63 protein-coding genes, 5 tRNA genes and 2 pseudogenes (2 of these 70 running past the window's edge) are annotated in these 54,665 nt (G+C 34.1%); 33 read left to right on the top strand and 37 right to left on the bottom strand.

What is annotated here, in order from left to right; genetic code table 11:
* The 8 genes and pseudogenes from uvrC to ileS form a co-directional block, all read right to left on the bottom strand.
* Positions 1-503, bottom strand: the start of a protein-coding gene (gene uvrC, locus ACLGLP_RS08705) for an excinuclease ABC subunit UvrC (protein ID WP_492112885.1). 1,306 nt of this gene lie to the left of the window's left edge; the window shows 503 of its 1,809 coding nt (coding positions 1-503); the start codon lies at positions 501-503; its stop codon lies beyond the left edge, outside the window.
* 6 nt (positions 504-509) lie between these two features.
* Complete coding sequence (locus ACLGLP_RS08700) at positions 510-1,589, bottom strand: 3-isopropylmalate dehydrogenase (RefSeq protein WP_492112884.1); 1,080 nt, start codon at positions 1,587-1,589, stop codon at positions 510-512.
* A gap of 100 nt (positions 1,590-1,689) precedes the next feature.
* Positions 1,690-2,244: an aminotransferase class IV gene (locus tag ACLGLP_RS08695; RefSeq protein ID WP_492112883.1), complete on the bottom strand. Its 555-nt coding sequence runs from the start codon at positions 2,242-2,244 to the stop codon at positions 1,690-1,692.
* A gap of 4 nt (positions 2,245-2,248) precedes the next feature.
* Positions 2,249-2,992 (bottom strand): annotated as a pseudogene (locus ACLGLP_RS08690) (chorismate-binding protein); the annotation flags it as partial.
* A gap of 84 nt (positions 2,993-3,076) precedes the next feature.
* Entirely contained in the window at positions 3,077-3,406 is a 330-nt protein-coding gene (locus ACLGLP_RS08685) for a hypothetical protein (RefSeq protein WP_492112882.1), read from the bottom strand.
* Positions 3,399-5,306 carry a tetratricopeptide repeat protein gene (locus ACLGLP_RS08680; protein ID WP_492112881.1) on the bottom strand — a complete coding sequence of 636 codons (1,908 nt, stop codon included), beginning with the start codon at positions 5,304-5,306 and terminating at the stop codon, positions 3,399-3,401. The genes ACLGLP_RS08685 and ACLGLP_RS08680 overlap by 8 nt, the downstream gene beginning before the upstream one ends.
* Positions 5,307-5,308: 2 nt before the next feature.
* Positions 5,309-5,764 carry a signal peptidase II gene (lspA, locus tag ACLGLP_RS08675; RefSeq protein ID WP_492112880.1) on the bottom strand — a complete coding sequence of 152 codons (456 nt, stop codon included), beginning with the start codon at positions 5,762-5,764 and terminating at the stop codon, positions 5,309-5,311.
* 4 nt (positions 5,765-5,768) lie between these two features.
* A complete protein-coding gene (ileS, locus tag ACLGLP_RS08670; RefSeq protein ID WP_492112879.1) occupies positions 5,769-8,582 on the bottom strand; it encodes an isoleucine--tRNA ligase in 2,814 nt (937 codons plus the stop codon).
* 166 nt (positions 8,583-8,748) lie between these two features.
* On the opposite strand from ileS, the gene ACLGLP_RS08665 reads away from it, so the two are divergent.
* The 3 genes from ACLGLP_RS08665 (at position 8,749) to infC (ending at position 11,406) form a co-directional block, all read left to right on the top strand.
* Positions 8,749-8,823, top strand: a tRNA-Val gene (locus ACLGLP_RS08665).
* A 31-nt stretch (positions 8,824-8,854) separates the two neighbouring features.
* Positions 8,855-10,792 carry a threonine--tRNA ligase gene (gene thrS, locus ACLGLP_RS08660; RefSeq protein WP_492112878.1) on the top strand — a complete coding sequence of 646 codons (1,938 nt, stop codon included), beginning with the start codon at positions 8,855-8,857 and terminating at the stop codon, positions 10,790-10,792.
* 86 nt (positions 10,793-10,878) lie between these two features.
* Positions 10,879-11,406: a translation initiation factor IF-3 gene (gene infC / locus ACLGLP_RS08655; RefSeq protein WP_492112877.1), complete on the top strand. Its 528-nt coding sequence runs from the start codon at positions 10,879-10,881 to the stop codon at positions 11,404-11,406.
* A 3-nt stretch (positions 11,407-11,409) separates the two neighbouring features.
* Here infC and hisH read toward each other — a convergent pair whose 3' ends face one another.
* Genes hisH through ACLGLP_RS08635 form a run of 4 tightly spaced genes read right to left on the bottom strand, consistent with a single transcriptional unit; the run spans position 11,410 to position 13,938 of the window.
* The gene (gene hisH, locus ACLGLP_RS08650) at positions 11,410-12,036 is read right to left on the bottom strand and encodes an imidazole glycerol phosphate synthase subunit HisH (RefSeq protein WP_492112876.1); all 627 of its coding nucleotides are present in this window, start codon (positions 12,034-12,036) and stop codon (positions 11,410-11,412) included.
* On the bottom strand, positions 12,020-12,460 hold the full coding sequence (locus ACLGLP_RS08645) for a hypothetical protein (RefSeq protein WP_492112875.1): 441 nt from the start codon (positions 12,458-12,460) through the stop codon (positions 12,020-12,022). The genes hisH and ACLGLP_RS08645 overlap by 17 nt, the downstream gene beginning before the upstream one ends.
* A complete protein-coding gene (gene scpB / locus ACLGLP_RS08640) occupies positions 12,460-12,987 on the bottom strand; it encodes an SMC-Scp complex subunit ScpB (protein ID WP_492112874.1) in 528 nt (175 codons plus the stop codon). Before scpB ends, ACLGLP_RS08645 begins: the two co-directional genes overlap by 1 nt.
* Complete coding sequence (locus ACLGLP_RS08635) at positions 12,988-13,938, bottom strand: radical SAM protein (protein WP_492112873.1); 951 nt, start codon at positions 13,936-13,938, stop codon at positions 12,988-12,990.
* A 78-nt stretch (positions 13,939-14,016) separates the two neighbouring features.
* Between ACLGLP_RS08635 and pgsA the strand changes: the two genes are divergently transcribed.
* The gene (gene pgsA, locus ACLGLP_RS08630) at positions 14,017-14,880 is read left to right on the top strand and encodes a CDP-diacylglycerol--glycerol-3-phosphate 3-phosphatidyltransferase (RefSeq protein ID WP_492112872.1); all 864 of its coding nucleotides are present in this window, start codon (positions 14,017-14,019) and stop codon (positions 14,878-14,880) included.
* Here the strand turns inward: pgsA and rpe are convergent.
* Together rpe and ACLGLP_RS08620 are read right to left on the bottom strand one after the other, a co-directional pair.
* Positions 14,852-15,523 (bottom strand): ribulose-phosphate 3-epimerase, encoded by a 672-nt coding sequence (gene rpe / locus ACLGLP_RS08625; RefSeq protein ID WP_492112871.1) that lies wholly within the window; start codon positions 15,521-15,523, stop codon positions 14,852-14,854. The genes pgsA and rpe overlap by 29 nt on opposite strands.
* Entirely contained in the window at positions 15,504-15,920 is a 417-nt protein-coding gene (locus ACLGLP_RS08620) for a hypothetical protein (RefSeq protein WP_492112870.1), read from the bottom strand. Before ACLGLP_RS08620 ends, rpe begins: the two co-directional genes overlap by 20 nt.
* Before the next feature lie 127 nt (positions 15,921-16,047).
* Between ACLGLP_RS08620 and lysA the strand changes: the two genes are divergently transcribed.
* Genes lysA through xth form a run of 4 tightly spaced genes read left to right on the top strand, consistent with a single transcriptional unit; the run spans position 16,048 to position 19,370 of the window.
* The gene (gene lysA / locus ACLGLP_RS08615; protein WP_492112869.1) at positions 16,048-17,304 is read left to right on the top strand and encodes a diaminopimelate decarboxylase; all 1,257 of its coding nucleotides are present in this window, start codon (positions 16,048-16,050) and stop codon (positions 17,302-17,304) included.
* Between the two features lie 3 nt (positions 17,305-17,307).
* Positions 17,308-18,354 carry a tRNA preQ1(34) S-adenosylmethionine ribosyltransferase-isomerase QueA gene (gene queA, locus ACLGLP_RS08610; protein ID WP_492112868.1) on the top strand — a complete coding sequence of 349 codons (1,047 nt, stop codon included), beginning with the start codon at positions 17,308-17,310 and terminating at the stop codon, positions 18,352-18,354.
* 47 nt (positions 18,355-18,401) lie between these two features.
* Entirely contained in the window at positions 18,402-18,557 is a 156-nt protein-coding gene (locus ACLGLP_RS08605; protein WP_492112867.1) for an RCKP-type rubredoxin-like domain-containing protein, read from the top strand.
* Positions 18,558-18,566: 9 nt separating this feature from the next.
* The gene (gene xth / locus ACLGLP_RS08600) at positions 18,567-19,370 is read left to right on the top strand and encodes an exodeoxyribonuclease III (protein WP_492112866.1); all 804 of its coding nucleotides are present in this window, start codon (positions 18,567-18,569) and stop codon (positions 19,368-19,370) included.
* 2 nt (positions 19,371-19,372) lie between these two features.
* Here the strand turns inward: xth and ACLGLP_RS08595 are convergent, their stop codons facing one another.
* From ACLGLP_RS08595 to ACLGLP_RS08580, 4 genes and pseudogenes are all read right to left on the bottom strand, one after another.
* Entirely contained in the window at positions 19,373-19,603 is a 231-nt protein-coding gene (locus ACLGLP_RS08595) for a hypothetical protein (protein ID WP_492112865.1), read from the bottom strand.
* A gap of 3 nt (positions 19,604-19,606) precedes the next feature.
* Positions 19,607-19,831, bottom strand: a pseudogene (gene nrdD / locus ACLGLP_RS08590) (anaerobic ribonucleoside-triphosphate reductase); the annotation flags it as partial.
* Positions 19,830-21,908, bottom strand: a complete 2,079-nt coding sequence (locus ACLGLP_RS08585) for a ribonucleoside triphosphate reductase (RefSeq protein WP_492112864.1) — start codon at positions 21,906-21,908, stop codon at positions 19,830-19,832. The pseudogene nrdD and the gene ACLGLP_RS08585, both read right to left, overlap by 2 nt.
* 114 nt (positions 21,909-22,022) lie before the next feature.
* A complete protein-coding gene (locus ACLGLP_RS08580; protein WP_492112863.1) occupies positions 22,023-23,240 on the bottom strand; it encodes an MFS transporter in 1,218 nt (405 codons plus the stop codon).
* A 208-nt stretch (positions 23,241-23,448) separates the two neighbouring features.
* Between ACLGLP_RS08580 and ACLGLP_RS08575 the strand changes: the two genes are divergently transcribed.
* From ACLGLP_RS08575 to ffh, 9 genes are all read left to right on the top strand, one after another.
* Positions 23,449-24,807, top strand: a complete 1,359-nt coding sequence (locus ACLGLP_RS08575; RefSeq protein ID WP_492112862.1) for a [Fe-Fe] hydrogenase large subunit C-terminal domain-containing protein — start codon at positions 23,449-23,451, stop codon at positions 24,805-24,807.
* A 38-nt stretch (positions 24,808-24,845) separates the two neighbouring features.
* Positions 24,846-25,193, top strand: a complete 348-nt coding sequence (locus ACLGLP_RS08570) for an iron hydrogenase small subunit (RefSeq protein WP_492112861.1) — start codon at positions 24,846-24,848, stop codon at positions 25,191-25,193.
* Between the two features lie 102 nt (positions 25,194-25,295).
* Positions 25,296-25,550 carry a TM1266 family iron-only hydrogenase system putative regulator gene (locus ACLGLP_RS08565; RefSeq protein ID WP_492112860.1) on the top strand — a complete coding sequence of 85 codons (255 nt, stop codon included), beginning with the start codon at positions 25,296-25,298 and terminating at the stop codon, positions 25,548-25,550.
* 3 nt (positions 25,551-25,553) lie between these two features.
* Complete coding sequence (locus tag ACLGLP_RS08560; protein ID WP_492112859.1) at positions 25,554-27,011, top strand: aspartate ammonia-lyase; 1,458 nt, start codon at positions 25,554-25,556, stop codon at positions 27,009-27,011.
* Between the two features lie 17 nt (positions 27,012-27,028).
* Positions 27,029-28,537 (top strand): [FeFe] hydrogenase H-cluster radical SAM maturase HydG, encoded by a 1,509-nt coding sequence (hydG, locus tag ACLGLP_RS08555; RefSeq protein ID WP_492112858.1) that lies wholly within the window; start codon positions 27,029-27,031, stop codon positions 28,535-28,537.
* A complete protein-coding gene (locus ACLGLP_RS08550; RefSeq protein WP_492112857.1) occupies positions 28,512-28,772 on the top strand; it encodes a hypothetical protein in 261 nt (86 codons plus the stop codon). Before hydG ends, ACLGLP_RS08550 begins: the two co-directional genes overlap by 26 nt.
* Positions 28,769-30,049 carry a [FeFe] hydrogenase H-cluster maturation GTPase HydF gene (gene hydF, locus ACLGLP_RS08545; protein WP_492112856.1) on the top strand — a complete coding sequence of 427 codons (1,281 nt, stop codon included), beginning with the start codon at positions 28,769-28,771 and terminating at the stop codon, positions 30,047-30,049. Before ACLGLP_RS08550 ends, hydF begins: the two co-directional genes overlap by 4 nt.
* Positions 30,010-31,050: a [FeFe] hydrogenase H-cluster radical SAM maturase HydE gene (gene hydE, locus ACLGLP_RS08540; RefSeq protein WP_492112855.1), complete on the top strand. Its 1,041-nt coding sequence runs from the start codon at positions 30,010-30,012 to the stop codon at positions 31,048-31,050. Before hydF ends, hydE begins: the two co-directional genes overlap by 40 nt.
* Positions 31,051-31,094: 44 nt before the next feature.
* A complete protein-coding gene (ffh, locus tag ACLGLP_RS08535) occupies positions 31,095-32,423 on the top strand; it encodes a signal recognition particle protein (RefSeq protein WP_492112854.1) in 1,329 nt (442 codons plus the stop codon).
* 8 nt (positions 32,424-32,431) lie between these two features.
* Here ffh and ACLGLP_RS08530 read toward each other — a convergent pair whose 3' ends face one another.
* A complete protein-coding gene (locus tag ACLGLP_RS08530) occupies positions 32,432-32,545 on the bottom strand; it encodes a CBS domain-containing protein (protein ID WP_492112853.1) in 114 nt (37 codons plus the stop codon).
* Positions 32,515-32,838: a CBS domain-containing protein gene (locus tag ACLGLP_RS08525; RefSeq protein WP_492112852.1), complete on the bottom strand. Its 324-nt coding sequence runs from the start codon at positions 32,836-32,838 to the stop codon at positions 32,515-32,517. The genes ACLGLP_RS08530 and ACLGLP_RS08525 overlap by 31 nt, the downstream gene beginning before the upstream one ends.
* A gap of 160 nt (positions 32,839-32,998) precedes the next feature.
* Between ACLGLP_RS08525 and rpsP the strand changes: the two genes are divergently transcribed.
* The 14 genes from rpsP to ACLGLP_RS08455 all read left to right on the top strand — a co-directional run bounded on the left by rpsP (position 32,999) and on the right by ACLGLP_RS08455 (position 44,124).
* Positions 32,999-33,256: a 30S ribosomal protein S16 gene (rpsP, locus tag ACLGLP_RS08520; protein WP_492112851.1), complete on the top strand. Its 258-nt coding sequence runs from the start codon at positions 32,999-33,001 to the stop codon at positions 33,254-33,256.
* Positions 33,257-33,283: 27 nt separating this feature from the next.
* Positions 33,284-33,523, top strand: coding sequence for a KH domain-containing protein (locus ACLGLP_RS08515; protein ID WP_492112850.1), 240 nt, complete (start codon positions 33,284-33,286; stop codon positions 33,521-33,523).
* The gene (rimM, locus tag ACLGLP_RS08510; RefSeq protein WP_492112849.1) at positions 33,523-34,038 is read left to right on the top strand and encodes a ribosome maturation factor RimM; all 516 of its coding nucleotides are present in this window, start codon (positions 33,523-33,525) and stop codon (positions 34,036-34,038) included. Before ACLGLP_RS08515 ends, rimM begins: the two co-directional genes overlap by 1 nt.
* 6 nt (positions 34,039-34,044) lie before the next feature.
* Positions 34,045-35,343: a tRNA (guanosine(37)-N1)-methyltransferase TrmD gene (gene trmD, locus ACLGLP_RS08505; RefSeq protein ID WP_492112848.1), complete on the top strand. Its 1,299-nt coding sequence runs from the start codon at positions 34,045-34,047 to the stop codon at positions 35,341-35,343.
* Positions 35,344-35,408: 65 nt separating this feature from the next.
* Entirely contained in the window at positions 35,409-36,791 is a 1,383-nt protein-coding gene (gene argH / locus ACLGLP_RS08500) for an argininosuccinate lyase (protein ID WP_492112847.1), read from the top strand.
* Positions 36,792-36,799: 8 nt separating this feature from the next.
* Positions 36,800-37,732 (top strand): universal stress protein, encoded by a 933-nt coding sequence (locus tag ACLGLP_RS08495; protein ID WP_492112846.1) that lies wholly within the window; start codon positions 36,800-36,802, stop codon positions 37,730-37,732.
* Positions 37,717-37,917: a DNA gyrase inhibitor YacG gene (locus ACLGLP_RS08490; protein WP_492112845.1), complete on the top strand. Its 201-nt coding sequence runs from the start codon at positions 37,717-37,719 to the stop codon at positions 37,915-37,917. Before ACLGLP_RS08495 ends, ACLGLP_RS08490 begins: the two co-directional genes overlap by 16 nt.
* A gap of 22 nt (positions 37,918-37,939) precedes the next feature.
* The gene (locus tag ACLGLP_RS08485) at positions 37,940-38,842 is read left to right on the top strand and encodes an NAD(P)/FAD-dependent oxidoreductase (RefSeq protein ID WP_492112844.1); all 903 of its coding nucleotides are present in this window, start codon (positions 37,940-37,942) and stop codon (positions 38,840-38,842) included.
* A complete protein-coding gene (gene alr / locus ACLGLP_RS08480) occupies positions 38,824-39,957 on the top strand; it encodes an alanine racemase (protein WP_492113744.1) in 1,134 nt (377 codons plus the stop codon). Before ACLGLP_RS08485 ends, alr begins: the two co-directional genes overlap by 19 nt.
* On the top strand, positions 39,950-40,222 hold the full coding sequence (gene tatB, locus ACLGLP_RS08475) for a Sec-independent protein translocase protein TatB (RefSeq protein ID WP_492112843.1): 273 nt from the start codon (positions 39,950-39,952) through the stop codon (positions 40,220-40,222). The genes alr and tatB overlap by 8 nt, the downstream gene beginning before the upstream one ends.
* Positions 40,200-40,913: a twin-arginine translocase subunit TatC gene (locus ACLGLP_RS08470; protein WP_492112842.1), complete on the top strand. Its 714-nt coding sequence runs from the start codon at positions 40,200-40,202 to the stop codon at positions 40,911-40,913. The genes tatB and ACLGLP_RS08470 overlap by 23 nt, the downstream gene beginning before the upstream one ends.
* Before the next feature lie 16 nt (positions 40,914-40,929).
* Positions 40,930-42,249 (top strand): cofactor-independent phosphoglycerate mutase, encoded by a 1,320-nt coding sequence (locus ACLGLP_RS08465; RefSeq protein ID WP_492112841.1) that lies wholly within the window; start codon positions 40,930-40,932, stop codon positions 42,247-42,249.
* A gap of 1 nt (position 42,250) precedes the next feature.
* Complete coding sequence (gene nadB / locus ACLGLP_RS08460) at positions 42,251-43,846, top strand: L-aspartate oxidase (RefSeq protein WP_492112840.1); 1,596 nt, start codon at positions 42,251-42,253, stop codon at positions 43,844-43,846.
* A 77-nt stretch (positions 43,847-43,923) separates the two neighbouring features.
* Positions 43,924-44,124: a hypothetical protein gene (locus ACLGLP_RS08455; protein WP_492112839.1), complete on the top strand. Its 201-nt coding sequence runs from the start codon at positions 43,924-43,926 to the stop codon at positions 44,122-44,124.
* 6 nt (positions 44,125-44,130) lie between these two features.
* Here the strand turns inward: ACLGLP_RS08455 and ACLGLP_RS08450 are convergent, their stop codons facing one another.
* The 16 genes from ACLGLP_RS08450 to ACLGLP_RS08375 all read right to left on the bottom strand — a co-directional run bounded on the left by ACLGLP_RS08450 (position 44,131) and on the right by ACLGLP_RS08375 (position 52,755).
* A complete protein-coding gene (locus ACLGLP_RS08450) occupies positions 44,131-44,769 on the bottom strand; it encodes an L-threonylcarbamoyladenylate synthase (protein WP_492112838.1) in 639 nt (212 codons plus the stop codon).
* Positions 44,770-45,531 (bottom strand): zinc ribbon domain-containing protein, encoded by a 762-nt coding sequence (locus ACLGLP_RS08445; protein WP_492112837.1) that lies wholly within the window; start codon positions 45,529-45,531, stop codon positions 44,770-44,772.
* A complete protein-coding gene (locus ACLGLP_RS08440) occupies positions 45,512-46,342 on the bottom strand; it encodes a Nif3-like dinuclear metal center hexameric protein (RefSeq protein ID WP_492112836.1) in 831 nt (276 codons plus the stop codon). Before ACLGLP_RS08440 ends, ACLGLP_RS08445 begins: the two co-directional genes overlap by 20 nt.
* A 10-nt stretch (positions 46,343-46,352) precedes the next feature.
* Positions 46,353-46,426 (bottom strand) — tRNA-Ile (locus tag ACLGLP_RS08435).
* 45 nt (positions 46,427-46,471) lie between these two features.
* Positions 46,472-46,900 (bottom strand): Fur family transcriptional regulator, encoded by a 429-nt coding sequence (locus ACLGLP_RS08430; RefSeq protein WP_492112835.1) that lies wholly within the window; start codon positions 46,898-46,900, stop codon positions 46,472-46,474.
* A gap of 47 nt (positions 46,901-46,947) precedes the next feature.
* A complete protein-coding gene (locus ACLGLP_RS08425; RefSeq protein WP_492112834.1) occupies positions 46,948-47,316 on the bottom strand; it encodes a YkgJ family cysteine cluster protein in 369 nt (122 codons plus the stop codon).
* A complete protein-coding gene (gene queC, locus ACLGLP_RS08420; protein WP_492112833.1) occupies positions 47,309-47,977 on the bottom strand; it encodes a 7-cyano-7-deazaguanine synthase QueC in 669 nt (222 codons plus the stop codon). The genes ACLGLP_RS08425 and queC overlap by 8 nt, the downstream gene beginning before the upstream one ends.
* Before the next feature lie 30 nt (positions 47,978-48,007).
* Positions 48,008-48,082 (bottom strand) — tRNA-Glu (locus tag ACLGLP_RS08415).
* 14 nt (positions 48,083-48,096) lie between these two features.
* A tRNA-Lys gene (locus tag ACLGLP_RS08410) sits at positions 48,097-48,170 on the bottom strand.
* 37 nt (positions 48,171-48,207) lie between these two features.
* Positions 48,208-48,921 (bottom strand): molybdopterin-guanine dinucleotide biosynthesis protein B, encoded by a 714-nt coding sequence (locus ACLGLP_RS08405; protein ID WP_492112832.1) that lies wholly within the window; start codon positions 48,919-48,921, stop codon positions 48,208-48,210.
* Between the two features lie 13 nt (positions 48,922-48,934).
* Entirely contained in the window at positions 48,935-49,621 is a 687-nt protein-coding gene (locus tag ACLGLP_RS08400; protein ID WP_492112831.1) for a metal-dependent hydrolase, read from the bottom strand.
* Between the two features lie 28 nt (positions 49,622-49,649).
* Positions 49,650-49,723: transfer RNA gene (locus ACLGLP_RS08395), tRNA-Gly, on the bottom strand.
* Positions 49,724-49,760: 37 nt separating this feature from the next.
* A complete protein-coding gene (gene porB / locus ACLGLP_RS08390) occupies positions 49,761-50,723 on the bottom strand; it encodes a pyruvate synthase subunit PorB (protein ID WP_492112830.1) in 963 nt (320 codons plus the stop codon).
* Between the two features lie 4 nt (positions 50,724-50,727).
* On the bottom strand, positions 50,728-51,897 hold the full coding sequence (locus ACLGLP_RS08385) for a transketolase C-terminal domain-containing protein (protein ID WP_492112829.1): 1,170 nt from the start codon (positions 51,895-51,897) through the stop codon (positions 50,728-50,730).
* A gap of 1 nt (position 51,898) precedes the next feature.
* Positions 51,899-52,192, bottom strand: coding sequence for a 4Fe-4S binding protein (locus ACLGLP_RS08380; protein ID WP_492112828.1), 294 nt, complete (start codon positions 52,190-52,192; stop codon positions 51,899-51,901).
* Between the two features lie 11 nt (positions 52,193-52,203).
* Complete coding sequence (locus tag ACLGLP_RS08375; RefSeq protein ID WP_492112827.1) at positions 52,204-52,755, bottom strand: pyruvate ferredoxin oxidoreductase subunit gamma; 552 nt, start codon at positions 52,753-52,755, stop codon at positions 52,204-52,206.
* A 123-nt stretch (positions 52,756-52,878) separates the two neighbouring features.
* On the opposite strand from ACLGLP_RS08375, the gene fabG reads away from it, so the two are divergent.
* Both fabG and def read left to right on the top strand, forming a co-directional pair.
* On the top strand, positions 52,879-53,628 hold the full coding sequence (gene fabG / locus ACLGLP_RS08370; protein WP_492112826.1) for a 3-oxoacyl-ACP reductase FabG: 750 nt from the start codon (positions 52,879-52,881) through the stop codon (positions 53,626-53,628).
* A 57-nt stretch (positions 53,629-53,685) separates the two neighbouring features.
* Positions 53,686-54,180: a peptide deformylase gene (gene def / locus ACLGLP_RS08365; protein ID WP_492112825.1), complete on the top strand. Its 495-nt coding sequence runs from the start codon at positions 53,686-53,688 to the stop codon at positions 54,178-54,180.
* 5 nt (positions 54,181-54,185) lie between these two features.
* Here def and ACLGLP_RS08360 read toward each other — a convergent pair whose 3' ends face one another.
* Positions 54,186-54,665: the 3' portion of a TIGR00282 family metallophosphoesterase gene (locus ACLGLP_RS08360; RefSeq protein ID WP_492112824.1), read on the bottom strand. Its footprint extends 309 nt past the window's final position; 480 of the gene's 789 nt are visible here — the last part of the coding sequence; its start codon lies off the right edge, out of view; its stop codon occupies positions 54,186-54,188.

Genomic DNA, 54,665 nt, shown 5'->3' with positions numbered 1-54,665 from the left:
ATTTGATAATACACACAGGGAGTTTTTCTTCTTCGCATTTCAGCAAGACTACATTTTCTCAGAGGAAAGGTTTTAGAAAGAAGCTTTAAAATTTCCCTTAATCCTCTTGCTGAGGTAAAGGGACCAAAATAGAGGGCTTGATCCCCCTTTTTTCTTCTTCTAACAATTTGTAAAGAGGGATACTTCTCTTTAATAGGAATTCTCAAAAGAGGATAGTTTTTGTCATCCTTTAAAAGGACATTATATTTTGGTCGATACTTCTTAATGAGATTTGCCTCTAAAAGAAGAGCCTCCTTTTCGTTTTTTGTTAGAAAGTATTCAACCCTTTCTGCAAGTTCAAGAAGATGTTGAATTTTAGGAGAAAGAAAAGAGTTTTTAGTGTAGTAAGAAAGCCTTGCTCTAAGATCTTTAGCTTTACCTACATAAAGAACTTCTCCCCTTTTGTTTTTAAATAAGTAAACTCCAGGGGATTTTGGGATTTCTTCTAAATTAATTTCTATCACTTATGTTTAAAGCTCAACCCCCTCCTCTGCGTATTTTGCAACAAGATCTCCCACTTCGGTTGTAGTGTATCCCATTTTTCCAGCTGCTAAGCTTTTAAGATGATCTCTGCAAACTTTTATTACGGCATTTTCTATAGCTTTAGCAGCTTCCTCTTCTCCAAGCCATTCAAGCATCATCATTCCAGCACAGATTGCTGCAAGGGGATTAATTACATTTTTTCCTGTATACTTGGGAGCTGATCCACCGATTGGTTCAAACATGGAGACCCCATTTGGATTAATGTTACCACCAGCTGCAATCCCCATTCCTCCCTGAATTATAGCCCCAAGGTCAGTTATAATATCTCCAAACATATTGTCAGTAACTATTACATCAAACCACTCAGGATTTTTTACAAACCACATACAAACTGCATCAACATGGGCATAGTCCTTTTCTATGTCTGGGTATTCTTCTCCCACTTCCTGAAAAACTCTGTACCACAAATCCCAGGCATAGGTCAAAACATTGGTTTTACCAACCAAGGTAACTTTCTTTTTCTTATTTCTTTTTCTGCAGTATTCAAAGGCAAAGCGAATGCATCTTTCTACTCCGTAACGGGTATTTATAGATTCTTGAATAGCAACTTCGTAAGGGGTTCCCTTTCTCAAAAATCCTCCCCCTCCTGCATAAAGTCCTTCTGTATTTTCTCTCACTACTACAAAATCTATATCTTCTGGTCCTTTATCTTTTATAGGAGTCCACACCCCTGGATAAAGTTTAACGGGTCTCAAATTTATATACTGATCAAGTTCGAAACGGATTCTCAAAAGTATTTCCTTTTCAAGGATACCTGGTTTTACATCAGGGTGTCCTATGGCACCAAGATAAATGGCATCGTGTTTTTTAAGCTCTTCAATTCCTCCTTCTGGAATAGTTTCTCCTGTTTTTAGGTATCTTTCCCCTCCCCAATCAAAATAATTAAAATGAAACTTTATGTTAAATCTTCTTCCCACTGCAGAAAGAACCTTTACCCCTTCTCTTATTACCTCTGGTCCTGTTCCATCTCCTGGAATAACTGCTATTTTGTAAGATTTTTCTGCCATAAATCAGCCCCCTTTTTAAATTTTCTTTTATAATATAACCCATTCTGATACTTTACCAAGCCCACGAACTGCATTGCCAATAAAAATTTTTTTTGCTTTTCTAAGGTCTTCTAATTTTATTGTACCTTCTTTTGCCTTTTTTTTCTGAAATCAGAAATTGTCTTAAAATTCCATTTAGGATTTTAAGCTCTAAAGAAGGAGTTATAAGTCCATATCCTAAATCAATAAATACATTGGATATACAACCTTCCAGAAGAAAACCTCTCTCATCGTAAAAAACTATTTCATCAAGACCAAGCCTTTGAGCCTCTTTTTGCCAGAAGTCAAAATAGTCTCTAAAAGAGGTTTTATGATAAAATAAAATTCCAAGATCAAAATCTCTTTTAACAAGACCAATTTTTAAATCCTTTTTCCAGGGTTGAAAGGGTGAAAAGCTTATTTCAGCCTCTCCAGAAGGAGAAAGAATTAATCTTCCTTTGTATTCTCCCTTTTTTAGAGAAATTCCTTTTATTTTTATAAAACTTCTGAATTTTTCGTAAGTTTTTAACCAATCAGGAAGTTTAAATTTGAAATAAAGAGCAGAGCTTTTAATTCTTTTATAATGAAGAGGAAGAAAGAGATTATCTTTTTCGGAATTAAAGTAAAAGGTTTCCATTAATTTAAAATAGGGTAGGGGGAGAGAGGAAAAACTTGGCTTTTAAGATACCTTCTTTGAATTCTTCCTCAGGAAGACTATCCCATACTATTCCTCCCCCTACGCCAGCTTCCCCGAGAAAGTAATGGTTTTCTTTTTTCAGAATTAAGGTTCGTATAGCCACATTAAAAAGAAAATCTCTATTAGGTTTTATAAATCCAATAGCACCTGTATAAATACCTCTTGGTTCTTTTTCCAGCTCTTTTATGATTTCCATAGCTCTTATCTTTGGAGCTCCAGTAATGGAACCGCAGGGGAAAAGTGCTTTAATAATTTCATAAAAGCTATCTGTTTTGAGTGTTCCTCTTATAGTTGAAATCATCTGATGCACCGTGGGATAGGTTTCCACTTTAAAAAGTTCTGATACATAAACACTCCCTTTTTGACAAATCTTTCCAAGGTCATTTCTCAAAAGATCAACTATCATTATGTTCTCAGCCTGATTTTTAACATCGTTTTTGAGAAGACACTTTAATCTTTTATCTTCCTTGATAGAACTCCCCCTTTTTGAAGTGCCTTTCATAGGAGAACTTTTTATTAAATTTTTATCTTTTTTTAGAAAAAGCTCAGGTGAAAGGGATAAAATGTAGTAATCTCCAACCTTGGCAAAACATCCGTATTTACATCTTTGAGAAAAGAGGAGAAAATAAAAAAGCTTTTCCAAATCCCCTTCAAATTCAAAATTTATTTTAAAGGTAAAATTTATCTGATAGACATCTCCTTATTTTATAAAGTTTTTAATTTTTTTATAGCTGAAATATATTCCTCTTTCTCTATGTTAATAAAAATGTTTTTAAATCCTTCTTTTAAACTTCTGATATTTTAAAGAATCAAATTGCGGGTCTAAAAAGTGTTTCTTAAATCCTTTATAGAATCCGAAATAGGCAAGAGGAAACGAAATTTTTTCTGCGAGAGATTTAAGCTTTTCTTCAAGAAGATAGCCAAGCTCATAGGCTAAAAATCCACAGGCATAAAATCCCTGTTTAATCTGCCTTTCAAGATATTTGAAAAAATCAGAAAGGTTATCCGGATTACACAGTTTAAGGACTTTTACAGGGGATTTGAAAATATACAGTTGATAAGGAATTTTGTCAGCATTAGCCCAGATAAAAAAATCATTCAAGCTCATAATCTTTAAAATAAGAAATAAAAAGAGAAATGATAAGTAAGACAAGTGAAATAAGGATAAAAGAGAATAAATTAAAAAAATTTTTTATACTTTCAGAAATGGGTAAATAAGGAAAAACTACATAGATAGAAGTAAGAAAAAATTCAGCTAAGGAAAAATTTTTTAAGAAATTAGCCAGCTTTATTCGGAAATTCCATTTTTTAACAAGATTCTTTTTTGCAAGGTTTAAGTTTTCTGCCAGATTTTTGCCAGATTTTATTTCAGAAATAAGAGTAGATAAAGCATCAGAGGGGTCTTTTCTTCTCAACTTAAATTCAATTTTTTGAACAAGTTCAGACATCGCTTTTAAATCCTTACCAAAGTTTGAATCTTCGTGTTTATAGGGATATCTTTTCCAGAAAGAGACAAGTTCCCTTTCTATGGCTTTAAGTTTTTCAAAATCTTCTTTGAGATCTTTGATAATTCTATATATGTAGCCTTGAAATTCCAAATCCAATTCCAATGCCCTCTGATAGGCACTCTCAATAAGTCCCAATCCCCCTTTATGAACATTTTCTCTTATTTTGGAAAGTTTTTCTTCGTAATCCTTTTTTTCAGACTCAGAAAAAAAGATTTTTATTTTATGATAGCGGTCTTCTGTTTCTTTTAACCTCTGAGAAGCTAATTCTCTTTTTTCTGCAATTTTATCGTATAAAATTTCTTCCAGCTCCTTTTGATCCTGTATAAAAATTGGTTCAAGATAGCTCCAGTACAAAAAATAGGGATGATTGAAATAAGCTAAAATTTCAGAAAGAGAAGAACCTTTTTGATACTTTGCTAAATTATAGTAGTAAAAAGCAGGAAGACATGTATAATCTTTTTCTAAGGCATCCTTGTAAAATTCTTCGGCAATGGCAGTTTCTCCGATATATTCATGAAAATAGCCTTTTAGAAAAAGTAAATAACTACTAACAAAGGGAGTGGAAACCTGAGAAAGGGCTTTTTCTATATAATAAAGAGCACCTTTAGGATCATCTCTAAGAATACTTATTAAAGCAAGACCAATACATGCTCTAAAGTCCTCTTCTACCTCCAAAAATTCTCTTTTTGCACTATCTAAGTTTCCCTTCACTAAGTATTCTAATCCCAGACCAAGATTTCCTCCTCTTACAGGTGCTTCCATTTCAAGTTTGAAATGACCCCAGGTTTCTATGTTTTCGGATTTATAAAAAACTATCTTTAAAAATTCAGGTAATAAATAGAAATTTCTCACATAAAGATATCTTAGCTTTTCAAAAGAAAAATTTTCTTTATAAATTCCTTCCCATAAGGTTTGTGAAAGTTCTTTAAATTGAAAATTTAACGAAACCTGAAAAGTTTTCCTTGGCTCTACCTCTAAAAGAGCAGGGCAATCTGAAGAGTTATGCCAAGGAATTTTGCAAAAAAAGCAGGGCTTTTTTTCTCCAACCCAAAAAAGATCTTTATAAAAGAGCTCAATTTTTGGATCAACTGTAGAAGGTAAAATAAGTTCCCACAAATCTTGCCAGGGGTCTATTCTATAAAAGAGCTTACCGTTTTTTAAAATTGAATCTACTTCTTCTTTTATTGTTTTTTCTAAATAAATTTTTCCAGCTCTTAGGATCACATCAGGAATTCTTTCTGTAGGGCTTTTTGTTAAGATAAAAGAAAAAGGAGGTAGTGAGGATCTAAGAAGAGAAGAAAATTCATTTTTAAAATCCTCTAAAGCTTTATTTAGGTAAAAAATATTTTCAGGAGTTAATTTGTATGTGTCTTTATCAATTCTTGTAAGGTTTCTTGAAAGCAGATCCTTTATATAAATTTCTGCAACAGAAACTTGGGTACGAAAGAGAAAATTTATTAATTTAGGGTGTTTTATGAGTTTTAGATAAAACATTTTCAAGTTTTAAAAGCTTTGTAAAGCAATAGAAAGAGGGAAAAGGTGATAGCCATGTCTGATACATTAAAAGCAGGCCAATGAAGATCTTTTAAATGAAGATCTATAAAGTCAAGGACACCTCCAAATAATACCCTATCAGTAAGATTTCCTAATCCCCCTCCGAATAACATTCCAAGAGATAATAAAAAAACTTTATTTTCTTTGTTTTTAGAATAAATCTTTTTTGCCCAAAAGTAACTAATTCCCAAAACAATTATGGTTATTAAGATTAAAATAATAAATCCCTTAGCTCCTGCTTTAGAAAAAATTCCGAAGGCTATACCTTTATTCCAAACCTTTACTATATTCAAAATGGGCAAAATTTCCATTTTATTAAATTCAGCTTTCAGGATCAAATATTTGGTAATTCTATCTAAAAGAAAAGTCAGGCTTGCACTTAACCAGAATAGACGCATAATTTTATTTATTCAAGGATTTTATTACATTATAGCATCTTTCGCAAAGTTCAGGTATTTCAAGTTTCCCTACCTCGGGTTTTCTCTGCCAACATCTTTCGCATTTTTGATTTTCCGTTGCCTTGACTTTTATTACAAGGTCTTTAATTTCTTCAGATTGATAAATTACTTCTTTATCAGTTGATTTATCAATATTTTCTACCAATTCAAATTTAGAAACCATAATAAAATATTCCCAGAAAGAGGAATCCTGTAAGTAAGGTTTAATCTCCTCTGGTGCTTTAACAAAGACCTCTGCGGAAAGGCTGGTGTTTATGATATCGTAGTCTTTTCTTGCTATTTCTAATGCTTTAAGTAATTCTTCTCTTAATTCTAAGTATTTTTCCCATTTTTTGATCTCCTCTTCTGTAAGGTCAAAGGAATAAGAAGGAAAATCTGTTAAAAATACGGAAATTTCTTCTTTTTTATAGGGGAGATTTTGCCATATCTCTTCAGCTGTAAAAGAAAGGATGGGAGCCATAAGTTTTGTCAGGCTATCAAGAGCATAGTAAAACACCGTTTGGGTTGCTCTTCTTTTAAAACTATCTGGAAGCTCACAATAAAGAAAGTCTCTGTTTATGTCTATGATTAAAGAAGATAACTCAACAACGCAAAATCTGTGGAGTTCGTGATATACAATGTGAAAGTCAAAATTTTCGTAAGCCTTTTTAACCTTTTCAATAAGTTTTCCTAATCTGTAAAGAATATATTTTTCAAAATCAGGAAGATTTTCAAAAGGTATAAGATCTTTTTCAGGGTCAAAGTCATATAAATTACCTATAAGAAATCTGCAGGTGTTTCTTATTTTTCTATAAGCTTCAACTAATCTTGCTAAAATTTCCTTAGAAATTTTAATATCATCACGATAATCTTCGGCAGAGACCCAAAGCCTTATAATTTCAGCTCCGTATTCTCTTATTAAATCCTGAGGATGAATTACATTTCCAAGGCTTTTTGACATTTTTCTTCCCAGTCCATCAACTACGAAGCCATGGGTTAAAATTGTTTTGTAAGGAGGGACATTCCTTGTTCCTACAGAGCAAAGAAGAGAGCTATGAAACCAACCTCTGTGTTGATCAGAACCTTCTAAGTATAAATCTGCAGGAAAACTAAGTTCTGGATTTTTCTCAAGCACTCCTGCAAAAGAAACGCCAGAGTCAAACCATACATCAAGAATATCTTTCTCTTTTTCAAAATCTGAATTTCCACACTTTGGACAAATTGTTCCTTCAGGTAAAAGTTCTTTTGCTTCTCTTACAAACCAGGGATCACAGCCTTCTTTTTCAAAAATTTCAATAACCTTTTCATAGTATTTAAAATCTTTTAGTATTTCCCCGCAATTTTTACATTTAAAAACTGTTATGGGAACTCCCCACACCCTTTGACGAGATATGCACCAGTCTGGTCTTTTCTCAAGCATGGAATAAAGACGGTTTTTTCCCCAGTGAGGAATAAATTTAACTTTGTCAAGACTTTTTAAAGCCTTTTCTCTTAAATTTTTAGAGTCCATAGAAATAAACCACTGATTTTCAGCTCTAAAAATTATGGGCTTTTTACACCTCCAGCAGTGAGGATAACTGTGTTCAATCTCGTCTTGATGTAGGAGTTTTCTCTGCTCTTTAAGAGTTTTTAAAATGACTTCATTAGCTTTATAGACATTTAAACCACCTACTAAAGGAATGTCAGGATAAAATTTTCCTTCCTGATCTACAGGGACATAGACATCAAGATTATATTTTAAACCTATTTGATAGTCCTCTTCTCCGTGTCCAGGTGCTATGTGAACTATTCCTGTTCCTGTATCTAAGGTTACAAAATCTGCCAGGATGATAAGGCTTTCTCTTTGGTAAAAAGGATGGTGGGCTTTTTTCCCTTCAAGTTTCTTGGGATCAACTTTGGCAATTTTTCTGGGAAGATCCCTGTTTAATTCAGCGCATAGAGCCGAAATCCTACCTTCGGCAACAATATAAAACTCTTCATCCCACTCAATTATTAAATAATCAAATTCTGGATTAAATGCTAAAGCAAGGTTAGCAGGTAGTGTCCAAGGGGTAGTTGTCCAGATAAGTATAGAAATTGGTTTTGGAAATGTTATGTTAAGAGTTTTTTCTAAAAATTTTTTAGTTTCCTCAGTTAAGGGAAATTTGACATAAATAGAGGGGGATTTATGTGGTTCGTATTCAACTTCAGCTTCTGCAAGAGCTGTAACACAGTTAGGACACCAAAAAACCGGCTTTTTTCTTCTATAAACTTGTCCACTTTCAAGAAATCTTAAAAATTCTCTTGCAATTATAGCTTCGTATTTGAAATCCATAGTAAGATATGGAGAATCCCATTTAGCAAAAACTCCCAGCCTTTTAAACTCTTCTCTCTGAATGTTTATGTATTTTTCTGCATATTTTCTGCAGGCATCTCTTATAACAAGAGGTGGGAGTTCTCCTCTTTTAACATTTAATTCCTGTTCCACTTTAAGTTCTATGGGCAAACCATGGCAATCCCATCCCGGCACAAAGGGAACCTTGTATCCTGCCATGGATTTGCTTTTTACAATAATATCTTTTAAAATCTTGTTTAGGGCTGTTCCTAAATGGATGTGTCCATTGGCATAGGGTGGACCATCGTGTAAAACATATAAAGGGGCATTCTCTCTTTTTTTAAGAATTTTTTCGTATATTTTTTCTTTTTCCCAAAATTCTAAAAAAATAGGTTCTCTTTGGGTGAGATTTGCTTTCATAGGAAAATCAGTTTTTGGAAGATTGAGAGTCTCTTTCCAGTCCATTAAAATTCCCCCTTTTGAGAAAGCTTAGATTAAATTTTTAATTTTATCACAACTTGCTAAAAGATGAACTTGTATAATCTCAGTTATAAATGGTTATTTTTAAAATTAATTGAAAGTTTAAACTTGACAACCTTTAAAAATTTGTTATGTTTTTAAAATATAGAATAGGCGCGTAGCTCAGTGGGAGAGCGCTTGCTTGACATGCAAGAGGTCGGCGGTTCGATCCCGCCCGCGCCTACCATAAATCAGTTTAAGGAGTTGTAGGTTAAATTTTGAAAATAAAGATCAAAGACCTTGGTGAATTTTATCTTAACCCAGGTTCTCCCTTAAAAATTCTTATTCCAGAAATAAAAAAACTTACTCAAGAATTACCTGTTGGATTTAAACATAACGACGAATACATAGACTGGCATTACATCCTTAACGAAAGTGTTCCAGATACTTTGGAACTTGAACCTATATTTTCTTCAAATAAAGAAGCACTTATTTTTCTTCGACACACAGCCTCTCATGTTCTTGCACAGGCTGTAAAAGAACTTTTTCCTGAAGCAAAACTCGGTATAGGTCCTCCAACAGAAGAGGGATTTTATTATGACATATATTACAAACGCCCCTTTAATGAAGAAGATCTGGAAAAGATAGAAAAAAAAGTAAAGGAAATAATAAATGAGGATTTATCCTTAGAAAGAAAGGAAATTTCAAAAGAGGAAGCTAAAGAACTTTTTAAAAAGCTTAATGAGGATTTCAAACTTGAGCTTATTGAGGAGATGTCTGATAGCAAAGTTTCTATATATTCTCAGGGAAACTTTGTAGACCTCTGCAAAGGTCCTCACCTTCTTTCTACAGGGGAAATTAAAGCAGTGAAGCTTCTTTCTGTGGCTGGTGCTTATTGGAGAGGAGATGAAAGAAATCCTATGCTCTGGAGAATTTATGGAACTGCCTTTTTTTCAAAGGAAGAATTAGAAGAATACCTAAATAGACTTGAAGAAATAAAGAAAAGAGATCATAGAAAGTTAGGGAAAGAACTTGAATTATTTACTATTGAAGAAGATATTGGACCAGGGCTTGTAATCTGGCTTCCCAAAGGTGCTATTGTAAGAAATATAATAGAAAATTTCTGGAAAAAGGTTCACTTAGAAAGAGGATACCAGCTTGTATATACTCCTCATATCGCCTTAAGAGATTTGTGGAAGGTTTCAGGGCATTTAGACTTTTACCAGGAATTCATGTTTCCTCCAATGGAACTTGAGAACAGAGCTTATCAATTAAAACCCATGAACTGTCCTTTTCACATTTATGTTTATAATCAAAAAAGAAGAAGTTACAGGGAATTTCCTATAAGATACTGTGAACTTGGGACAGTTTATCGTTTTGAGAGAAGTGGAGTTTTACACGGGCTTCTAAGAGTTAGAGGATTTACTCAAGATGATGCTCACATCTTTTGTAGAGAAGATCAGCTGGAAGATGAACTCATGCAGGTATTAGATCTTGTAATATATTTCCTTAGAGTTTTTGGATTTTCCGAATATAAGATTTTTCTCTCCACAAGACCTGAAAAGTTTGTAGGTTCTCCTGAAATATGGGATAAAGCTGAGTCTGCTCTTAAAAAGGCTCTTGAAAATAAAGGGCTTGAATACGAAGTAGACCCTGGGGAAGGAGTTTTTTATGGACCAAAAATTGACCTAAAAATCAAAGATGTTTTGGGAAGATTTTGGCAATGCTCAACTATTCAAGTTGATTTTAATATCCCAGAAAGATTTGACATTGTCTACATAGGAGAAGATAATAGATTTCACAGACCAATCATGATTCATAGAGCCTTGCTTGGATCTCTTGAAAGATTTTTGGGAGTTCTTATTGAAAATTATGCAGGTGCTTTTCCCTTCTGGATAGCTCCTGTACAGATTAAAGTTTTAACTATTACTGATAGAAACATAAGCTATGGAGAGAGTATCGTTGAAATTCTAAGAAAAGAAGGATTTAGAGTAGAAGAGGATTTTAGAAACGAAAAGCTAAACTATAAAATCAGAATGGCTCAACAGGAAAAAGTGCCTTATATGGTTATTTTAGGAGATAAGGAAGAAAAAGACAGAGTTATCAGTGTAAGGACAAGAAAGGGAGAAGTAATTAACAATCTGAAAATAGAAGAGTTTATAAATAAAATCAGAGCCGAAAATCAACCAGAATATCTATTAAATGAATCATCTTAATCTAAAGTTTCACTTTATCAAAATTTTAAACCAAGATTCACCTAATCTTGCACTAAATATTAAAACTTAAGGAGGAAAAAGGAGGTATGCAGAAAGATTTAAAGAAAAAATACAGAGTTAATGAACAGATCAGAGCAAAAGAGGTGAGACTGATTGGACCAGATGGGAAACAGATAGGCATTGTTCCTCTTTCTGAAGCATTGAGATATGCTGAAGATTATGGGCTTGACTTGGTTGAGATTGCACCTACTGCCAATCCACCTGTTTGTAAAATTATGGATTTTGGAGAATTTTTGTATCAAGAAGCAAAAAAGGCAAAAGAAGCAAAAAAGAAGCAAAAACAAGTGGAAATTAAAGAAATAAAACTTAGCCCAAAAACAGATAAACACGATCTTGAAGTTAAAATAAGGCACATTTTAAGATTTCTTGAAGATGAAAATAAAGTAAAAATAAGGGTTATTTTTAAAGGAAGAGAAATTGCTCATCCAGAAATGGCAGATAGAGTTTTGCAGGCTATATTTGAGGCAGTTAAAGATAAAGCTCAGATTGAAACCCCTCCCAAAATGGAAGGAAAACAAATGATAGCTGTCATTTCCCCTATTCACAAAAAGTAGTTTCTATGGTTTCCACTCACAAAATTGTTTTAAAATTTGTAATCCCGGCTTACCACTTTTTTCAGGGTGAAATTGAACAGCTACTAAATTTTTATACGCAAGGGCAGAAGTAAAATTTATTCCATAAAAAGTTATACCGCAAATAACTTCTTTTTCTTCAGGAATTCCAAAATAGCTGTGCACAAAATAGTATTCATAATCTGGGTCAAGTCCTTCAAAGACAGGATGAGATTTTATCCATTTTACTTTATTCCAGCCCATATGAGGAACTTTTAGTGTTTCTCCATTCCAGATAAGAGGCTGTGGGAATCTTACAACTCTTCCTTTAAGAAGACCAAGGGTTTCTGTTCCACCGTCTTCTTCACTGAACTCAAAAATAATCTGTGTTCCTAAGCAAATCCCCAGAATGGGGGTTCCCTTTAAAAAAGCGGATTTTAAAAACTCGTCCAATCCAAATTTTTTTAAGCTTTCTACCGCACTTTTAGCAGCACCAACCCCTGGAAAAATAATTCTTTCTGCTTTTTTTAGTTCTTCAATGTCTGAAGAAATAAAGCATTTGTAACCAAGATAATTTAAAGCTCTTGCTACACTTGTTAAATTACCTGCTAAGTAATCAATTATCCCTATCATAAAATTTCTTGAGAAGTCTTTCCAGTTTTCTTATTTCATTTTTTTGAAAATCTGGTTTTTCAGTTTTGAAAATTTTAATCCAGTTTTTAATTTTTTCTAAAGCTAACCCAAAATCTTTTTCTAATCTCTCTTTTTCTGTAAAAGTTTTTAATCTTTTTAAGTTTATTATAGCACGTTTTACACCTCTATAAATTGGTTTTTCAATGTTTTCAGGCGTAAGATCTCTTTCAATAATTTTAAGATACCTTTTAACTACTGCTTTTTTTAAAAATTTTATTTCCTCTTCTGAGAGAGTTAACCCCAGCCCCTTAGGAGGAGGTTCGGTTAAATAAAAAAAGCTATTCCAAAAAGCTACCTCTGGTATTTCTCCTCCTTCATGTTCTATGAGCTCCGCCTCTTGTATAATTTCTTTTCTGATTGGCATTATTCAGATAGGTTTTTAAGTTCTTCAAGGGACGGAAGATCTTCCAAAGACTTTAAACCAAAGTATTCAAGAAAGAATTTAGTTGTTCCGTAAAGAGCAGGTCTTCCAGGGACTTGTTTTCTTCCTACTATTTCTATAAAATCATTTTCTAACAAAACTTTTAAAGAATTACTCACATCAACCCCTCCTCTTTTTGCTGAAATTTCAGCCCTTGTTATGGGTTGGAAATAGGCTATAATGGCAAGTGTTTCAAGAAGGGCTTTTGTCCACCTGAATTTTTTTGGTTTTAAAAGCCTTTTTATGTAATCAGAGGCTTCTGGAATGGTCTCAACTCTATATCCACCTGCTACTTCAACAATTCTAACCCCTCTTTCAGAATATTCAGTCTTAAGTTCTTCAATTATTTTTTTAACTTCAGAAACTGGAAGTCCATCACATATTTCTGAAATTTCTTTGGCTTTTAAAGATCTTCCTGCACAAAATAAAATTGCTTCAATAGCCTTTTTATAAAAATTTTTGTCCTTCATCTAATCAGCAAAGAAAAACCTTTCCCCCTCGTGTAGTTTTTCTTTCGCTAATCCTTCAGAAATAAATTCTTCCAAAACATTTTTAATCTTTTCTTTTTCAATTTTTAAAGCTAAAGAGAGTTCTTCGAGGGTGGAAGGACGTCTTTTGATATAGTTTAAAATTTCTTTTTTAATCTTTTCTTTTTCAAGATCTTTAAAGGTTTCTTTTGCTTTATCAAGCCTTTCTTTGCTAACTATAATTTCAGCTTTATCTCCTAAAAATTGGGCAATTTTTTTAAGCTTTTCAAAAGAAACTGGCTTTGTTCCTTCAAAGGCAGGGGGTCTAACCACTGTGTTGAGTTGCACTTTATGGGGATTAATATAGTTTATAGCTGATTTTAAGGCTTTAAGTTCCTCTTCTGAATCATTTATTCCTTCAACCAAAAGAATTTCAAGCCACATTTCACCTTTCATTTCTTCTCGCAAAGCTTTTAAATTTTCAATAATGGTTTTTAGTTCTATCTCAGGATGAGGATGATTTATTTTTTTGAAGGTTTCAGAAGTTCCCGCATCTAAGGAAGGTAAAACTATATCCACTTCTGCTAATGCAGATCTTACTGAGGGGATATGTAAAAGGGTAGCGTTGGTTAAAACAGCTATAGGTTTTTTAATAATTTTTTTAGCAAGTAATATAGCTTTTTCAAAATGAACATTTAAAGAAGGTTCCCCGCTTCCTGTAAAGGTTAAAACATCAAAGTTGTCTTCTAACTCCTTAGCTTGAAAAATAGATTTTTCAATCAGCTCCCAGGGATAATAATCCTTTCTTTCTATAGTGAGATTTGTGGTTTTTCCTACCTCGCAATAAATACAATTCATGGAGCATATCTTTCTGGGAACCATCTCAATTCCTAAGGATCTGCCAAGTCTTCTTGATCTTACCGGACCAAAAATTAAGGTTTCTTTTTCTTTCATTTTTTAGCTAATTTTTAGGGTTTTTAAAACAAAAATAGTATAATATAATTTTAGCTTAGAAAAAGGGAAAAGATAAAAATGTATTCACTTATTACTCCAAACAGGCTTACCCTTTTAAGAATTTTTCTTTTACCTTTTCCCTGTTTGCTTCTTCTTTCAGAATCTTATTCTGGTAAAATCGGAGCTTTGGTAACGGGCTTTTTATTAGGAATAACCGATTATCTTGATGGTATTCTTGCAAGAAAGTATAGGAAGGTTACTTCAATTGGTGCTATTTTGGATCCCATTGCTGATAAGATATTTGTAACTTCAGTCTATTTAGTCTTGGTTTATTTGAATTATTTTAATTTTTTGCCTGTTTTTTTAATCATTTTAAGAGAGGTTCTGGTATCTTTTCTAAGAAGCTGGTTTCCTGATAAGATGAAGGTTTCAAAAATTGCTAAATTAAAGACCCTATTTCAGATGAGCTTTGCAGGTTTCGGAGTTATCCTTTATATTCATTTTCCTTTTTATATATATCTAATTGATTACTCTTTGTGGTTGATAGCTATATTTTCTTTTGTTAGTGCCATACCATATTTTCACAGGGTTTGGCATAAAATAAAGGAATTTAGAAGTAATTTAAAAAACTTTTTTAAGTCTCTCTTTTCTTTAAGCTATCCTTTGGCACTTCTTTTAACCTTTCCTCTAACTGATGGACTTTTTTGGATAAATATTATTGCCCTTTCTTTCTTTTTCTTTAAAAGAGGACTTGTGAGGGGTTTTCCAAAATGGGCATACGATAAGGCAGGTATGTATGTTATCGTTTTAGGAGGGTTAATTTTAGAGTATTGGTATTTTAAAAGGCTTTTTTTCTCAATGCTTCTTATTTTAATTTTTAGTTTTTTTAAAGATGGTTTGAAAAGTTTGAAGTTTATGTGGAAGGTCTTAAAACTTCAATAGCCTTTGCGTAATCTTCCTTTCCAAAAATAGCAGATCCTGCAACAAGCACCCTTGCTCCTGCTTTTATCACTTCAGGCGCTGTTTCAGAATTTATTCCACCATCAACCTGAATTAAAACATTAAGTCCTTTTTCATCTATCATTTTTTTAAGCTCACTTATTTTGGGAAGGCAGTTTTTTATGAATTTTTGTCCGCCAAAACCCGGATTCACTGTCATTATTAGAACGAAATCAAGATCTTCAAGCACATATTTTATCGTTTCAAGTGGTGTATGAGGATTTAAGGCAACTCCGGCTTTTTTATCAAGTTCTTTGATTTTCCAAACAGTTCTATGTAAGTGTTTTGTAGCTTCTACATGAACAGATATCCAGTCTGCACCAGCAGAGGCAAAATCCTTTATGTATCTTTCTGGAGCTTCAATCATAAGATGGGCGTCAAAAATTAGATTTGAGTGAGGGCGAAGAGATTCTATAACTAAGGGACCAAAAGTGAGGTTTGGAACAAACATGCCATCCATTACATCTAAGTGCAAAATGTCAGCCCCTGCTTTTTCTACGGCTTTCACCTCCTCTGCCAATTTTGAGAAATCAGCAGAAAGAAGAGAAGGAGCTATAAGAATTTTGTTATTTTGTTTGGGGATCATCTTTTTTAAAAGGAAAGGGTATAATTTTTTCCTCTGTTTTAGAAGTAGTTTTAGACTGAGAAACTTTTGCAGAGGACATTTTTTCCTGTAAAGGGGTATTGGTAAAAAGGTGAGGCAAATAGGTTTGGTAAGTTTTTAAAAGTCCTTCAGGAATTTGAAGGGTATACCATATAATTTGGGTTCTTTGAATGGTAAAATAGGGTAGTCCAAGAAGGATAGGAATAAACCCTTTTTCATCAACACTAACAAGAGCTGGCCATTCAACTTCAAAGAATTCTCTTTTTTCAAGCACAAACTTTAAAGTTTCATAAACGGGATTAAAGCATACGAGTCCAATATAAAGTCCTGTTTGTGTTTGGAAAAGAACGGGCTTTTTAGCAACAGGACTTTCGTTCATACTTTTAATTTTATTCTCTTTTCCCTTTTTCTCAAGAGGCTAGTGAATTTATGGTTTTTTTAGGTCAAATTTCCTTGACAAAGATAACGGTTAAGGTATTATTTAGGAATTTAAAAAGAGAAGGAAAATGCATTATTTTGGATACAGAAACGGAGAGCTTTATTGTGAAGAGGTTCCTGTTAAAAGAATTGTTGAAGAGGTTGGAACCCCTGTTTATATCTATTCAGCAAAAACCATAAAAAGACATTTTCAGGTCTTTAAAGAATCCTTTTCAAAAGTAGATCATTTAATTTGCTATTCTGTTAAGGCTAATTCTAATATAGCTATAATTTCGCTTTTAAAACAACTTGGAAGCGGGGCTGATATTGTTTCAGCAGGAGAACTTAAAAGGGCATTAAAAGCTGGTATTTCTCCTAAAAAGATTGTTTTTTCTGGAGTGGGTAAAACTCCTGAAGAAATGGAGCTTGCTCTTTTAGCTGATATTCTTATGTTTAATGTAGAAAGTCTTGAGGAGCTTGAGGTTTTGGGAGAGGTTGCCAAAAAACTAAACAAAAAAGCTCCCTTTGCTTTAAGGGTTAATCCTGATGTAGATCCTCAAACTCATCCCTATATTTCTACAGGGCTTAAAAAAAGTAAATTTGGAATACCTGAAGAATTTGTAATAGAGGGATACAAAAAGGCAAAAGAAAATCCCTATCTTCAACCCATAGGAGTTGATGCTCACATTGGATCTCAGATTACATCAATTGGTCCCTTTGTTTCTGCGTTAAATAGACTTAAAAAAATCTGGGAGGAACTTATAAATCTTGGTTTTGAACTTAAATATCTTGATATAGGAGGAGGATTGGGAATAGTTTATGACGATGAAGAGCCACCTTTGCCACAAGAATATGCAGATGCCATTATCAAAGAAGGCAAAGACCTTAATGCTACCATAATCTTAGAGCCAGGAAGAGTAATCGTTGGAAATGCTGGAATTCTTGTTACAAAAGTTCTTTATACCAAAGAGAACATATTAAAAAAATTCGTAGTAGTTGATGCAGGAATGAACGATTTAATAAGACCCTCATTCTATCAGGCTTATCATAAAATCGTTCCTGTGGAGGATAAATATTCGGAGTATGAAGTAGTTGATGTAGTTGGTCCGATTTGTGAAAGTAGTGATTTTCTTGCAAAAGAAAGAAAACTTCCCAAGGTTAAAAGGGGAGATCTCCTTGCAGTTATGAGTGTGGGAGCATACGGATTTGTTATGAGCTCAAATTATAACTCTAGACCAAGAGCGCCTGAAGTTCTCGTTGACGGAGATGCATACTACATAATCAGAAGAAGAGAAACGATAGAAGATCTTTTAATTTTTGAAAATATCCCCTCTAAATATCTTTAATTAATGTCTTCAATTCCAAAAGAATTTGATATAGAAACCTATAATTACGAACTACCAGAAGATCTCATAGCTTACTATCCTACTAAGGAACGCACTCAATCTAAACTTCTTGTTATTGATAGAAAGAAAAAAGAACTTTACTTTCACGAAAAGTTTTTAGAAATCGAAAAATATTTAAAAGAGGGAGATTTATTGGTCTTAAATAACACTAAGGTTTTTCCTGCAAGATTAAAAGGGAAAAAATTCACAGGAGGAGAGGCGGAATTACTTTTATTTCAAAAACCTTATGGCAAAAGATTTGAAACCCAAGCCTTGATAAAAGGTAAAAGAATTAAAAAGGGAACTGTAATAATCATAAATGATTCAATTACTGCAAAGGTTTTGGAAAAATATGAAGGAGGGAGGTTTTTAATAGAACTTGAGGGAAAAGAGAATCTTGAAATTCTTATCTATAAATATGGAAAGGCACCTCTTCCTCCTTACATAAAAAGAGAACCAGAGGAAATAGATCTTGAAAGATATCAAACTGTTTATGCTGAAAAAGAGGGCTCTATTGCAGCACCAACTGCTGGATTTCATTTTGATGAGAAACTCCTTGCAAGGCTTAAAGAAAAGGGCGTTATTATAAAATACATTACTCTTCATGTAGGATACGGAACTTTTGCTCCTATAAAAGTAAAAGATATAAGAAAACATAAAATAGATCCAGAATACATAGAGGTAGAAGATGATGTAATTTCAGAAATAAAATCAGCCCTTTCTGAAAAAAGAAGAATTATTGCAGTGGGAACGACAGTAGTTAGGACCTTAGAATTTATAGCTCAAAAGGGTTTTTCCCCTTATAAAGGACTTTGCGATCTTTACATTTATCCTGGGTTCAAATTTCAGGTAGTTTCAGCCATGATAACTAACTTTCATCTTCCCAAGTCCTCTCTTTTGCTTTTAGTTTGTGCATTTGCTGGAAGGGATTTAATTTTCAAAGCATATGAGGAGGCTAAAAAAAGAAGATATAGATTTTACTCCTATGGAGATGCAACTTTTATAATTTAAATTATACTTAAAATTGATAAAAATTTTAGTAAAAGTGGGAGGGAAAAATGGCTTTATGGAAATGCAATTCCTGTGGAGCAGTAAAAGAAAGTAGGTGTAAACCTAAAAAATGTCCTGAGTGTGGAGCTCAGGGAAGTATGGTAAAAGAAGAAACTGAAACAGAGAAAACACCCAAAGGAAGTAGCAAGAAAAAGAAGGGTTAAAGTATTTTGATGCTTGTTGGCACTTGGAATGTAAATTCGATCCGTATAAGAAAAGAGCAAGTAGAAAGGTTTTTACAGGAAAAACCCTTAGACATTTTAGCTATTCAGGAAACAAAGGTTAAAACTGAGGAATTTCCTTCTCTTATTTTCAAAAAGCTTAATTATGAAATTTATCATCAAGGTGGAAAAGGGAGAAATGGTGTTGCCATTTTATCTAAATTTAAGGCAGAAAAAGTTATATCAGGGTTTGAAGGTCTTAAAGAAGCAGATTCTTTCCCAGATGCTAAAGAAAGAATTATAGGTATAAAAATAAATCCGGAAAAAATAAGGGAAATTTGGTTATTTTCAGTTTACATTCCTAACGGAAGTCCAGTTAATTCAGATTATTATTTCTATAAACTTCATTTTATGTGGAAATTTAGAGAGTTTTTGGAGACGAATTTTTCTAAGGATACTCCACTTATTATTATGGGAGACTTTAATGTAGCACCAGAAGAAATAGATGTTTATGATCCAGAAATATTTAAAGAACATATCTGTTTTACAGAAAGAGAAAGAAATGCCTTTAAAGCTTTAATTGATTTTGGTTTAATTGATGCTTTAAGGTTAAAATATCCAGATAAAAAAGGAATTTTTACTTGGTGGGATTATCAATTTTTTGCTTTCAATAAAAATCAGGGGATGAGACTTGATCACATTTTAATAACAGAGCCTTTAGTTGATAAGCTTAGAGATATATGGGTAGAAAAGACTCCTCGGGGCTGGAAAAAGCCTTCAGATCATGCCCCAGTTTTAGCTAAATTTGAAGTTTAAACTTATAAAGTTTCCCAGTTTAGGCAATTTGGGCAAACCCAGGTAACTCCAGTTCTTGTAAAAAGTCTTTGATGCTCTATAAAGCATCTTTGACAGATAGTAAAACCGCAATGACTGCATATATAGCATAAAGGTTGCTCTTCCCAGCAAAAATCACAAAATCCAGGTCCAATTTTTTTCTTTTTTGTTTTTTCTTTTACTAATGGTATATCGCATTTATTTTTTTCTTCCATTTTTTATGTCTGAGAAGAGGCTTTTATTTTTATATAGGAATCAATTTTTACAGTCTTTCTTTCTTTAAATTCTTGTTGTTTTCCAGGATTCCAGTTTTGAACAGGTCTAAAATATCCTACAACACGGGAATAAACCTCGCACGGAACAACCTTAACCTTTTTAAACTCCTCTTTTTTCATACTTTGCCACCTCCTTTAAAATTTACTACTTCGTAGAAATTTACCGCTACGAAGTAGTAGATGGTTTATAGGCTTTTTCTGGTAGTTTGGTTAGTAAAGTTATGGGGAGTTCTACTTCAATTCCAAATTTCTCAAGCTCCTCTTCTGTATGTGGGTATGGACAAAATTCGTGCTTTCCAGGTAAATATCCGTGAACAGGGCATACTGAAAAAGTGGGAGTAATAGAAAAATAAGGCAATCTAAAGTTTTCTACTATAGTTTTAACAAGTTCTTTAACAATATTTCTATCTGTTATTTCTTCTCCAACAAAAAGATGAACAACCGTTCCTCCTGTAAAAAGAACTTGCAAATCATCCTGATGGGTAAGAATTTCAAATATGTCGTCAGTATAATTTACAGGAAGGTGGCAGGAATTTGTATAATAAGGAGCTTCATCTGTTCCAGAGGTTTTTATTCTCGGGAATTTTTTCTTATCTATCTTAGCAAGTCTATAGCTTGTTCCTTCTGCAGGAGTAGCTTCCAGATTGTAAAGATTTCCTGTTTCTTGCTGAAAATCAGCAATTTTTTCTCTCATAAATTTTAACACCTTAATGGCAAATTCTTTGGCATCTTTTTCATAAATGGGTTTACCTAAAAAATTAAGACACATTTCATTCATTCCAACTACCCCAATGGTAGAAAAGTGATTTGCCCAGTATTGTCCTCTTGCCTCTTTAACACTCTGTAGATAAACCTTGGAATAGGGATAAAGCCCTTTTTCAGTAAAGTCCTCAATCACCTTGCGTTTTATTTCTAAGGAGGTTTTGGCAAGTTCCATAAGAGCTTCCAATCTTTCAAAGAATTCTTCTTCGCAAGTAGATAAGTACCCCAGTCTTGGAAGATTAATAGTTACTACGCCAATAGAACCAGTTAAAGGATTAGCCCCAAAAAGTCCTCCTCCTCTTTTTCTTAACTCTCTCTGATCAAGACGAAGTCTGCAACACATACTTCTTGCATCATCAGGATCCATATCTGAGTTTACAAAATTAGCAAAATAGGGAATACCATATTTTCTCGTCATTTCCCAAAGAAGCTCATAATCAGGATTGTCCCAGTCAAAGTCTTTGGTAATGTTGTAGGTGGGAATAGGAAAAGTAAAAATTCTCCCTTTGGCATCTCCTTCCATCATCAGCTCACAAAAGGCTCTATTTATCATAGACATCTCTTTGTGAAACTCCTCATAAACTTCATCTCTTGGTTTCCCACCAATGATTACATTTGCTTTGGCATAAAGCTTTGAAGGTTTTAGATCAAAGGTAAGATTGGTAAAGGGTGTTTGAAAACCAACCCTCGTGGGTACATTTAAATTGAAGAGAAATTCCTGCATGCACTGTTTTACTTCTTCATAGGAGAGTTTGTCGTAGCGAACAAAAGGTGCAAGGAGAGTGTCAAAATTAGAAAAGGCTTGAGCCCCTGCTGCCTCACCCTGAAGGGTATAAAAGAAGTTCACTATCTGACCAAGAGCAGTTCTAAAGTGCTTGGGTGGAGCACTCTCTACCTTCCCAGAAACCCCACCAAATCCTCTCAGCATTAAGTCATACAAATCCCACCCTACACAATAAGGGCCAAGTATTCCCAGGTCATGGATATGAAAGTCTCCCTCTTTGTGAGCTCTTGCAACCTCTTCTGGATAGAGCTTTTCAAGCCAATAACGGGCAATAATAGAAGAACTTACATGAAAATTTAGCCCCTGTAAGCTGTAATTCATGTTAGAATTTTCTCGTACCCTCCAGTCCTCCTGCCCAAGATATTCCTCTATCAGGTTGATTCCATCAATTAAAGCCTTACCGATTTCCCTTGCCTGTCTTCTCTTTTCACGATAAAGAATATAGGCTTTGGCAACCTCAGGAAACCCCTTCTCCATCAGGGTCTTTTCAATAATGTCTTGGATGGTTTCTACATGGGGTATGTCTCCCTTTTTAAAATAGGTGCGATAAAGGATTACAGAAACGGCATCCGCTATTCTTTCAGCATCAGCCCTTGTTCCTATATTTGTAGCCTTCATGGCTTTGTAAACTGCGTTAATAATTCTCAATCTGGAAAAAGGAACCACCTTCCCACTTCTTTTTCTAACTAAAGGCTCCATCCTGCCCTCCCTACCACAAAATATTGTGGTATAAAATCAAAAATACCACTACATTTAGTATGCAGGATAACATTTAAAAGTCAAGAGGGTTTTTGAAAATTTTAAAAGGAATTTTTAAATTTTACAGGTTTTTGAAGCATTGAGTAATAAAAAACTGTTTAATGCTAATAAGATAAATAGGTAAAAAATGATAACAAGCTGAAAAGTAAAGGTTTCTGTTAAAGCTCCTATTATTAGATCTCCTAAAGGATAGGTCCCAAGATAGGCTAAAGTAAAAATACTTATGATTTTTCCTCTTAAATAATCGGGAACGGATTTTTGCAAAAATCCATTGGCTACAGGAAAAAAATTAGAAAAGGAAAAACCTATTAAGAAAGAGAAAATTTTTGCCATTTCCCAAATTTTACAGAAGGACAAACCTGCTATGCCTAAGGCTAATATTAATGTAGCTTTCCAAAGGTGTAAAAGTTCGTTTTTGATTTCCTTTCTTAAAATTATTAAAAGAGCTCCAAAAACTGCCCCTAATCCTAAAGCACTTAGTAAAAAAGAAAAGTCCTTAGGATCTTTGAGATAAACTTTATTAGCAATAAATGGGAAAAGAATAACTATAGAGTTCCCAAAGAAAGTATAAATTACAACCGCTAAAAGAATATAGCTAATTTTTTTCATTTTTAAAAAAGAAAGCGTTGATTTGATAAAGTCTTTTAAATTGGCATGGGTAAAATCTTTATCTTTTTTTCTAAATTCAGGAGTTATCAAGCTTATAAGAATAGTGAAAACTAAAAAACTAAGGGCATTTAGATAAAAACAGTTATATGCATAACTGTAAGTTAGGATAAGACCTCCTAAAAAAGGTCCTATTAAGCGAGCAAAATTAAAAGACAAAGATTGGAAGGCTACCCCTTTGGTGATGAGAAAAAGGGGAAGGATCTCTGATACAAAAACCTGCCTTAAAGGTATTTCAAAAGTGTTTAAAAAATTATATAAAAATACTAAAAAAGTGAGACACCAAAAATTTATTTTATTTAAGTGTATTAAAACTCCTAAAACAAAAGAAAAAAGCATACCAAAAAGGTTTGTTAAAAGCATAAGGTATTTTCTATTAAAAAGATCTATTAAAATTCCTCCTACAATTACAGAAAAGATGGCAAGACAAGAAGTTACGAAGCTAAAAAGTCCTAAATAAAAGGGAGAATTGGTGAGTTTGTATACTAACCACATTTGTCCAGTAGTCTGGATTTGAGAGCCTATAGCTGATAAAAAATATCCAAAAATAAAAAACAAAAAATTTTTTTGGAATAAAGCCGATTTTTTTAAAAAAATTTCTACCATATCTACATTATAATATTTTTTTCATTTTTATAAAATATTTTGTAACTATATAAAAAAAAGTAAAAAATTTTAAAAAATGGTTTAAAAATTTAACATAATATTAAAATTGCAAAATTATAACGAAAAATAAAATAATTTTAAATTTGACATGATGAAAAAGTTGACATAAATTTTAAAAATAAACCAAGTAAAAAAAGGAGGTGAAGACATGATAGGAGAAGTTGTAAAAGTTCCAACATTTAAAGGAGGACCAGAATTTAAAGTAACAAAAAAAGAGGGAACATTTAGACCTGGTGAGTTAAAAGGAATTATTAGAATTGACAAAGAAGTTTGTGTAGGATGTGATACTTGTAGGTCTGTTTGTCCTGCAGGAGCAATAAAAGGTGAGCTAGGAGAAAAGCATGAAATTGATTTTGACAAGTGTATAAACTGTGGGCAGTGTTTACTTAACTGTCCTTATAATGCTATTATGCAGATGAGTTTTGTTGATTTAGTTATGGAAAAATTGAAAGACAAAAATACCAAAGTGGTTGGAATTATTGCTCCAGCAGTAAGGGTAGCTCTTGCAGAAGAATTTGGAGCTGAACCTGGAACTTTAACTGTTGGAAGAATGTGGGCAGCTTTAGAAAAGGCTGGATTTTTGATTTATGAAAATAACTTTGCTGCTGACCAGACTATTCTTGAAGAGGGAACTGAGCTTATTGGAAGAATAGCAGCAAATGCTGGATTAAAGAAATTACCTGTATTTTTGTGGGGAGAGGAATTTGAGCTTGATTTAGATGAGCTTCACTCTAAAGCACTTCCGCAATTTACGAGCTGTTGCCCTGCCTGGGTAAGATATGCCGAAATTTATTATCCAGAGATTATACCACACATTTCCTCTTGTAAGTCACCTCAGCAGATGGCAGGTCCTACAGCAAAAACTTATGGAGCAAAATATATCTGGAAAGTAGATCCTAAGAAAATGTTTACTGTAGGAATTATGCCCTGTACTGCAAAAATTTTTGAAGCCTCTCGTCCAGAATTTGATTCTGCAGGAAGATTTTTAAAGACTCCAGGCATGAGGGATGTTGATGCAGTTCTTACCACAAGAGATCTTGCAGAGCTTCTTAAAAGACTTGGAATAAATCCCTTAGAGATTCCTGAAGAAAAGGAAAGAGTGCCTAAGGACTTCAAGTGGTATTCTGGAGGTGCAACTATCTTTGGAACAAGTGGTGGAGTTATGGAGGCTGCTGTAAGATTTGCTTTCCATGTGCTTTCTGGTCTTGAACCTGATGCTATGAGTCCTGTATGGGACTTTGAACCAGTAAGAGGATACATTTATCCAGTTGTTACAGCAACTATTCCAGTGCCACTAAGACCTGAATATAAAAAGATTTTCAAAACTGACAAATTGACTATAAAACTTTGCAATGTTAATGGAATTGGACCTAACGGAGGACATATCAAGAATGTACTTGAAGAAGTAAAGGCAGGAAGATCACCCTACCATTTTATTGAAGTAATGTGTTGTCCCGGTGGTTGTCTTAATGGAGGTGGACAACCTAAACATGCTTTAACAACATAAAAACTGAGAAAACAAAAATTAAATAGGAGGTGAAAAATATGCGCTGTGAGATAACAAGAAGAGAATTTTTAAAAACAACTGGAATAATTATAGCAGGTTTAGCTTTACCAGAAATTCCAGTTTTTACCAAGGAATTAATTGCTCAACAGCCACCAAAAGTTATTACCAACTTTTTTGAAACTCCTGTAGGAAAGGCAAGAATTTTATTGATAAGGAAAAGACAGATCGGGCAATATCGTGATGATGAAATTATGAGAATTAAATATAAGATAGTAGCTTCTTATCAAACTCCAACTATTAAAAAGTTTTATAAAGAATTTGCTAAACATCCATTAAGTGAAGTGAGTGAGAAATTACTTCATACTCACTACGAAAAGAGAGGCTAATAATTGTTGAATCCCTGTAGGGGAGGGGGTATTCCCTGACCCTATGGGGGTTCAAAATTAAAATTCTGAGGGTGAGGGTATTACCTAAGCCCGAGGAGATCTATGGAAAAAATTGGCGTAATTGCTATAGTCGTATCTAATAGAAGTAAAAACGCTCAATTAGTTAATAAGATCCTTTCTGAACATTCAGAAATAATTCTTGGAAGGATGGGACTTCCTAAAAAAGAAGAAGACATAGGTATTATTACCCTTATCGTAGAAGGGAATACAGATGCAATCGGTGCCTTAACTGGAAAGTTGGGGAATATAAAAGGTGTTTCTGTAAAAAGTTTTTTAGTTCCAGTAAAAAAGGAGTAAAGGATGTGTATAGCATTTAGTGAAAAAGAAAACATTTACAGAATAGAAAGAGATTCTCTTGGAGAAAAGGAAATTTTAAAGGAAGCGTATTATGGAATTCACACTCAAAGGGCATTGGAAAATTTTCCTATTACAGGAACTAAGCCTCATAGAGAGTTGATATGGGCTATGGGAATGGTTAAAAAAGCTTCTGCTTTTGCCAATATGGAAATGGGATTTTTAGAAGTTTCAAAAGCAGAAGCAATAATAAAAGCTTGTGAGGAGGTTGCTGAGGGAAAATTTGATGATCAAGTTTTGGTTGATCCTTTGGCAGGAGGGGCAGGGACATCTTTTAACATGAATATTAATGAAATAATAGCAAATAGAGCCCTTGAAATTCTTGGATATTCAAAAGGAGAATACGAAAAGGTTCATCCTATAGAGGATGTTAATTTGCATCAATCTACTAACGATGTATTTCCTACTGCAGTTAAGGTAGCTGTTTTAAAGCTTTTAAAAGAGCTTTCTCAGGAAGTTGCAGGTCTTCAGGGAGAGTTCCAGAAAAAGGAAAAGGAATATGCAAAGGTTTTGAAAGTTGGTAGAACTGAGATGCAGGATGCAGTTCCTGTAACTGCAGGACAGGAGTTTTCGGCATGGGCAGAAGCTTTAAATAGAGACTGGTGGAGACTTAACAAAGCTATAGAAAGGGTAAGACAGGTAAATCTTGGCGGAACTGCTGTAGGAACAGGTCTAAACTGTCCAAAAGAGTTTATTGAAATAGCTATAGAAAAGTTAAGAGAATTTACGGGTCTTCCTGTAGCTAAAGCAGAAAATCTTTTTGAGGCAACTCAAAACATGGATACTTTATCTGAGGTTTCAGGATTTTTAAAAACACTTGCTGTAGATCTAATAAAAATCGCTTCAGATCTCAGATTTTTAAGCTCTGGTCCAAGGGCTGGAATAGGAGAAATAAAGTTGCCAGCAATTCAAGTTGGGTCATCTATAATGCCAGGAAAGGTTAATCCAGTTGTACCTGAAATGGTAACACAGGTAGGAATAAAAGTTATGGCTTCAGATCTTGCAGTAAGCCTTGCATGTAGTATGGGAAATCTGGAACTTAATCCTTTTTTACCTCTTATTTCTCATGAGCTTATAGGAGCTTTAAAAATTTTGAAAAACTGTTGCAAAGTTTTTAGAGAAAAGTGTGTTTCAGGGATAACCGTTGATGTTGAAAGGTGTAAAGAACTTTTTGATAAAAGCGGAGTTGTCATTACTGCTTTTTCTCCTTATTTAGGATATGAAGTTTGTGCTGGAATTTATAAAGAAGCGCTTTATTCGGGGAAAAGGGTTGAAGATGTTTTATTGGAAAAAGGATACTTTACTGAAGACGAAATAGAGAAGATTACAGAGCCTCGGGAGTTGACAACTCCCGGGTTTGCAGGATTTGAATACTTAAAGTCTAAAATAAAAACAAAAAGTTAAAAGGGGGTGTATTAAAAATGGCTAAAGTTTATCTTACACCAAAAATAAAAGAATGGATGGAAAAAAGGATTAAGGAGGATGAGGTTAAAAGGTATATGGATAATGGGAAAGATTTTATCAATGATGATGAAATTTGGGAAAAACTTGAAAAGCATAAAAATCCCGATCCCAAACAGGTAAGAGACATTTTACAGAAATCCCTTGCCATTGAGACGCTCACTCCTGACGAGACAGCGGTCCTTTTAAATGTTAAAGATCCTGAACTGTGGGAAGAGATGTTTGAGACTGCAAGGCAGGTAAAAAAGAAAGTTTATGACAATAGAATTGTTACCTTTGCACCACTTTACTGTGGAAATTTATGTGTAAACAACTGTCTATACTGTGGATTTAGAAGAGACAATGAAGTTATTAAAAGGAGGGTTTTAACTATAGAAGAGGTTAAGAAGGAGGCTGAAGTACTTGCTGGTGAAATAGGACATAAGCGTTTAATAGTGGTTTATGGAGAGCATCCTGCAACTGATGTTCATTACATAAGAGACACCATAGAAGCTATTTATTCAGTGAAAGTAAAAACCAAAAATGGCTATGGACAGATAAGAAGGGTAAATGTAAATGCAGCTCCTATGAGTATAGATGAATTGAAAATGCTTAAAGAAGTAGGAATAGGAACATATCAGGTATTTCAGGAGACTTATCATCACAAAACTTACGAAGAGGTCCATCCTAAGGATACGATTAAACATCATTATCAGTGGAGGCTTTACTGTCATCACAGAGCTTTAGAAGCTGGTGTTGATGATGTTGCTCTTGGAGTTCTTTTTGGACTTTATGATTGGAGATTTGAGGTAATGGGGCTTGTATATCATGCACGAGACCTTGAAAAGAAGTTTGGAATAGGACCTCACACTATTTCATTTCCAAGACTTGAGCCTGCAGCAAACACACCTTTCATTCAGTCCGCAAAGTATAAAGTTTCAGATGAAGATTTTATAAAGCTTATCTGTGTTATAAGACTTGCTGTTCCTTACACTGGTATGATTTTAACTGCAAGAGAACCCGCTCATCTAAGAAGAAAAATTATTTCTATGGGGCTTATTACTCAAACAGATGCAGGAACAAAGATAGGAATAGGGGCTTATTCTGATAGATATACCGAACAAGAGCTTGAAAGACAGCAGTTTGAATTGGGAGATACAAGAAGTCTTGATGAATTGATAAGAGAACTTGCTGAAATGGGAGTAATAACAAGCTTTTGCACAGCTGGTTATAGATGTGGAAGAACAGGAGAAAGAATCATGACGCTTTTAAAAACAGGTAAAGAAGGCATATTCTGTAAACTTAATGCTATTCTTACTTATAGGGAATGGCTTGATGACTTTGCTTCAGAAGAAACAAAAAAAACTGGAGAAAAGGTTATTCAAAAAGAAATAGAAGAAGTAAAAAGCATGATTCCTCCAAAAGCCTTTGAAAAACTCTTGGAATACTACAGGAGGATTCAGAATGGAGAAAGAGATCTTTATTTCTAATTTTGAAAAGTTAGCAAACGAAATAAAAGCTAAATACGGAGTTAATGTATGGCTGGTTGAAATTTTAGGTAAAAGGCATTCTTATATAGCAGGACATAAAGAAGACTCTTTTTTGCCTCCAGAAGAGATATTTTTAAACGAAAGATTTGCCGTGGTTTCAAACGAATGGGAAAAAATTCCTGAAAAAGAAAAAGAAGAATTTATAGAAAAATTAAGGGGGTTTTTAAGAAAATGAGTGTTCCTAAGGGTCAGAGACTTCACATAGCTCTTTTTGGAAGAAGAAATGCAGGAAAATCTTCTTTGATAAATGCTTTGACAGGGCAAGAATTAGCCATTGTTTCTGATGTCCCGGGAACGACAACTGATCCTGTATCCAAAGCTATGGAAATACTTCCTCTTGGACCGGTAGTAATTATAGATACTGCAGGAATTGACGATGTGGGTATGCTTGGAGAACTAAGAAAGAAAAAATCTTATGAAGTAATGTCTAAAACAGATCTTGTTTTACTTGTTATAGATCCTTCTAAAGGATTTGGGGAATTTGAAGAAGAAGTGATTAAAAGAGCTGAGGAAATAAATACACCTGTTATTTATGTAATTAACAAAATAGATCTTTATCCGCATGCCAAAAATGGAAACTACCCTGAACCAAAAGTATTTGTAAGTGCTTTAACAGGAGAAGGGATAGATGATTTAAAACAGGTGATTATAAAATATGCTCCCAAGGACTGGACGCTTCCTACAATCGTTGGCGATCTCATAGAGCCTGGAGATTTAGTTATTTGCGTTGTTCCAGTTGACAAGGCAGCTCCTAAAGGAAGGCTTATTTTACCTCAACAGATGGTTATCAGAGACATTATAGATAATGAAGCCATTGCGTTAGTTGTAAAGGAACGAGAACTTGCCTATGCTTTATCCAATTTAAATAAAAAACCAAGCTTAGTAATAACTGATGCTTCAGTTTACACTAAGGTTTCAGCTGATACCCCTCCTGATATAAGGCTTACTTCTTTTTCTATTCTTTTTGCAAGATATAAAGGGGATTTGCAAACCCTAGTAGAAGGGGTTTTAGCAGTAAAAAATTTAAAGCCAGGAGACAAAGTTCTCATTGCCGAAGCCTGCACTCATCACCCGGTAGAAGATGATATAGGAAGGGTAAAAATTCCAAGATGGTTGAGAGCTCAGGTTGGGGGAGAGTTGGAAATAGAAGTAAAAGCAGGGAGTGGTCCTTTACCTGAAAATCTTAATGAATATAAACTTATAGTTCATTGCGGAGCTTGTATGTTAAATAGAAAAGAAATGATTTCAAGAATAATGCAGGCAAGGAAAGCAGGAGTTCCTATTGTAAATTACGGCGTAATTTTAGCTTATATGCACGGTATACTCAAAAGGGCTCTCTCCCCCTTTCCTCACCTTCAGGAACTCGTCTCTTCAAGTTTTGAAGCCCAAAAAAAGGAATTTGAAACTTTAAAATGCATCAAAGACTTTATCTCACAAAGAATTTATACTTAACAGAGGAAGAAATTATAGAAAAGTCTTTAAGCGGAGTAAAATTTTCAAGAGAAGAGCTTTTGTATCTTTTATGCGAGGTAGATTTTAACTTGCTATGCGAAATAGCTGAAACTATAAGAAAAAAGGTAAAGGGAGATTTAATTTATCTAAGAGCCATTATAGAATTTTCCAATTTCTGTAAAAACAACTGTCTTTATTGTGGGATAAGAAGGGACAACAAGAGATTAAAAAGATATAGAATGGAAGCAAAGGAAATAATAAGTGAGGCTGAAAAACTTATTTCAAAAGGTTTTAAAACCATCGTATTGCAATCTGGAGAAGATCCTTTTTGGGATGCAAAAAAACTTGCAGAGGTTGTGAAGGAAATTAAAAAATTTGGTGTTTTTGTAACTCTTTCGGTTGGGGAATTAAGTTATGAAGACTATAAAATTTTAAGAGAGGCAGGGGCTGATAGGTATTTACTTAAGCACGAAACAGCGGATAAAAAACTTTTTTCCTGGTTAAAGCCAGATACAACTTTTGAAAAAAGAATGCGATGTCTTTTGTGGTTAAAGGAGCTTGGTTATGAGGTAGGAGCTGGGTGTATAGTAGGGCTTCCCGGACAAACTGTATATTCTCTTGTAGATGATTTGTTACTTTTACAAGAATTGAAACCTCACATGGTAGGGCATGGACCTTTTATTCCTCATCCCGAAACACCTCTGGCAGGTTTTCCTCCTGGTAATCCAGAATTAACTTTAAGAATGGTAGCTATAACAAGAATTATTCTTCCCCAGGCAAATATTCCAGCTACTACAGCTCTTGGAGTATTAAATCCTTCTTACAGAGTTAAAGCCTTTGAGGCAGGAGCAAATGTGATCATGCCTGATTTAACTCCAGAAAAATACAAGCTCTTTTATGAAATCTATCCTGGTAAGGGCTTTCAAAAATTTGATCTTAATGGATGGCTTGAAATATTTAAAAAAATGGGAAGAACAACTGATTTGAATTTTAAATCTTAAAGGTTCTTGTAAAAAAAGAAAAAAGTTTTAATTTTTTGAAAGCTATGTTAGAAGGACTTAGTGAAAGATTAGAAGCAGCTTTTCAGAAATTTAAAGAAAAAGGAAAGCTTAGTGCTGATGATATAAAAAAGGGATTAAGAGAGATTCGTTTAGCTTTATTAGAGGCAGATGTAAATTATAAAGTAGTTAAAGACTTTATAAGTCGGGTAGAGAATAGGGCATTATCTTCAGAAGTTATAGAAAGTCTTACACCTTTTCAGCAAATAGTAAAGATAGTTTATGAAGAGCTTGTTCAAACCCTTGGAGGAGAGGCAAAAGGTTTAGATTTAGGTGGAGCAAAGCCTGCAAAGATACTTCTTGCAGGTCTACAAGGTTCTGGAAAAACGACAACAGCTGCAAAGCTTGCAAGGTTCTTAAAAAAGAAGGGACATCGTCCATTACTTGTTTCAGCCGACATATATCGTCCTGCAGCAATTGAGCAACTTAAGGTTCTTGCTCAGAAAGTAGATGTCCCTTTTTATGAGGCTCGTCCTGGAGAAAAGCCTGTTGAAATAGTAAAAAACGCTATTGAAATGGCTAAGGAAAATGGAAGAGATGTGGTAATTATTGATACTGCAGGAAGACTTCACATTGACGAGGATTTAATGCAAGAATTGATAGAGCTAAAAAAGACCTTTAATCCATCTGAGGTTTTACTTGTTGCAGATGCCATGATGGGTCAAGACTCAGTAAATGTAGCTAAGACTTTCAACGAAAAGGTAGGGATAACAGGAATTATTCTTACTAAAATAGAAGGGGATGCAAGAGGAGGAGCTGCGCTTTCTATAAAGGAGGTAACAGGTTGTCCTATCAAGTTTTTAGGAGTAGGTGAAAAGCTTGATGCTTTAGAGGTTTTTTATCCCGAAAGGCTTGCAGGAAGAATCCTCGGAATGGGGGATATATTAACCCTTATAGAAAAAGCTCAGGAAGCACTTGACCTAAAGAAAGCCAAAGAGCTTGAAAAAAAGATTAAAAAACTTGAATTTGACCTTGAAGACCTGAGAGATCAACTTCGTCAGATAAGAAAGTTAGGTTCTGTAAAAGAAATACTTGAGTTTTTGCCAGGAATTGGAAGAAAGCTTAACGAAATAGAGTTTGACGAAAAAGAATTGATAAAGATGGAAGCTATAATTAATTCTATGACCAAGGAAGAAAGAAGAAATCCGAGAATTATAAATGCAAGTAGGAAAAGGAGAATTGCCTTGGGAAGTGGAACAACTGTGCAAGATGTTAATAAGCTTTTGAGAAGTTATGAAGAGATGTTAAAACTTCTTAAGCAGATGAGATCACATGGTAAATTTCAGCGTATGATGAGAAAATTTCTGGGAATATAAAATTAAAATCAAAAAGCGATAGCTTTTAAAATATCTGTTGCGGAGACAATACCAACAGGCATAAATTTTCCTACTCCTGATGGAGTAATTACTAAAAGTCTGTGAATTTTGTAAGTAAGCATTTTTTTTGTGCTGCCTCCTTTATGGTAGCATTTCCTTCAATAGTAAAAGGTTTGGGATTGAGAAGATCCTCAGCTGTTTTGTTTAATAGTTCAGCTCCGTATTTTTTGAGACCTGTTAATATGTCCGTTTTGCTTATTAATCCTAAAAATTCCCCATTTTTTGCTGTTACGATTACAGCAGAAATTTTATTATTAATCATAATATCTAAGATCTCCTCAATATTTGAATCTTCTAAAACTGTAAAAAGACTTCTATTCATAACTTCATAAACCCTTTTTTCATCAATTTTCATCTTTCCTCCTTAATATTCTTATTTTTGTATTTATATATAAAAATTATAACAAAATTTTTGAAATTTTTAAGGTACCTAAAAATATAATCTATAGATTGCTAAAAATCAAAAGGATGTTAAAATATTTGTTCAAAAATTTTTATAAAGGGGGGTAAAGTAAGTGCCTGTAAGAATTAGGTTAATGAGATTTGGAAGAAAAAAGAGACCATTTTACAGGGTTGTGGCTGCAGACTCTCGTGCACCAAGAGATGGTAAATTTTTAGACATTTTGGGCTATTATGATCCTTTAAAAGAGCCTTTTGAATTTAAAGTAGATGAAGAAAAAGTAAAAATGTGGCTTGAAAGAGGAGCAGAACCTACGGAGACAGTAAGAGCACTTTTGAGGAGAATAGGAATAAAAGTGGACAGGAAAGCTTAAAAAGAGGAATCCGAAGGAGGGTTAGGAATGAGCAAACTCAAAGAGTTGGTAGAGCACATTGCTAAGGTGCTGGTTGACAATCCAGATGCTGTTCAGATTAACGAAATAGAGGGAGAGCAAACCTCTGTAATTGAGTTGAAAGTAGCAAAGGAAGATCTTGGGAAAATTATTGGAAAGGAAGGTAGAACTGCAAAAGCTATCAGAACCATTCTGGGAGCTGCCTCAAGCAAGCTCCGCAAAAGGGTAGTTTTAGAAATAATTGAATAGTGCTAATACCTGTTGCTAAGATATTAACCACTCACGGAATAAGGGGAGAACTAAAAGTTTCTCCCCTTCTTTCTAATTCTGAATTACTTTTTCAGATAAAAAATTTTTATCCCTCAAAAAACAAAGAAAATCCTTTAGAAGTTGAAAATATCAGAAAAGGTCCTGGTTATAACATCTATCTTGTTAAATTTAAGGATATAGGTTTTGAAGAAGCTCAAGCCCTAACAAATCAAATTCTTTACATAGATCTTGAGGATTTGCCAGAATTAGGGGAAGATGAATTTTACTACTATCAAATTATTGGTTTTAAAGTAAAAGATAAGGAAAACAATTTGTGGGGAGAAATTAAAGAAATAATGCCTATGGGAGAATACGATCTTATACTTGTGAAAAACCAAGAGGGAGAAGAGTTTTATATTCCTTTAGTTGAAGAGTATGTAGAAGAAATTAATTTCCAGGAAAAAACTCTTTTGGTAAAAAATATAAAAGAGCTTGTAGAAAGTCAGAAAATTTAAAAAATTATGCAAATAGATATAATAACTATTTTTCCTGAATATTTTGAATCACCCTTAAGAATTGGGCTACTTGGTAAAGCTTTGGAAAAAGGTCTCCTAAAGATAAATCTTTACAATCTCCGTGATTTTGCAGAAGACAAGCACAAAACAGTTGATGACGAACCTTTTGGTGGCGGAGAAGGAATGGTTTTTAAACCAGAGCCACTTTATAAGGCTATTTCTCACATTAAGGCTTTAGATCCTTCAGCTTGGATAATATATCTTTCTCCTCAGGGAGAGGTTTTAACTCAAAAAATAGCTGAAAGACTTTCCAAAAAAGAGCACCTTGTTCTTATCTGTGGAAGATATGAGGGAATTGATGAAAGGATAAGGGAAAACTTTGTAGATGAAGAAATATCTATAGGAGATTATGTAGTTTTTGGAGGTGAGGTAGCAAGCCTTGTTTTGATAGAAACGGTGGCAAGACTTATTCCTGGAGTAGTTGGAAAAAAAGACTCGGTTGAAAAAGAATCTTTTTCTGCAGGACTTCTTAAATATCCCTGTTATACAAGACCGAGAGACTTTATGGGATATAAAGTTCCTGAGGTCCTTTTAAGCGGAAATCACGCTGAAATAGAAAAATACAGAAGAAGAAAATCCTTAGAGATTACTCTGAAAAGAAAGCCCTATTTACTTAAAGAGGCTGAATTGACAGAAGAAGACAGGAAAACACTGGCAGAGTTGTTAAAGGTTCAGCGCTTTTATATGTTTTTAGTCCACTACCCTGTTTATAACAAAAAAGGAGAGAAGATAGCTTCTGCTATTGCTAATTTTGATTTACACGATCTTTCAAGGCTTGCAAGAACCTATGGATTAAAAGGTGTTTACATTATACAGCCTCTTGAAGATCAAAGAAAGCTTGCAGAAGATTTAATTAAATACTGGTTAGAAAAAAAAGGAGCTCAATACAATCCTTTAAGGAAAGAAGCTATAAAACTTGTAAGGTTATTTGAAAATCTCGATTCTGCTATTTCTGAAGTAGAGAAATTAGAGGGAGAAAAGCCAGTTCTTTTGGGAACTGATGCTTCCCCCAAAAGGAAATACATAAGCTGTGAAGAAGCGAGAAAACTTTTATGGGAAAAACCCCTCGTTCTTGTTCTTGGAACAGCTTGGGGGCTTTGTGAAGAAGTTCTTGATAGATGCGATTACTTTTTAGAACCTATCTGGGGTAGACTTGACGATTACAATCACCTTTCAGTTCGGGGAGCAGCATCAATCCTTGTTGACAGAATTCTTGGCATTTACAGTTTCTATAAAAAAACCTAAATCTACCACTTCCGATGTGGTAGATTGGTGTGGTAAAATTTGGTAAATAAGGTAAAATATCTGCTATGTCAGAAAAGCCTTGGGCTGGAAGATTTCAGGAAAGCACAGATAAATTTTTTGAAAATTTTAGTGAATCTATCTCCTTTGATTACAGACTCGCTCCCTACGAAATAAAAGCAAGCCTTGCCTACGCAGAAGCTTTAAAAGAAGCAGAAATACTCACCGAAGAAGAATTCAACCTCATAAAAAAGGGTCTCAAGCAAATAGAAGAAGAAATAAAAAACGGAAAATTCGTTTTCTCCAAAGAATACGAAGATGTTCATATGAACATAGAAAAGGCACTATACGAAAAAATAGGAGAAACTGCTTACAAACTTCATACAGGAAGAAGCAGAAACGAACAAGTAGTTACAGACCTCAGGCTTTATCTGATAGATGAGTGTAGAGCACTCAAAGATCTTCTTAAATCTTTTATGAAAGCAATTATCCGCAAAGCAGAGGAATATTTCGGAGTAATTATACCAGGTTTTACCCATCTTCAGCATGCCCAGCCTGTCCTTTTTTCTCACTGGATAATGGCTTATTACGAAATGCTAAGATACCACTTTGATAGGCTCAAAGACTACGAAAAAAGGCTCAAAATTTTACCTCTCGGAAGCTCAGCCTTTGCAGGTTGTGGCTTTAAAATAGATAGAAAGAAATTAGCAGAAAAACTTGGATTTAAAGAAATTACGAGAAACAGCGTTTTTGCGGTAAGTTCAAGAGATTTTGTTGCAGAAATCCTTTTTATTCTTAGCCTTATAATGCTTGATCTTTCAAGACTTTCTGAAGAGCTTATTATCTGGATGAGCCAGGAATTTAATTTTATAGAGCTTCCAGATAGATTTTGCACAGGAAGTTCCATAATGCCTCAAAAGAAAAATCCAGATTCTGCAGAACTAATAAGAGGAAAAAGTGCAGGAGTTCTCGGAAATCTTTTTCAGCTTTTAATCCTTTTAAAAGGTCTTCCTTTAAGCTATAACAGAGACCTTCAAGAGGACAAACCACCACTTTTCCAAGCCCTTAAAAACACTAAAAATTCACTAAAAATGATGGCACTCTTAGTAGAAGAATTAAAGCTGAAAAAAGAAAACATAGAAGCTCATCTCAAAAAGGGATACCTTCTTGCTACTGAGCTTGCAGATTACCTTGTGATAAAAGGAATTCCTTTTAGAAGGGCTCATCACATAACAGGAGAAATAGTTCTTTATGCAGAAAAAAACGGAAAACCACTTGAAGCCCTCAGCATAGAAGAATTTAAAAAATTTTGTGATAGAATTGAAGAAGATGTATATCAGTGGTTATCTTTTGAAAATTTTTTTAAAAGAAGAGAAATTTTTGGAGGAACAGGTTTTCATAATGTAAAGGAAAGAATTGATGAGGCAAAAGCTGAATTAGAAAAACTTTAAATAAGTCTATGAAAGAAAAGCCAAAAACAATTCCCCATATACTTGTTTGCTATGATGGAACTCCTGCAAGTTATAAAATTCTTTCTTACTTAAAAGAGCTTTTTTGCAATACCGAAATTGAGATAACTCTTCTTAAAATAATCCCACATCCTGCAGTCTCTGAGACTGCAGAAAGAAATCTTTATAAAAAACTTTTGAAAGAAGTAGAAATTGAAGAAAAGGCTAAAGAAGATTACCTAAGGGCAGAAAAAGAGCTAAAGGAGGTTTCTGAAAGGTTAAAGCAAGCCATACCTGCTAAAATTTACACGAAGGTTCTTTTTAAGTATGGGGATGTTGCAGAAAGCATAATAAATTTTTCTAAAGAAAATATGTTTGATGCAATAGTTGTTGGAAGAAGGGGACTTTCAAAAATAGCCACTTTTATTTTGGGAGGAGTTACTCAAAAGCTCGTAGTTTCATCTCCTATTCCAATCTGGCTTGTAAGAGGAGAAAACTGGAATAAAAAGGTTCTTGTTTGTCTTGATCTTGGAGAGACAGGTCTAAAACTTGTTGATTATGTTAGCTTTATCTTTTCCCATCACAAGAATGTAAACCTTACCTTTCTTCATGTCTTTTATCCCTTTTCTGATCTTAAGCACTTCGAAGGGGACATAGAAAAACTTGTTGAACTTACCAAAAACGAAGAATATAGGGAGTTTTTTACCAAAATAAGAAGTAGTATAATAGAAAACGAAATGCCCTTAGAAAGGATTAAATTTATATTCAAAAGAGGCTTTTTAGGTCCTGCTGGAGAAATTATAAGAACTGCTAAAAAGGGAAACTATACTACCTTAGTTGTGGGAAAAAGAGGAAGGGGTAAAACAAGGGAATTTTTGCTTGGATCTGTTAGTCAAAAAATAATTTCCTATTTTGAGGATAGAGCTATATGGGTAGTAAGTTAAAGGTTAGGTGTCCTGTTTGCAAAAAAAAGACCTCTTGGGAAAATAATCCCTATAGACCCTTTTGTTCCAAAGAATGTAAGCTTGCAGACCTTTATCACTGGATTAACGAAGACTACAGAATAAAAATTTCAGAAGACACCTTATTTGAGAATAAAGAAATCCCTTCTGATAAAATAGAAAAATAAAAAATACTTTAGGGGGTTTAAATTGGATTACGACATAGCTATTATTGGATTAGGACCAGCAGGTATTCAGGCAGGTATTCATGCAGGAAGAAGAAAAAACAAGGTAATTATTTTTGGTAAGCTATCTGAAAGTGCTCTTGCCTCTGCTCATATAGAAAATTACTTTGGATTTAAAGAAAAAGTAGATGGGAAGGAGCTTCTTTTTGCAGGGATTGACCAGCTTAAAAAGGCAGGCGTTAGTATTTTAGAAGAAGACATCATCAAAATAGAGCCTTTAGAGACAGGATTTAAGCTCATTACCGAAAAGGAAAAGGAATTTACAGCTTTAGCCCTTATACTTGCTATGGGTGTAAAAAGAAAAAGGAGCTTTTTTAAGGAGGAGAAAAATTTCGTTGGTAAAGGAGTGTCTTACTGTGTTGATTGTGATGCCTGGTTTTATAAAGGAAAAAAAGTAATGGTTATTGGAGATGGAAGTTCTGCTATTTGGGGAGCAAAGTTTTTAACTCAATTTGCCGAAAAGGTTTATTTTTATTTTTCTAAAGGAGAATTTCCTTCAGAGGAAAAAGAAGTCCTTGCAAAAATGGGAATAGAAATACTTGATAAAAAACCTGTTGAAATAGTTGGAGAAAAAGAGGTTGAAGGGGTTAAACTTGTTGATGGAAGTATTTTAAAAGTTGATGGAATTTTTATTGAAGAAGGAGCAAAGGGACCTCTTGAGCTTCTTGCCCCTCTTGGGATTGAACTTGATCCTGAAACATTTAATTATGTAAAGGTAGACAAAAACATGAAAACCAATGTGGAAGGAATTTTTGCCTGTGGTGATATAACAGGTCCTCCTCTGCAGGTTGCTAAAGCTGTTGGAGAAGGTTGTATAGCAGGTTTGAACGCTTCAGACTATGTAAGTAAATTGAAAAAGGAGAGTTAATCATTATCTGGTTTAAAAAACTTGAGATAAATCTAAAAAATCTCAAAAAAAACTTATCTGCATTAAAAAGTTTTTTACCTGAGAATACAAAAATTCTTCCTGTAATTAAAAACGATGCCTATGGACATGGTCTTTTAGAGGTTGCCAAGGCTCTTTCTAGGGAAGGGGTTTTTGGTTTTGGACTTTCTGAACCAGAAGAGGCTCTCATATTGCGAAAAAACGGTATTAACCACCCTATTTTACTTCTTTCAGGATTTGAAAAGGACTGGCTTCCTGATATGTATGAATTAAACATCACTCCTGTGGTTACAAGTTTAAGAACCTATGAATGGTTAGTTGAATTCGTAAAGAAAAAAGAAATAAAGTGGGAATTTCACCTCAAAGTAGATACGGGCATGCATAGATTTGGGCTTGAAATTGAAAAACTTGACATATTTTTAAAAAATCTTTTGGGTTTTCCTCAGCTTAGCCTTAAAGGAGTTATGACTCATCTTAGTTCATCTGAAAATCCTGAGCACGAGTTAACAAAAACCCAATTAAAAAACTTTAAAGATGTTTTAGAAAAATTAAAAAATGTAAAAATTATTCCGGAATATATTCATTTTGCCAATTCAGGTGGTATAATATTCTTACCTGAAAAAGGAAATCTCGTTAGACCAGGAATAAGTCTTTATGGAGGTTATCCATCTTATTCTGCAAGAAAGCTTATAAAACTTTATCCAGTTATGACTCTCAGGTCAAGAATAGTTGAGATAAAAATGGTTAAAAAAGGTGAATATGTAGGTTATGGTCCAAATTTTAAAGCTGAAAGACGCACAGTTCTTGGAATTGTTCCTGTTGGTTATGGAGATGGCTATTTAAGAAGTTTAAGTAATAAAGGCTTTGCTTTTTGTAAAGGAAAAAGGGTTAAGGTAGTGGGGAATGTCTCAATGAAAGCACTTTATTTAGATGTAACTGAGGTTGAATCTGTAAAGGTAGGAGATGAGGTTATTCTTCTTGGAGGAGAAAATGAAGAGGTTTCTGCAGACGAGCTTGCATCCCTTGCAGGAACTATTAGCTATGAACTCTTTTGCAATTTAGGAAAATCTATTCCAAGGGAATACATAAATGTTTAATATAGGATTTTCAGAAGCCCTTATTATATTTTTAGTAGCTTTAATTGTTCTTGGTCCTGAAAAACTTCCTGAGCTTGGAAAATTTTTGGGAAAACTTACCCTTGAACTTAAAAAGGGAATAGAAGAATTAAAAAAAGAGCTTGAGATAGAGGAATTAGAAGAAGAGGTTAAAGAAACCAAAAAAGAGTTAGAGAAGTTAAAAGAGAATTCAGTTGAGATTCTTAAAAATTCTATAAAGTCTGATGAAAAGGATACTCTTTCCTAAAATTTTTGCTGTTGATGTTCTTGAAAGAATAAGGCGAGAAATTATAATCTTTGTTCTGATATTTTTTCTTTTGTGGATTTTCCTTTTTTTCCTTTTTCCCTATATTTTTCCCTATCTTATGTATCCCTATTACGGAATTCTTAAAGGACAACCCCTTGTTTTTACAAGTATTGAAGAAGCTCTTTTTGTTATTCTGAGAGCATCCTTTTATTTAGCCCTTACCATAACATTTCCCTTTCTACTTCTCCGCCTTTTTCGAGCAATTTCTCAGGAATTTTTTGAACCTGAAAAGGAATTTTTAAAAAAGCTTTTTTTCGTTTCCTTTTTTCTTGGCATTTTAGGGCTTTTAGTAGGCTATTTTTTGTTTATTCCTACTTTTTTAAAGATTTTTCTCTTTTTTGGTAGAAATTTTGAAGCCAATCTAAAAATTAACTATTTTCTTTTTTTTGTATTAAGAGTGCTTTTGTTTTCAGTTTTTGTCTTTCAAATTCCTTTGTTTTTTGCTCTTCTTATAAGAGAAGAACTTATTACTCAGGAGTTTTATAAAAAGAGAAGGCTTTATTTTTTGGGATTTTTTTACATTCTTTCACTTCTTCTTTCTCCTACTGATTTTTTTACTCAGATCTTGTTAACTTTGTTTTTCTTCTTATTTTTTAGATTAGCTTTTGTTATAGCCAAGTTTCTTAAGTAAAGAAGGGGGTATGTAGATGGGGAGAAGAAAAAAGAAGGATACCTTATTTCAGGAAGCACTTTCTTCGGGTGGAATTTTAGAAGAATTTCCACCTCCACCTAAGGGAATGAAGTATATAGTTCTTATAGGAGATGGCATGGGAGACTTTCCTATAAAGGAGATAAAAAATAAAACTCCTCTTGAGGTAGCTATCACTCCGGGCATGGATTTTATAGCTTCTTATGGTGAAATAGGAATGTGCCAAACCATTCCTCCTAATATGCATCCTGGCTCGGATGTAGCTATTATGGGATTACTTGGCTATCCACCCGAAGAAAAATATACTGGAAGAGGACCTATTGAGGCAGCAAGCAGGGGGATAGAATTAAAACCAGAGGATGTAGCTTACAGATGCAATCTTGTAACTTTGAGGTTTGAAGGAGAAGATCTTATCATGGAAGATTACTCTGCAGGGCATATCTCTACAGAAGAAGCAGTAGAATTGATAGAAGCGGTTAATAGAAATGCAGGAACAGATAAAATAGAGATAATTCCTGGAGTAAGCTATAGACACATTCTTATTTGGAGAGGAGGTTCGGGGGGACTTCACACCTATCCACCCCACGATCTTATAGGGAAAAGCGTCTGGTTTGCTATTAGTGCTTATGACGAAGAGCCCTATCTTAAAGAATTTATGATTAAAGCCATAGAAGTTTTAGAAAAACATCCTGTCAATCTTAGAAGAAAGTTAAACGGTCTTCCTCCAGCAAATGCTATATGGCCTTGGGGGCAGGGTAGAACTCCAGAACTTGAGCCTTTCTCTGAAAAATGGGGCTTAAAGGGGGCAGTAATTTCTGCAGTTGACTTGATTAAAGGATTGGGAGTTCTTGCTAAAATGACGGTAATTAATGTTCCAGGTGCAACAGGATACCTTGATACCAATTACGAAGGTAAGGTTGATTATGCCCTTGAAGCATTAAAAGATCACGATTTTGTTCTTATCCATGTTGAAGCCCCAGATGAGGTTTCCCATCAGGGTTCCTTGGAATTGAAAATAAAGGCTATAAATGAATTTGATAGAAGGGTAGTTAGATACCTTCTTGAAAGAATAAATGAAGTTACTAAAAAATACAGGATTCTCGTTTGTTGCGACCATCTAACCCCCATTTCCATAAGAACTCATTCAGGAAAACCCGTTCCTTTTGCTATTTTTGATGTTACCAAGCACAAAAAGAAGGTGAGAGATGTGAAATTCTGCGAAAAAGAAGCATATCAGTCTCCAATATTTTTTAAAAGTGGACCTGAACTCTTACAATACTTTTTACAAAGAAAGCCACTAACTAAAGAAGAGGTTTAAAATGGACATTTTTAAAACTGACATTCTTATAATAGGTTCGGGTATTGCAGGTTTAAGTCTTGCTCTAAAACTTAAAGATCTTGGTGAAATTACTATTCTTACCAAAAAAAGAGCATTTGAAACAGCAACAGTTTTGGCTCAAGGTGGTATAGCCTGCGTTATGGGTGAAGATGATAGTTTTGATTTACACATAAAGGATACTCTTACCGTTGGGGACGGGCTCTGTAAAAGAGAAGTTGTTGAATTGGTGATTAAATCTGCCCCAGAAAGAATAAAGGAGCTTATAAGCTGGGGAGTTAAGTTTGATAGAGATCTTGAAAATCCTGAGAAATTTCATCTAACTCTTGAAGGGGGACACTCAAGAAAAAGAATTCTTCATGTTGGAGATTATACAGGAAGGGCTATAGAAAACACTTTAATAGAAAGGGTTCTTGAATTAGAAAATATAAGAATTCTTGAAAATCATTTTGTAGTAAGGCTCATTCTTGAAGATTTTTTTAAACCCTCAAGGGTTATTGGAGCTCTTGTTCTTGATCTTACTCACATAAAACCTGTAATTTATTTAGCTAAAGTAGTTGCCTTATGCACAGGAGGGGCAGGAAAAGTTTATTTGTATACCAGCAATCCTGATACCGCAACAGGAGATGGAATAGCTCTTGCTTATCAGGCAGGTTGTAGAATTGCCAATATGGAATTTGTGCAGTTTCACCCAACTTGTTTGTATCATCCTAAAGCCAAAAATTTTCTTATATCAGAGGCTTTAAGGGGTGAGGGAGCAGTGCTTCTTAATGCAGAAGGAAAAAGGTTTATGCATAAATACGAACCTGTAAAAAAAGAACTTGCTCCAAGAGATGTGGTTACAAGAGCAATAGATATGGAACTTAAAAAAACAGGTGCAGAATGCGTTTATCTTGATATTTCCCATCTTCCTTCTGATTACATAAAAAGAAGATTTCCTTACATATACGAAACCTGTTTAAAATACGGAATAGATATAACTTCACAACCCATTCCTGTTGTTCCAGCAGCACATTATCTCTGTGGTGGAATATACACCAATATATGGGGTCAAACAGACATTCCCAATCTTTTTGCTGTAGGAGAATGTGCTTGCACAGGTCTTCACGGAGGAAATAGACTTGCCTCAAATTCTCTTCTTGAGGCTCTTTGTTTTTCCCATCAAGCAAGTATTAAAATAAAAGAGATGTGGAAAGAACTTAAAGACCTAAAAATAAAAGAACCACTTCCTAAAGAATTAGCTGTTAAAGAAATTAAAGAAGAAAAGGTCTTTATATCTCATAACTGGGATTTGATAAGAAAAATAATGTGGGACTTTGTCGGAATTGTCAGAAGTTTAAAAATGTTAGAATTTGCTAAAAAAAGAATAGAATTTATCAAAAAAGAGATAGAAGAAAATTGGAAAGGAATTTATCTTGATTTAGATACCATGGAGCTAAAAAAAATTGCAGTAGTGGCAGAATTGATAATAAAATCTGCTCTTAAAAGATTAGAATCAAGAGGAACTCACTATCTCATTGAATTTCCTTACAAAAGAGATAATTATCAGAAAGATACTATAATTTCCAAAAATTTTTAAAAATTTTTTTAAATTCTCTTTACAAAGTCGGTTTTTTTTGATAGAATTTTTAGTGAATTTAAAAAGGGGAGGATAGAGTGAAAGTGATTTTTGATCCGGATATACCAGAAGATATTAAAGAAGATATACTTAATGCTATAAAAGAGGAAAATATAGGAGAAATTTGCAAAATCTGTGGAGCAGATACTTTATATGTAGCACATTTAGGAAATGTATTAGATGTAAAATGTTATGAATGTGGTCACTCTTATTTGGAGATAGAATTAGAGGAGGAGTAAGATCGTTTAAGAAGTCAAAATAGCTTTTATTTTTTTATAGGGAATTTCTCCTTCTCTTATTAAAGAAACCTTATTTTCTACTACAGAAATTACAGTTGAGGGGGCTTTAGCAGAAAGTCTTCCCCCATCTAAAACAAAATCTACTTCTGGTAACTCACTTAATACTTCCTCTGCACTTCTTGAGGGTTTATTTTCACTGATGTTTGCGCTTGTTCCTGTGATAGGTAATCCAAAAACTTCACATATTTTCCTTACTACAGGAGAAGAAGAAAGTCTTACCCCTATTGTCCCTGTTTTAGCAGTAAGCATTGGTGAAATCGTATCCTTAGCTTTAAAAACTATGGTTAAAGGACCGGGCCATAATTTTGAAATCAACTTTTCTGCAACAGGTGGAATCTCATCTACTACAAGTGAAAGCTGTTCTAAACTTCCTATGAGAAGAAGAATGGGTTTGTTATAAGGTCTTTTTTTAAGATGAAAGAGCTTTTCTAAGGCTTTTTCCGAAAAAGGATTTGCAGCAAGTCCATAAAATGTCTCAGTAGGTATGGCTCCAACCTTGTCTTCCTTTAAGTAAAGAGCTACTTTTTTAGAAAGTTCTTCAAGGTTTGAAAGATCCTCTGAAAGTTTTAAAACTATGGGACTCATTTAAGAGGATGAAGAAGCTTCTTTTAAAGAGGATTTATTTTCTTCTTCCTTGATGTAAATTCTTTTATAATAAATTAATCTTTTGCAATGCGGACACTCGTAATATCGGTTATCTCTCTGAAGTTCGTTATAAAGTTGAGGTGGAATAGCCATATGACAGCCTTCACATACATAGTTATCTACAGGAGCTATTCCCACTCCACCTTTCTTTAGTCTTATAGCCTCATACTTTTTCAAAAGAGCTGAAGGGATTTTTTTGGCAATTTTTTCTCTCTTTTGTAAAAGTTTATCCTTGCTTGCTGAAAGCTCAGCACAGAAGGAGTCAAATTTCTGCTTTTCTTCCTGATATACATTTTCTAATCTTTTCATCTCCTCCTCAAGTTTTTCTTTTTCTTTTTCCAGATTTTCTATTTCCTCCATCATTTTTAAAATCTCATCCTCTTTTTGTTTATTTGCTTTCTTAATTTCTTCAATTTCTCTTAAAAGTAGTTGATATTCCCTTGTTCCTCTAATCTGGATTAAGCGTGCTTGAGTGCTTTTAAGTCTTTGATATTCCTGTTTTAATTCCTCTTCAAAAAGATCCTTCTGTTTTTTCTTCTCTTCTATGAGCTGATTAAGATTTTCCAGTTTTTTGTTTAGTTCTTCTTTTTCCTTTTGAGCTTTTTGTAAAGATTGAGGTATTTCCTGCATGTTTTTTTCGATTTTAAGAATTTCTAAGTCAATTTTTTGCAATTCAATAAGTCTAAGTATTTCTTCTTGCATCTAACCCTCCTTCTTCTGGAAAAATTTTATAAGGACTTTTGTTTTTAAATATTTCTATAGGTAAATCTGCCTGGTTAGTTTTTAAAAATTCTTGAATCTTTTCTTTCAGGAAAGGAAGCACAAAACTTTCAGAAATTCCGTGATCTATGATGATAAAGTTAAAACCCTCTTCAAAAGCCTCATAAGCAGTATGATATTTTACATCAGAAGTGATTAAGGTATTTATTCCAAGACTTTTTAATTTTTCTTTTAAGAAAGCTCCTGAGCCTCCACAGAATCCAAAAGAATCTATTTCTGTTTCTGGATCTCCTACTACCATAATCCAGCTATTAATAAGTTCCTTAATTTTTTTAGCTAAATCCTGCAGTTTAATAGATTTTTTTAAGTATACAACCCTTCCAAGACCAAAAATTTCATTTTTTTCTTTTAAAATAAAATCTGAACCTTCAAGGTTTAGAGCCTTTATAAAAGCTTCAGAAACTCCATCAGAGATTTTATCAAGGGGAGTATGCCAAGAGATAAGGTTTAAGTCGCTCTTTATAAGAGAGTATATCAGACTACCTTTGTAGTCATCTTTTATAATACTTGTGATTGGTTTGTAGATAAGGGGATGGTGGCTTATAATTAAATTAAGTTTTTTCTCTAAAGCATAGTAAACAGCCTCCTTTGATACATCTACAGTTAGAAGAACTCCAGAAACAGGATTTAAAAATGAACCTATTTGTAATCCGTTATTATCTTGAACTTCTGCTATTTGAAGAGGTGCTAAAGTTTCTAATAAATTGTAAAAATCTTTTACTAAAAGAGGCATATATTTTTAGTGGGCCCGCCAGGATTCGAACCTGGGACCTTCCGGTTATGAGCCGGTGGCTCTAACCAGCTGAGCTACGGGCCCTCAATTCTCTACAAATTAATAAAATAATATAAACTTTATTTTTTGTCAAGATAAATGAGATTCCTGCTTTTTCTTGCACTCAGGACAAAAGCCATAAAAAACAATTTGATATTCAGTTAATTCACAATTTTTTATTTCTTCAGGCACTTTAATGTTATTCTCAAGATTTTCAATATCTATAACCTTTTTACAGCCTTTGCAAAAGAAATGATGATGTGGATGAGTAAAGGCATCAAACCTTTTTCTTGTGCTTTCAACATTTATCTCTTTTATTAACCCTTTTTCTACAAGCACTTCCAATGTATTGTAAACAGTAGCAAAAGACATGCTTGGGAAACGAGGTTTTAAGGCATTGTAAATATCTTCAGCTGATGGATGAGATCTATTATTTTCAAGATATTCTAAAATGGCAAGTCTCTGAGGAGTTAGCTTTAATCCCAAACTTTTGTAAAACCTAAGTTTTTCTTCGGTCATTGAATCAATCCTCCCTGCAAGTTTTGTTATAAGTTTAAAACACTTTTTTATTTATGCAAGTTTTTAAAAGATTTTAATTTTTCCCAACTTAATTCTCTAAGTCCTAAACAGGAATTTTGAATAATTCTAAATGTTTCCTCATCTTTAAAAATGGCAGGGACGAAAGGCCATTCTTTACACTTCTCAGGTTTAACAGGATGGATTTTGCAGAGTCTTTCTTTTTCATCAAAAAATACGCAATAACCATTTTTAGTTTTCATTTCTATTCTGAAAATACCTTTTTTAACTGTGTATTTTTCTAAAAATTCATCTTCAGAAATATTTAAAAATTTAGCAATTCTTGAAATATCCTCTTTAGAAAGACTTATTGTGCTTTCACCTTGACAGCACAAACCACATCTTTTACATTCAAACATTTTCGTAAGGGATGGGATCCTCTATTCCAGCTTCTTTAAAGGCTTTAAGTCTCAGTCTACAGGAATCACACCTTCCGCAAGCTTTAGCTCCACCCCTATAACATGACCAGGTAAGATGAAAGGGAGTTCCCAATTTTAAGCCAAGTTCAACAATTTTTTTCTTGGTGAGATTTATAATAGGGGTTTCTATTTTAATATTGGTTTCAGGTTTTGTGCCTTTAATTATAGCTTGATTAAAGGCTTCTATAAATTCCTTTCTACAATCGGGGTATCCGGAAAAATCAACTTCATTTACTCCTATAAATATTTTTTTTGCTTCTATGGTTTCTGCCCATGCTGTTGCAATACTTAAAAAAACCCCGTTTCTAAAGGGCACATAAGTAGAAGGGATTCCAATTTCTTGCTTTTCTGGAATTTCAAGCTCGTCAGAAATGAGACTTGACCCACCAAAATCTTTAAAAAAGGCAAGCTCAACTACTTTAAACTTTTCTGGTTTAAAAAATTCTACCAATTTATAAAAACATTCTAATTCTTTTTCTTGAGCCTTTTGTCCGTATTGAAAGTGTAAAAAGGCTAAACGATGGTTTTGAGAGGCTATACTTGCACATACCGCACTATCCATTCCTGAGCTTAAGAGAACTATAGCAAGTTCTTTATTCATAGAATTAAGAGAAATTTTGGGAATAAAAAGCGCCCCCAAGGGGATTTGAACCCCTGTCGCCGGCGTGAAAGGCCGGTGTCCTGGACCTGGCTAGACGATGGGGGCAAAATCTTTTTAAATGGGCCGGGTAGGATTCGAACCTACGACTCCCAGCTTAAAAGGCTGGTACTCTGCCTGGCTGAGTTACCGGCCCATTTAATTTCAATTTAATTTGTGTTTACAAATATAAATTAAATATCTTCTTTGTCAAGTTCTTTATTGAACTTAATTTTAATTTCTATATCTTCTACACTTTCTGGAACACCCTTTAAAGCCTTAATAAAGCCTAATAGGGGATAAATAAGAACATCCTCAACAAAACTCTTCATGGGTATTTTTTTACCATTAACCTTAAGTAAAGTCCTTGGCTCATACTTTTTTATAAGCTCTTCTATAAAATCTGCTAAGATATCAATCTCATTAAAAAGAAAAAATCTTTCTTCAGGATAAAGATTTTTCCATTTTTCTAATTCATTTTTTACCACAAAGCCAAGCAAATTTTTTGTCTCAGCTTTTATCTTCTTTAAATCCTCGTCATTTTCCTTTACCACCCATAGCTTATAAATCATATCAAAACTTTTAAAACCCTCTAAAATAACAAGATTGAAATCCCAGAAAAGAGATAAAAAAAATACATACCAATCTTTAAAAGATGATAAGTTGAGTATTTCTGGGTTTAAGTAAAGAGTAAATAAATTTTCCTGAAAAAAGCCAACTACAGGAACCTTAGCTTCTCTATATAGCCAGGTATCTTTTTCTGGTGTATCTGTTAAGACGCTTTTTTCTTTTGAGGATTTCACTACGGCAATTTTATAACCTCTTTTTTTAAGCACTTCAAATAAAGAAAGGGCAAGAGTTGTTTTTCCAGCATTATGATATCCTGAAATAGAAAGTAAAAAAGGCATAGCGTTAATAGCGTTAAAGAGTTATCTCTTTTCCTAATTCGGGAGTGATTACAGTAATTGGAAGTTTATATTTTTTAAGTTCCAATTCAAAACTTTCTACATCACCTGTAAGAATTGGAAAGGTTCCATAATGCATAGGTATTACTATTTCTGGTTTTATAAGGTCACAGGCTTTTGCTGCTTCTCTGGGACCCATTACATAGTGGTCTCCAATAGGAAGTAGAGCTATTTTAGGGGAATAAAGCTCTCCAATTAATTTCATATCATAAAATAAACCTGTATCTCCGGCGTGGTAAATAGAGACGCCATTTTCCAAAGTAATTACAAATCCGCAGGCACTTCCTCCATAACTTCCATCAGGAAAAGAAGAACTATGAAGAGCTGGAACCATAGTAAAAGCTAAATTATTTACTTTGTAGGTTCCTCCTATATTCATTCCTGTTACCTTTGGTATTCCGTGTTTAAGTAGATATTGCTGTATTTCGTGAATGGCAATTACTTCTGTGACTGCAGTTCTTGCAAGTTTAAGAACATCTCCCAGGTGGTCTCCGTGTGCATGAGTTATTAAAATAAAATCATAGGGACCAAGATCAACATTTTTCGGAGCAAGAGGATTGCTTATCCAAGGATCTATAAGGATTTTTTTTCCTTCCTCAGTTACGATTTTAAAACAAGAGTGTCCATAAAAAGTTATTTTCATTTGGGTCTCCCAAGAAAAGGATTTTAAAAGCGGGCGACGGGATTCGAACCCGCGACCTACAGCATGGCAAGCTGTCGCTCTACCAGGCTGAGCTACGCCCGCAAGATTAAATTTTAATATAATCTATATTTAAAAAGCGTCAAGAAGCCTGTGTTTCTACTCCAAAACACTCAGAAAGCTTAACAATTTTTTCGTATTCTTCATCTACACGCTTTTTAATGTATTCTATCTGCTCAGGAGTTAAATGCCTAAATCTTCTTTGAAGCTTTAGATATTCCTCAACAGGTTTAGGCTTATCAATTTTTCTGTTAAGAATGTATCTTCCCTCTATTACTTCATATAAAGGAAAGATACGGGTTTCCACAGCAAGTCTGGCAATCGTAATGCTATCCTCACTTTTACATCCCCATCCTGTTGGGCAGGGAGAAAAAACATGAATAAAAGAGGGACCATTTATTAAAGAGGCTTTTTTTACTTTATTCATAAGGTCAATAGGATAGGCTGGACTTGCGGTTGCTGCATAGGGAATGTTGTGGGCTACCACTATTCCCATAATGTTTTTCTTCCATGTTACCTGTCCCTTTACTACCTTTCCAGCAGGGCTTGTAGTTGTATGAGCTCCGTAAGGAGTTGCTCCTGACCTCTGAACACCTGTATTCATGTAAGCTTCGTTATCAAGACAAATGTAGATAAAATCATGTCCTCTTTCTAAAGCACCTGAGAGGAATTGAAGCCCTATGTCAAAGGTTGCACCATCTCCTGCAAAGACAACTACATTTATCTTTTTTTCTTTTGAGATTTTCCCCTTTCTTTTCAGAACCTTTATGGCTGCTTCAATGCCTGAGGCAACAGAAGCTGCATTTTCAAAGGCAACATGAATCCAAGGAATTTTCCACGAGGTATAGGGAAAGGGACTTGAAATGATTTCCATACAACCAGTTGCTGAAACTGCGATTGTATTTGGACCAAGGGCTTTCAAAGCAAGTTTAAGAGGTAAAACTGTTCCGCATCCCTGACAAGCTCTATGACCAGGGGCAAAACCATCATATTCTGGTAGATTTTTTAAATTAAATCCCTTAAAGTTTTTTAATTCCGGTCTCATGGCTTTACTCCTTTACTCCGTAAATTTCATAGGAAAATTTTGGTTTTTTACTTATAGCTTCGTAGGTTCTTTCAAAAAGTTCTACAAAATCCTCTACTGTTACATCTCTTCCAGAAAGTCCTGCTACAAAGTTCACTACTTTTGGTCTTTTGTTAGATTGATAAAGAGCTGAGCGAACTTCAATACCTACAGGGCCTCCTGTTGAACCGTGACTCACGGCTCTATCAACAACCCCTATAGCTTTTACCCCTCCTATAGACTTAAGAAAATCTCTTAAAGGAAAGGGTCTCCAGAGTCTAAATCTTAAAACTCCTACTTTTTTACCCTTTTCTCTTAATAAATCAGCTGCATTCATGGCTGTTTCTGCAAGACTTCCCATAATTATAAGAGCCACTTCTGCATCTTCCATTCTGTAAGTCTCAACAGGTAGGTATCTTCTTCCTGTAAGTTTTTCAAATTCCTTCCAAGCATTAACTATTATTTTGTAAGAGGCATTTAGAGCCTCGTCTTGCGCTTTTTTGGCTTCTGTATATATTTCAGGAACACCGATAGCACCCATGGTAATTGGTTTTTTAGGATCTAACTTATATTTCATACGAAGTGGGGGGATGTATTTATCAACAAGCTCCTGATCAAGAAATTCAATAGGTTCTATAACATGAGAGAGTGTAAAACCATCTATATTTACAGCTACAGGAAGCAAAGCCTTTTCAGCAACTCTATAAGCATGATAAATAAGATCAACCGCTTCCTGTCCGTTTTCTGCAAAGGTTTGAATCCAGCCCGAATCTCTCATAGTCATAACATCGGAGTGATCGTTCCAGATACTGATAGGGGCTGAAATTGAGCGATTGGCAATAACCATAACTATAGGAAGTCTAAAGGCAGAAGCAATAAATAGATTTTCATACATAAGAAGCAAGCCTTGAGAAGCTGTTGAGGTGAAAGTTCTTGCACCAGTTGCAGCTGCTCCTATGCAGGCACTCATAGCTGCGTGTTCAGATTCAACAGGAAGGTATTCAGCATCAAGCTCCCCGTTGTTTACGAGTTCTGCCAGATGTTCAACGATATGAGTTTGAGGAGTAATAGGATAAGCTGAGACCACATCTACTTTGCATTGAGCAACTGCCTCTGCTATAGCAATGGAAACTTCTTTAGCAACAGGTCTGCCCATTTTATGCCTCCTCTAAAACCATTGTAATGGCACCCTTTGGACAATTGGCTGCACATATTCCACAACCTTTACAATAATAAAGATCAGCAATAAAGTATCCCTCCTCATCCTTTTTATAACATAAATCAGGACAGAGTGCATAACACATACCACACTTTATACACTTTTCTTTATCAAGAACAGGTTTATAGGCTCTCCAGTCTCCTGTTTTGAATTTAACAGAATTCCCTGGTTCCAAAATAAACATCCCAGGAGCCAACTTTTTCCAGCTAATTAATCCCTGATCTTTTGGCATGGCTTACTCCTTTACTCGTAAATTTTGGTTTCATTTAATGCCCTTTCTAAGGCTTTTATATTTTTCTCAGCAAGCTTTCCAAATCTTTCTTTTAAAGCATCTTCCATGTATTTTACCTCAATAAGTCCTGTTGCCTTTATGAAGGCACCAAGCATGGTAGTATTGGTAATAGGAAGACCGAGTTCTTCAATGGCAATTTTTGTTGCATCAACAAGGGCAAGTCTTCCCTTGTAACCGCCGAGAAGCTTTCTAATTTCTTCTTCAGAAAGATTAGAATTTAAAATTACTATACCATTTTCTTTTAAACCATCAGTTACTTTTGTAATTTTAAAAAGAGTAGGATCAAGCACGAGAACGACATCTGGATGGTATATTTTTTCTCTTGTGCGAATTCTTTTTTTATCAATCCTTGCAAAAGCCTGAACAGGGGCTCCCCTTCTTTCAGGTCCAAAACTTGGAAAAGCCTGAGCAAAGTTTCCTTGATTAATAGCTGCTGTAGCAATTAATTCTGCTGAAGTAACTGCTCCTTGTCCACCTCTTCCATGTATTCTTATTTCTATCATAGGATGCTCCTTTTAAGTATTTTTACTTATTTGTGTAACATAACTTATATTAAATGTCAATAGAAATTGACAAACTTTCCGTTAATTTTTAAAATGTTTTTACAAAATTTTAGGAGGGGGAAGATGGCAGAGCTTAGTGGGAAAGTAGCATTGGTAACAGGTGCTTCAAGAGGTATTGGAAGAGCAATAGCTTATGAACTTGCTAAAAACGGAGCTACAGTAATTATTAACTACAAAGGATCAGAGGATAAGGCAAAAAGCTTGGCTGAAGAAATAGAAAAAATAGAAGGGAAAGCCTATCTTTCAAGATTTGATGTTGCTAATCCTCAAGAAGTGAGAGAAAAAATAAAAGAAATTGAAAAAGAAGTGGGAAGTATTCATATCCTTGTTAACAATGCAGGAATTGTGAGAGACGCTTTGTTTTTGAGGATGAAAGAAGAGGATTGGGATAGTGTAATAAAAACAAACTTATATTCAGTTTTTTATGTTACTCAAGCCGTTCTTCCTATGATGATTAAAGAAAAGTGGGGAAGAATCATAAATATTTCTTCAGTAGTAGCTTTTACAGGAAATCCCGGTCAAACTAATTATGCAGCGGCAAAAGCTGGGATTGTTGGATTTTCAAAAGCACTTGCCTTAGAAGTTGCAGGAAAGAATATTACAGTAAATGTAATTGCTCCAGGCTATATAGAAACAGATATGACAGCAGGACTTCCCGAAAAAATTAAAGAGGCATTTTTACAGCAGATTCCACTTAAAAGAGCAGGACTTCCACAAGAGGTAGCACATTTAACTGCCTTTTTGGCAAGCGAAAAGGCTTCCTACATAACAGGTTGCGTATTCCACATAAATGGAGGTTTATACAGAGGTTAACCTTGAAAAAATAAAAAAAAGTTTTAAATTAAAATCAACTATAATTTGGGGAAAGATATGGAAATATTCATTTTGGGACATCCAGCGCTAAGAGAAAAGGCAAAGCCTGTAGAAAACATAAATGGTGAGTTGAAACAAATTATAGAAAAAATGGCTGAAACTATGTATAAAGCTAAAGGAATTGGTCTTGCGGCAAATCAGGTAGGAATTTTAAAGAGATTTTTTATAATGGATGTTTCTCAAAGAGAAGGGAAAAGAAAGCTTGAAGTTTATATAAATCCGGAAATACTTTCTGCTGAGGGAGAAGTTGTTTATGAAGAGGGATGTTTAAGCATTCCTGGGTATTATGCACCTGTTAAGAGGTTTGCTAAACTTTATGTAAGAGCCTATGATTTAGATGGAAACCTCTTTGAAAGAGAATTAGAAGGAATATCTGCTGTAGTTTTTCAGCACGAAAATGATCACCTTGATGGAATATTGTTTGTGGATAGACTTTCCACTTTGAGAAGAGAGTTATTTAAAAAGTGGTGGAAAAAGAATTATGGAAAGTAAATTTTTTATGTTTCAATAAGTCTGAATCTTTCTATATAATCGGTTTTTCCTTCTTCATTTAGTTCAAGGTAAATTCCTTCAACTTTGACTTTTTCTCCTTTTTCAACCTCTAACTTTCTTGGGACCATGGTGAGATACATTTCTAAAGCTTGATTTATTTTCATTCCTATAATACTTTCTACTGCTCCGCACATTCCTACATCAGTTATATAGCCGGTTCCCTTTGGCATAATTCTTTCGTCTGAGGTTTGAACATGAGTATGGGTTCCGATGATTGCTGAGACAAAGCCATCCAAAAAATATCCTAAGCCAAGTTTTTCTGAGGTAGCTTCTGCGTGAAAATCAATAATTATAAAGGGGGTTTCTTTTTTAATTTTTTCTGCAAGATTTTTACCAACAGTAAAGGGGTTTTCAAGTGGTCTCATAAAAATTCTTCCTTCAAGATTAATTACCCCCAATTTAATATTTTCTTTAGTATAGATATT

The organism is Caldimicrobium sp. SLHALR3, from assembly GCF_058692735.1.
Note: the sequence above shows the minus strand (reverse complement) of the source record. Positions and strands in the feature narration are given on the sequence as shown.

What these genes read in the sequence shown, in the direction of transcription:
- ACLGLP_RS08515 (WP_492112850.1), top strand. Translation starts at nt 33,284, where the DNA reads ATGAGCAAACTCAAAGAGTTGGTAGAGCACATTGCTAAGGTGCTGGTT.
- ACLGLP_RS08645 (WP_492112875.1), bottom strand. Translation starts at nt 12,460, where the DNA reads ATGCCAATCAGAAAAGAAATTATACAAGAGGCGGAGCTCATAGAACAT.
- ACLGLP_RS08700 (WP_492112884.1), bottom strand. Translation starts at nt 1,589, where the DNA reads ATGGCAGAAAAATCTTACAAAATAGCAGTTATTCCAGGAGATGGAACA.
- ACLGLP_RS08605 (WP_492112867.1), top strand. Translation starts at nt 18,402, where the DNA reads ATGGCTTTATGGAAATGCAATTCCTGTGGAGCAGTAAAAGAAAGTAGG.
- fabG (WP_492112826.1), top strand. Translation starts at nt 52,879, where the DNA reads ATGGCAGAGCTTAGTGGGAAAGTAGCATTGGTAACAGGTGCTTCAAGA.
- rpe (WP_492112871.1), bottom strand. Translation starts at nt 15,523, where the DNA reads ATGATCCCCAAACAAAATAACAAAATTCTTATAGCTCCTTCTCTTCTT.
- ACLGLP_RS08465 (WP_492112841.1), top strand. Translation starts at nt 40,930, where the DNA reads ATGGGGAGAAGAAAAAAGAAGGATACCTTATTTCAGGAAGCACTTTCT.
- ACLGLP_RS08575 (WP_492112862.1), top strand. Translation starts at nt 23,449, where the DNA reads ATGATAGGAGAAGTTGTAAAAGTTCCAACATTTAAAGGAGGACCAGAA.
- ACLGLP_RS08585 (WP_492112864.1), bottom strand. Translation starts at nt 21,908, where the DNA reads ATGGAGCCTTTAGTTAGAAAAAGAAGTGGGAAGGTGGTTCCTTTTTCC.
- ACLGLP_RS08525 (WP_492112852.1), bottom strand. Translation starts at nt 32,838, where the DNA reads ATGAAAATTGATGAAAAAAGGGTTTATGAAGTTATGAATAGAAGTCTT.
- queC (WP_492112833.1), bottom strand. Translation starts at nt 47,977, where the DNA reads ATGAATAAAGAACTTGCTATAGTTCTCTTAAGCTCAGGAATGGATAGT.
- ACLGLP_RS08425 (WP_492112834.1), bottom strand. Translation starts at nt 47,316, where the DNA reads ATGTTTGAATGTAAAAGATGTGGTTTGTGCTGTCAAGGTGAAAGCACA.
- porB (WP_492112830.1), bottom strand. Translation starts at nt 50,723, where the DNA reads ATGAGACCGGAATTAAAAAACTTTAAGGGATTTAATTTAAAAAATCTA.
- ACLGLP_RS08635 (WP_492112873.1), bottom strand. Translation starts at nt 13,938, where the DNA reads ATGAAAGAAAAAGAAACCTTAATTTTTGGTCCGGTAAGATCAAGAAGA.
- lysA (WP_492112869.1), top strand. Translation starts at nt 16,048, where the DNA reads ATGCATTATTTTGGATACAGAAACGGAGAGCTTTATTGTGAAGAGGTT.
- ACLGLP_RS08405 (WP_492112832.1), bottom strand. Translation starts at nt 48,921, where the DNA reads ATGCCTTTTTTACTTTCTATTTCAGGATATCATAATGCTGGAAAAACA.
- ACLGLP_RS08490 (WP_492112845.1), top strand. Translation starts at nt 37,717, where the DNA reads ATGGGTAGTAAGTTAAAGGTTAGGTGTCCTGTTTGCAAAAAAAAGACC.
- ACLGLP_RS08620 (WP_492112870.1), bottom strand. Translation starts at nt 15,920, where the DNA reads ATGAACGAAAGTCCTGTTGCTAAAAAGCCCGTTCTTTTCCAAACACAA.
- hydG (WP_492112858.1), top strand. Translation starts at nt 27,029, where the DNA reads ATGGCTAAAGTTTATCTTACACCAAAAATAAAAGAATGGATGGAAAAA.
- lspA (WP_492112880.1), bottom strand. Translation starts at nt 5,764, where the DNA reads ATGCGTCTATTCTGGTTAAGTGCAAGCCTGACTTTTCTTTTAGATAGA.
- ACLGLP_RS08450 (WP_492112838.1), bottom strand. Translation starts at nt 44,769, where the DNA reads ATGAGTCCCATAGTTTTAAAACTTTCAGAGGATCTTTCAAACCTTGAA.
- ACLGLP_RS08495 (WP_492112846.1), top strand. Translation starts at nt 36,800, where the DNA reads ATGAAAGAAAAGCCAAAAACAATTCCCCATATACTTGTTTGCTATGAT.
- ACLGLP_RS08530 (WP_492112853.1), bottom strand. Translation starts at nt 32,545, where the DNA reads ATGCTTACTTACAAAATTCACAGACTTTTAGTAATTACTCCATCAGGA.
- ACLGLP_RS08680 (WP_492112881.1), bottom strand. Translation starts at nt 5,306, where the DNA reads ATGTTTTATCTAAAACTCATAAAACACCCTAAATTAATAAATTTTCTC.
- infC (WP_492112877.1), top strand. Translation starts at nt 10,879, where the DNA reads ATGCAGAAAGATTTAAAGAAAAAATACAGAGTTAATGAACAGATCAGA.
- ACLGLP_RS08695 (WP_492112883.1), bottom strand. Translation starts at nt 2,244, where the DNA reads ATGGAAACCTTTTACTTTAATTCCGAAAAAGATAATCTCTTTCTTCCT.
- ffh (WP_492112854.1), top strand. Translation starts at nt 31,095, where the DNA reads ATGTTAGAAGGACTTAGTGAAAGATTAGAAGCAGCTTTTCAGAAATTT.
- nadB (WP_492112840.1), top strand. Translation starts at nt 42,251, where the DNA reads ATGGACATTTTTAAAACTGACATTCTTATAATAGGTTCGGGTATTGCA.
- pgsA (WP_492112872.1), top strand. Translation starts at nt 14,017, where the DNA reads ATGTATTCACTTATTACTCCAAACAGGCTTACCCTTTTAAGAATTTTT.
- ACLGLP_RS08400 (WP_492112831.1), bottom strand. Translation starts at nt 49,621, where the DNA reads ATGAAAATAACTTTTTATGGACACTCTTGTTTTAAAATCGTAACTGAG.
- ACLGLP_RS08595 (WP_492112865.1), bottom strand. Translation starts at nt 19,603, where the DNA reads ATGGAAGAAAAAAATAAATGCGATATACCATTAGTAAAAGAAAAAACA.
- ACLGLP_RS08440 (WP_492112836.1), bottom strand. Translation starts at nt 46,342, where the DNA reads ATGCCTCTTTTAGTAAAAGATTTTTACAATTTATTAGAAACTTTAGCA.
- hydE (WP_492112855.1), top strand. Translation starts at nt 30,010, where the DNA reads ATGCATCAAAGACTTTATCTCACAAAGAATTTATACTTAACAGAGGAA.
- ACLGLP_RS08430 (WP_492112835.1), bottom strand. Translation starts at nt 46,900, where the DNA reads ATGACCGAAGAAAAACTTAGGTTTTACAAAAGTTTGGGATTAAAGCTA.
- ACLGLP_RS08445 (WP_492112837.1), bottom strand. Translation starts at nt 45,531, where the DNA reads ATGCAAGAAGAAATACTTAGACTTATTGAATTGCAAAAAATTGACTTA.
- ACLGLP_RS08385 (WP_492112829.1), bottom strand. Translation starts at nt 51,897, where the DNA reads ATGGGCAGACCTGTTGCTAAAGAAGTTTCCATTGCTATAGCAGAGGCA.
- hisH (WP_492112876.1), bottom strand. Translation starts at nt 12,036, where the DNA reads ATGATAGGGATAATTGATTACTTAGCAGGTAATTTAACAAGTGTAGCA.
- ACLGLP_RS08550 (WP_492112857.1), top strand. Translation starts at nt 28,512, where the DNA reads ATGGAGAAAGAGATCTTTATTTCTAATTTTGAAAAGTTAGCAAACGAA.
- def (WP_492112825.1), top strand. Translation starts at nt 53,686, where the DNA reads ATGGAAATATTCATTTTGGGACATCCAGCGCTAAGAGAAAAGGCAAAG.
- queA (WP_492112868.1), top strand. Translation starts at nt 17,308, where the DNA reads ATGTCTTCAATTCCAAAAGAATTTGATATAGAAACCTATAATTACGAA.
- xth (WP_492112866.1), top strand. Translation starts at nt 18,567, where the DNA reads ATGCTTGTTGGCACTTGGAATGTAAATTCGATCCGTATAAGAAAAGAG.
- scpB (WP_492112874.1), bottom strand. Translation starts at nt 12,987, where the DNA reads ATGAAGGACAAAAATTTTTATAAAAAGGCTATTGAAGCAATTTTATTT.
- ACLGLP_RS08580 (WP_492112863.1), bottom strand. Translation starts at nt 23,240, where the DNA reads ATGGTAGAAATTTTTTTAAAAAAATCGGCTTTATTCCAAAAAAATTTT.
- ACLGLP_RS08375 (WP_492112827.1), bottom strand. Translation starts at nt 52,755, where the DNA reads ATGATAGAAATAAGAATACATGGAAGAGGTGGACAAGGAGCAGTTACT.
- ACLGLP_RS08560 (WP_492112859.1), top strand. Translation starts at nt 25,554, where the DNA reads ATGTGTATAGCATTTAGTGAAAAAGAAAACATTTACAGAATAGAAAGA.
- ileS (WP_492112879.1), bottom strand. Translation starts at nt 8,582, where the DNA reads ATGGACTGGAAAGAGACTCTCAATCTTCCAAAAACTGATTTTCCTATG.
- ACLGLP_RS08570 (WP_492112861.1), top strand. Translation starts at nt 24,846, where the DNA reads ATGCGCTGTGAGATAACAAGAAGAGAATTTTTAAAAACAACTGGAATA.
- ACLGLP_RS08380 (WP_492112828.1), bottom strand. Translation starts at nt 52,192, where the DNA reads ATGCCAAAAGATCAGGGATTAATTAGCTGGAAAAAGTTGGCTCCTGGG.
- hydF (WP_492112856.1), top strand. Translation starts at nt 28,769, where the DNA reads ATGAGTGTTCCTAAGGGTCAGAGACTTCACATAGCTCTTTTTGGAAGA.
- tatB (WP_492112843.1), top strand. Translation starts at nt 39,950, where the DNA reads ATGTTTAATATAGGATTTTCAGAAGCCCTTATTATATTTTTAGTAGCT.
- ACLGLP_RS08565 (WP_492112860.1), top strand. Translation starts at nt 25,296, where the DNA reads ATGGAAAAAATTGGCGTAATTGCTATAGTCGTATCTAATAGAAGTAAA.
- trmD (WP_492112848.1), top strand. Translation starts at nt 34,045, where the DNA reads ATGCAAATAGATATAATAACTATTTTTCCTGAATATTTTGAATCACCC.
- ACLGLP_RS08470 (WP_492112842.1), top strand. Translation starts at nt 40,200, where the DNA reads ATGAAAAGGATACTCTTTCCTAAAATTTTTGCTGTTGATGTTCTTGAA.
- argH (WP_492112847.1), top strand. Translation starts at nt 35,409, where the DNA reads ATGTCAGAAAAGCCTTGGGCTGGAAGATTTCAGGAAAGCACAGATAAA.